Source organism: Pseudomonas sp. 22085, from assembly GCF_052045815.1.
In the GTDB taxonomy this organism is placed as follows: Bacteria; Pseudomonadota; Gammaproteobacteria; order Pseudomonadales; family Pseudomonadaceae; genus Aquipseudomonas; species Aquipseudomonas glycinae.
On record NZ_JBQEQA010000029.1, the window covers coordinates 1 to 55425 of the forward strand.

At 60.3% G+C, this 55425-nt stretch carries 60 protein-coding genes and 1 tRNA gene (1 of these 61 only partly in view); 32 read left to right on the plus strand and 29 right to left on the minus strand.

The genetic code is table 11. The features are described from left to right. A partial coding sequence (locus tag ACTJK7_RS26655; protein ID WP_440819235.1) for an RHS repeat-associated core domain-containing protein occupies positions 1-3467 on the plus strand: 3467 nt, incomplete at its 5' end. Next, the gene (locus ACTJK7_RS26660) at positions 3460-3840 is read left to right on the plus strand and encodes a hypothetical protein (RefSeq protein WP_064378732.1); all 381 of its coding nucleotides are present in this window, start codon (positions 3460-3462) and stop codon (positions 3838-3840) included. The genes ACTJK7_RS26655 and ACTJK7_RS26660, both read left to right, overlap by 8 nt. Positions 3841-3919: 79 nt before the next feature. On the opposite strand, the gene ACTJK7_RS26665 is transcribed toward ACTJK7_RS26660, so the two are convergent. The 4 genes from ACTJK7_RS26665 to ACTJK7_RS26680 form a co-directional block, all read right to left on the minus strand. Beyond that, positions 3920-4084 carry a hypothetical protein gene (locus tag ACTJK7_RS26665; protein WP_007952178.1) on the minus strand — a complete coding sequence of 55 codons (165 nt, stop codon included), beginning with the start codon at positions 4082-4084 and terminating at the stop codon, positions 3920-3922. 123 nt (positions 4085-4207) lie between these two features. After that, positions 4208-4636 (minus strand): glycine zipper domain-containing protein, encoded by a 429-nt coding sequence (locus ACTJK7_RS26670; protein ID WP_011333228.1) that lies wholly within the window; start codon positions 4634-4636, stop codon positions 4208-4210. A 137-nt stretch (positions 4637-4773) separates the two neighbouring features. Next, positions 4774-5142, minus strand: a complete 369-nt coding sequence (locus ACTJK7_RS26675) for a hypothetical protein (protein WP_011333227.1) — start codon at positions 5140-5142, stop codon at positions 4774-4776. 307 nt (positions 5143-5449) lie between these two features. Then, entirely contained in the window at positions 5450-5638 is a 189-nt protein-coding gene (locus ACTJK7_RS26680; protein WP_041475182.1) for a hypothetical protein, read from the minus strand. 242 nt (positions 5639-5880) lie between these two features. Here ACTJK7_RS26680 and ACTJK7_RS26685 point away from each other — a divergent pair, with 242 nt between their 5' ends. After that, positions 5881-6159, plus strand: a complete 279-nt coding sequence (locus ACTJK7_RS26685; RefSeq protein WP_011333226.1) for a hypothetical protein — start codon at positions 5881-5883, stop codon at positions 6157-6159. A gap of 42 nt (positions 6160-6201) precedes the next feature. On the opposite strand, the gene ACTJK7_RS26690 is transcribed toward ACTJK7_RS26685, so the two are convergent. Together ACTJK7_RS26690 and ACTJK7_RS26695 are read right to left on the minus strand one after the other, a co-directional pair. Beyond that, a complete protein-coding gene (locus ACTJK7_RS26690) occupies positions 6202-6522 on the minus strand; it encodes a YbjQ family protein (RefSeq protein WP_039769949.1) in 321 nt (106 codons plus the stop codon). Between the two features lie 152 nt (positions 6523-6674). Beyond that, a tRNA-Ser gene (locus ACTJK7_RS26695) sits at positions 6675-6764 on the minus strand. Positions 6765-7071: 307 nt separating this feature from the next. Between ACTJK7_RS26695 and ACTJK7_RS26700 the strand changes: the two genes are divergently transcribed. From ACTJK7_RS26700 to ACTJK7_RS26710, 3 genes are all read left to right on the plus strand, one after another. Further along, entirely contained in the window at positions 7072-7761 is a 690-nt protein-coding gene (locus ACTJK7_RS26700; protein ID WP_011333225.1) for a crotonase/enoyl-CoA hydratase family protein, read from the plus strand. Between the two features lie 216 nt (positions 7762-7977). Further along, positions 7978-8700, plus strand: a complete 723-nt coding sequence (locus tag ACTJK7_RS26705; protein WP_064384027.1) for a 1-acylglycerol-3-phosphate O-acyltransferase — start codon at positions 7978-7980, stop codon at positions 8698-8700. A 135-nt stretch (positions 8701-8835) separates the two neighbouring features. After that, on the plus strand, positions 8836-9807 hold the full coding sequence (locus ACTJK7_RS26710) for a magnesium and cobalt transport protein CorA (protein ID WP_085655738.1): 972 nt from the start codon (positions 8836-8838) through the stop codon (positions 9805-9807). Positions 9808-9848: 41 nt separating this feature from the next. On the opposite strand, the gene ACTJK7_RS26715 is transcribed toward ACTJK7_RS26710, so the two are convergent. The 3 genes from ACTJK7_RS26715 to ACTJK7_RS26725 form a co-directional block, all read right to left on the minus strand. After that, positions 9849-10571: an amidotransferase gene (locus ACTJK7_RS26715; protein WP_085655737.1), complete on the minus strand. Its 723-nt coding sequence runs from the start codon at positions 10569-10571 to the stop codon at positions 9849-9851. Positions 10572-10666: 95 nt separating this feature from the next. Continuing rightward, positions 10667-12811, minus strand: coding sequence for a 3-hydroxyacyl-CoA dehydrogenase NAD-binding domain-containing protein (locus ACTJK7_RS26720; protein ID WP_108560462.1), 2145 nt, complete (start codon positions 12809-12811; stop codon positions 10667-10669). A gap of 17 nt (positions 12812-12828) precedes the next feature. Further along, entirely contained in the window at positions 12829-14034 is a 1206-nt protein-coding gene (locus ACTJK7_RS26725; RefSeq protein ID WP_085655735.1) for an acetyl-CoA C-acetyltransferase, read from the minus strand. 284 nt (positions 14035-14318) lie between these two features. Between ACTJK7_RS26725 and ACTJK7_RS26730 the strand changes: the two genes are divergently transcribed. Both ACTJK7_RS26730 and ACTJK7_RS26735 read left to right on the plus strand, forming a co-directional pair. Beyond that, entirely contained in the window at positions 14319-14522 is a 204-nt protein-coding gene (locus ACTJK7_RS26730; protein ID WP_143491825.1) for a hypothetical protein, read from the plus strand. A gap of 95 nt (positions 14523-14617) precedes the next feature. Next, the gene (locus ACTJK7_RS26735) at positions 14618-15439 is read left to right on the plus strand and encodes a c-type cytochrome (protein WP_085655734.1); all 822 of its coding nucleotides are present in this window, start codon (positions 14618-14620) and stop codon (positions 15437-15439) included. 144 nt (positions 15440-15583) lie between these two features. Here the strand turns inward: ACTJK7_RS26735 and ACTJK7_RS26740 are convergent, their stop codons facing one another. The 10 genes from ACTJK7_RS26740 to ACTJK7_RS26785 all read right to left on the minus strand — a co-directional run bounded on the left by ACTJK7_RS26740 (position 15584) and on the right by ACTJK7_RS26785 (position 24537). Further along, positions 15584-16393 carry a transglutaminase family protein gene (locus tag ACTJK7_RS26740; RefSeq protein WP_007959971.1) on the minus strand — a complete coding sequence of 270 codons (810 nt, stop codon included), beginning with the start codon at positions 16391-16393 and terminating at the stop codon, positions 15584-15586. Continuing rightward, positions 16390-17340, minus strand: coding sequence for an alpha-E domain-containing protein (locus ACTJK7_RS26745; RefSeq protein ID WP_007959974.1), 951 nt, complete (start codon positions 17338-17340; stop codon positions 16390-16392). Before ACTJK7_RS26745 ends, ACTJK7_RS26740 begins: the two co-directional genes overlap by 4 nt. Before the next feature lie 12 nt (positions 17341-17352). Continuing rightward, the gene (locus tag ACTJK7_RS26750; RefSeq protein WP_085655733.1) at positions 17353-18762 is read right to left on the minus strand and encodes a circularly permuted type 2 ATP-grasp protein; all 1410 of its coding nucleotides are present in this window, start codon (positions 18760-18762) and stop codon (positions 17353-17355) included. A gap of 478 nt (positions 18763-19240) precedes the next feature. After that, complete coding sequence (locus tag ACTJK7_RS26755) at positions 19241-19588, minus strand: ribonuclease E inhibitor RraB (protein WP_007959978.1); 348 nt, start codon at positions 19586-19588, stop codon at positions 19241-19243. A 210-nt stretch (positions 19589-19798) separates the two neighbouring features. Then, a complete protein-coding gene (locus ACTJK7_RS26760; RefSeq protein WP_007959980.1) occupies positions 19799-20032 on the minus strand; it encodes a hypothetical protein in 234 nt (77 codons plus the stop codon). A gap of 156 nt (positions 20033-20188) precedes the next feature. Continuing rightward, a complete protein-coding gene (speE, locus tag ACTJK7_RS26765; RefSeq protein ID WP_085655732.1) occupies positions 20189-21064 on the minus strand; it encodes a polyamine aminopropyltransferase in 876 nt (291 codons plus the stop codon). 134 nt (positions 21065-21198) lie between these two features. After that, a complete protein-coding gene (locus ACTJK7_RS26770) occupies positions 21199-21390 on the minus strand; it encodes a PLDc N-terminal domain-containing protein (protein WP_007959984.1) in 192 nt (63 codons plus the stop codon). A gap of 71 nt (positions 21391-21461) precedes the next feature. Beyond that, complete coding sequence (locus tag ACTJK7_RS26775; protein ID WP_440780961.1) at positions 21462-21992, minus strand: hypothetical protein; 531 nt, start codon at positions 21990-21992, stop codon at positions 21462-21464. Positions 21993-22082: 90 nt separating this feature from the next. Further along, positions 22083-22601, minus strand: a complete 519-nt coding sequence (locus ACTJK7_RS26780; RefSeq protein WP_011333214.1) for an ankyrin repeat domain-containing protein — start codon at positions 22599-22601, stop codon at positions 22083-22085. A gap of 97 nt (positions 22602-22698) precedes the next feature. Further along, a complete protein-coding gene (locus ACTJK7_RS26785; protein WP_440780960.1) occupies positions 22699-24537 on the minus strand; it encodes a long-chain-acyl-CoA synthetase in 1839 nt (612 codons plus the stop codon). A 389-nt stretch (positions 24538-24926) separates the two neighbouring features. Between ACTJK7_RS26785 and ACTJK7_RS26790 the strand changes: the two genes are divergently transcribed. Then, the gene (locus tag ACTJK7_RS26790; protein ID WP_064378723.1) at positions 24927-25205 is read left to right on the plus strand and encodes a DUF3509 domain-containing protein; all 279 of its coding nucleotides are present in this window, start codon (positions 24927-24929) and stop codon (positions 25203-25205) included. Between the two features lie 77 nt (positions 25206-25282). Here the strand turns inward: ACTJK7_RS26790 and mtnC are convergent, their stop codons facing one another. From mtnC to aroC, 5 genes are all read right to left on the minus strand, one after another. Then, a complete protein-coding gene (mtnC, locus tag ACTJK7_RS26795) occupies positions 25283-25966 on the minus strand; it encodes an acireductone synthase (RefSeq protein WP_064378722.1) in 684 nt (227 codons plus the stop codon). 4 nt (positions 25967-25970) lie between these two features. After that, positions 25971-26516, minus strand: a complete 546-nt coding sequence (locus tag ACTJK7_RS26800) for a 1,2-dihydroxy-3-keto-5-methylthiopentene dioxygenase (protein WP_039770173.1) — start codon at positions 26514-26516, stop codon at positions 25971-25973. A gap of 91 nt (positions 26517-26607) precedes the next feature. Continuing rightward, the gene (locus tag ACTJK7_RS26805) at positions 26608-27234 is read right to left on the minus strand and encodes a methylthioribulose 1-phosphate dehydratase (protein WP_007959997.1); all 627 of its coding nucleotides are present in this window, start codon (positions 27232-27234) and stop codon (positions 26608-26610) included. Next, positions 27231-28376, minus strand: coding sequence for an MFS transporter (locus tag ACTJK7_RS26810; RefSeq protein WP_323151151.1), 1146 nt, complete (start codon positions 28374-28376; stop codon positions 27231-27233). The genes ACTJK7_RS26805 and ACTJK7_RS26810 overlap by 4 nt, the downstream gene beginning before the upstream one ends. Positions 28377-28407: 31 nt before the next feature. Then, positions 28408-29499, minus strand: a complete 1092-nt coding sequence (gene aroC / locus ACTJK7_RS26815; RefSeq protein ID WP_064378719.1) for a chorismate synthase — start codon at positions 29497-29499, stop codon at positions 28408-28410. A gap of 130 nt (positions 29500-29629) precedes the next feature. Here aroC and ACTJK7_RS26820 point away from each other — a divergent pair, with 130 nt between their 5' ends. Continuing rightward, entirely contained in the window at positions 29630-30583 is a 954-nt protein-coding gene (locus ACTJK7_RS26820) for an alpha/beta hydrolase (RefSeq protein ID WP_108560456.1), read from the plus strand. A 96-nt stretch (positions 30584-30679) separates the two neighbouring features. Next, positions 30680-31471 carry a hypothetical protein gene (locus ACTJK7_RS26825; RefSeq protein WP_108560453.1) on the plus strand — a complete coding sequence of 264 codons (792 nt, stop codon included), beginning with the start codon at positions 30680-30682 and terminating at the stop codon, positions 31469-31471. A 138-nt stretch (positions 31472-31609) separates the two neighbouring features. Here the strand turns inward: ACTJK7_RS26825 and prmB are convergent, their stop codons facing one another. Further along, on the minus strand, positions 31610-32518 hold the full coding sequence (gene prmB / locus ACTJK7_RS26830; protein ID WP_007960007.1) for a 50S ribosomal protein L3 N(5)-glutamine methyltransferase: 909 nt from the start codon (positions 32516-32518) through the stop codon (positions 31610-31612). 239 nt (positions 32519-32757) lie between these two features. Between prmB and ACTJK7_RS26835 the strand changes: the two genes are divergently transcribed. From ACTJK7_RS26835 to ACTJK7_RS26855, 5 genes are all read left to right on the plus strand, one after another. Then, positions 32758-33348: a cysteine hydrolase family protein gene (locus ACTJK7_RS26835; RefSeq protein ID WP_011333204.1), complete on the plus strand. Its 591-nt coding sequence runs from the start codon at positions 32758-32760 to the stop codon at positions 33346-33348. Positions 33349-33479: 131 nt separating this feature from the next. After that, positions 33480-33800, plus strand: coding sequence for a hypothetical protein (locus ACTJK7_RS26840; RefSeq protein ID WP_007960009.1), 321 nt, complete (start codon positions 33480-33482; stop codon positions 33798-33800). A 74-nt stretch (positions 33801-33874) separates the two neighbouring features. After that, positions 33875-34432, plus strand: a complete 558-nt coding sequence (locus ACTJK7_RS26845) for a Smr/MutS family protein (protein WP_064378716.1) — start codon at positions 33875-33877, stop codon at positions 34430-34432. A gap of 77 nt (positions 34433-34509) precedes the next feature. Next, on the plus strand, positions 34510-35055 hold the full coding sequence (gene folE, locus ACTJK7_RS26850; RefSeq protein ID WP_011333202.1) for a GTP cyclohydrolase I FolE: 546 nt from the start codon (positions 34510-34512) through the stop codon (positions 35053-35055). Between the two features lie 102 nt (positions 35056-35157). Beyond that, positions 35158-35529 carry a glutathione S-transferase N-terminal domain-containing protein gene (locus tag ACTJK7_RS26855; RefSeq protein WP_007960011.1) on the plus strand — a complete coding sequence of 124 codons (372 nt, stop codon included), beginning with the start codon at positions 35158-35160 and terminating at the stop codon, positions 35527-35529. Positions 35530-35560: 31 nt separating this feature from the next. On the opposite strand, the gene ACTJK7_RS26860 is transcribed toward ACTJK7_RS26855, so the two are convergent. Then, positions 35561-36727 (minus strand): aminotransferase-like domain-containing protein, encoded by a 1167-nt coding sequence (locus ACTJK7_RS26860; RefSeq protein WP_064378715.1) that lies wholly within the window; start codon positions 36725-36727, stop codon positions 35561-35563. An 82-nt stretch (positions 36728-36809) separates the two neighbouring features. On the opposite strand from ACTJK7_RS26860, the gene ACTJK7_RS26865 reads away from it, so the two are divergent. The 4 genes from ACTJK7_RS26865 to ACTJK7_RS26880 all read left to right on the plus strand — a co-directional run bounded on the left by ACTJK7_RS26865 (position 36810) and on the right by ACTJK7_RS26880 (position 41433). Further along, entirely contained in the window at positions 36810-37256 is a 447-nt protein-coding gene (locus ACTJK7_RS26865) for a MarR family winged helix-turn-helix transcriptional regulator (protein WP_108560450.1), read from the plus strand. Between the two features lie 315 nt (positions 37257-37571). Then, a complete protein-coding gene (locus ACTJK7_RS26870) occupies positions 37572-38921 on the plus strand; it encodes an NCS2 family permease (protein WP_011333198.1) in 1350 nt (449 codons plus the stop codon). 87 nt (positions 38922-39008) lie between these two features. Further along, positions 39009-39638, plus strand: a complete 630-nt coding sequence (locus ACTJK7_RS26875) for a LysE family translocator (protein WP_064378713.1) — start codon at positions 39009-39011, stop codon at positions 39636-39638. A gap of 169 nt (positions 39639-39807) precedes the next feature. After that, positions 39808-41433, plus strand: coding sequence for a hypothetical protein (locus ACTJK7_RS26880; protein ID WP_108560447.1), 1626 nt, complete (start codon positions 39808-39810; stop codon positions 41431-41433). A gap of 104 nt (positions 41434-41537) precedes the next feature. On the opposite strand, the gene uraH is transcribed toward ACTJK7_RS26880, so the two are convergent. Continuing rightward, a complete protein-coding gene (gene uraH, locus ACTJK7_RS26885) occupies positions 41538-41891 on the minus strand; it encodes a hydroxyisourate hydrolase (protein WP_011333195.1) in 354 nt (117 codons plus the stop codon). Between the two features lie 430 nt (positions 41892-42321). Here uraH and puuE point away from each other — a divergent pair, with 430 nt between their 5' ends. From puuE to ACTJK7_RS26925, 8 genes are all read left to right on the plus strand, one after another. Then, entirely contained in the window at positions 42322-43248 is a 927-nt protein-coding gene (puuE, locus tag ACTJK7_RS26890; protein ID WP_039769896.1) for an allantoinase PuuE, read from the plus strand. Further along, positions 43245-43760, plus strand: a complete 516-nt coding sequence (gene uraD, locus ACTJK7_RS26895; protein ID WP_064378711.1) for a 2-oxo-4-hydroxy-4-carboxy-5-ureidoimidazoline decarboxylase — start codon at positions 43245-43247, stop codon at positions 43758-43760. Before puuE ends, uraD begins: the two co-directional genes overlap by 4 nt. Positions 43761-43850: 90 nt before the next feature. Beyond that, positions 43851-44846 carry an allantoicase gene (gene alc, locus ACTJK7_RS26900; RefSeq protein ID WP_047598963.1) on the plus strand — a complete coding sequence of 332 codons (996 nt, stop codon included), beginning with the start codon at positions 43851-43853 and terminating at the stop codon, positions 44844-44846. Between the two features lie 151 nt (positions 44847-44997). Beyond that, a complete protein-coding gene (locus ACTJK7_RS26905) occupies positions 44998-45501 on the plus strand; it encodes an ureidoglycolate lyase (protein ID WP_027613342.1) in 504 nt (167 codons plus the stop codon). A gap of 51 nt (positions 45502-45552) precedes the next feature. Next, on the plus strand, positions 45553-46866 hold the full coding sequence (locus tag ACTJK7_RS26910; RefSeq protein WP_085655726.1) for a urate hydroxylase PuuD: 1314 nt from the start codon (positions 45553-45555) through the stop codon (positions 46864-46866). 167 nt (positions 46867-47033) lie between these two features. Next, complete coding sequence (locus tag ACTJK7_RS26915; RefSeq protein WP_108560444.1) at positions 47034-48392, plus strand: nucleobase:cation symporter-2 family protein; 1359 nt, start codon at positions 47034-47036, stop codon at positions 48390-48392. A gap of 87 nt (positions 48393-48479) precedes the next feature. After that, on the plus strand, positions 48480-49265 hold the full coding sequence (locus tag ACTJK7_RS26920) for an outer membrane protein OmpK (RefSeq protein WP_064378708.1): 786 nt from the start codon (positions 48480-48482) through the stop codon (positions 49263-49265). Between the two features lie 372 nt (positions 49266-49637). Continuing rightward, on the plus strand, positions 49638-50423 hold the full coding sequence (locus ACTJK7_RS26925; RefSeq protein WP_011333185.1) for an outer membrane protein OmpK: 786 nt from the start codon (positions 49638-49640) through the stop codon (positions 50421-50423). A 138-nt stretch (positions 50424-50561) separates the two neighbouring features. Here the strand turns inward: ACTJK7_RS26925 and ACTJK7_RS26930 are convergent, their stop codons facing one another. Both ACTJK7_RS26930 and ACTJK7_RS26935 read right to left on the minus strand, forming a co-directional pair. After that, the gene (locus tag ACTJK7_RS26930) at positions 50562-51734 is read right to left on the minus strand and encodes a patatin-like phospholipase family protein (protein ID WP_064378706.1); all 1173 of its coding nucleotides are present in this window, start codon (positions 51732-51734) and stop codon (positions 50562-50564) included. Between the two features lie 35 nt (positions 51735-51769). Further along, positions 51770-52702 carry a lipid A biosynthesis lauroyl acyltransferase gene (locus tag ACTJK7_RS26935; protein ID WP_323151157.1) on the minus strand — a complete coding sequence of 311 codons (933 nt, stop codon included), beginning with the start codon at positions 52700-52702 and terminating at the stop codon, positions 51770-51772. A 117-nt stretch (positions 52703-52819) separates the two neighbouring features. On the opposite strand from ACTJK7_RS26935, the gene minC reads away from it, so the two are divergent. From minC to ACTJK7_RS26955, 4 genes are all read left to right on the plus strand, one after another. Further along, positions 52820-53557: a septum site-determining protein MinC gene (gene minC, locus ACTJK7_RS26940; RefSeq protein ID WP_007960063.1), complete on the plus strand. Its 738-nt coding sequence runs from the start codon at positions 52820-52822 to the stop codon at positions 53555-53557. 169 nt (positions 53558-53726) lie between these two features. Then, positions 53727-54539, plus strand: coding sequence for a septum site-determining protein MinD (minD, locus tag ACTJK7_RS26945; RefSeq protein WP_064378705.1), 813 nt, complete (start codon positions 53727-53729; stop codon positions 54537-54539). After that, positions 54539-54793, plus strand: a complete 255-nt coding sequence (gene minE, locus ACTJK7_RS26950; protein WP_007960071.1) for a cell division topological specificity factor MinE — start codon at positions 54539-54541, stop codon at positions 54791-54793. The genes minD and minE overlap by 1 nt, the downstream gene beginning before the upstream one ends. Positions 54794-54884: 91 nt before the next feature. Then, positions 54885-55425, plus strand: partial view of an RluA family pseudouridine synthase gene (locus ACTJK7_RS26955; protein WP_007960072.1) — the 5' portion only. Its footprint extends 95 nt past the window's final position; 541 of the gene's 636 nt are visible here — the first part of the coding sequence; its start codon is at positions 54885-54887; its stop codon lies off the right edge, out of view.

Below are 55425 nucleotides of genomic sequence, written 5' to 3' on the forward strand. Positions count from 1 at the left end.
CCCGAACCTGCACCAACGGGTGTCCGGTGTCGATGGTCACCGGCGAAGAGCTGCTGACGCTGACCGATGGCGTGCTCGACGGGCTGCTGCCGTTTGAGTTCAGCCGCTTGTATCGCACCAGTGCGGTCGAGATCGATGTCGGGCTGGGGTTTGGCTGGAGTCACTCGCTGGCGCATCGGCTGGAGGTCGATGGCGCTGCGGTGGTCTGGGTTGACCACGAGAACCGGCGCACGCGGTTTCCGTTGCCGAGTGTCGAGCGGCCGGAAATCCACAACAGCTTGTCGCGGGCGGCGATCTTTCTGGGGGATGAGCCGCAGGAGCTGATTGTTGCGCTGGCGGGTGAGGCGGCGCGGTTTTATCACTTTCGGGCTGGGCGTCTGACGGCGGTCAGCGATGCCTACGGTAACCGGTTGCGTATTACGCGGGATCGCCTGGATCGCATTGAGCGCCTCGACAACGGCGCTGGTCGTTCCTTGTTGCTGCGCTATGAGCGGGCGCATCTGGTCGCGGTCGATTATCAGGTTTTTCGGGAGTCTGCCTGGCGCACCGAGCAGACCCTCGCCCGTTATCGGTACGACGCCCGTCATCGATTGATCGAGGCGACCAATGCGGTCGGCGAAAGCGAGCGTTACGACTACGACGACCAGCACGTCATCCTGCAACGGCAACTGGCCGGCGGCGCGAGCTTCTTCTGGGCGTGGGAGCGCGCCGGCAAGGCGGCGCGTTGCGTGCGGCACTGGGCCTCGTTTTCGCAGATGGATACGCGTTACGTCTGGGATGACGCCGGCCGTGTCACGGTGCATTACGTCGATGGCACTGAAGAAACTTACGTCCACGACGACACCGCGCGGATGGTGCGTCAGGTTGCCGCCGACGGTGGTGAGCAGCTCAAGGCCTATGACGCGCAAGGCCGGCTGGTCGCCGAGCAGGATGCGCTGGGGGCGGTCACCGAATACCGCTACGACGATGCCGGACGGCTGATCGCGCTGATTCCGCCGGACGATGCGCCGACGTCCTACGAGTACCGCAATGGTTTCCTGCACAGTCGTTCACGTGGCGATGCGGTGTGGACGTACCGGCGCAATGCCCAGGGTGACATCACCGAGGCGGTCGATCCGGATGGCCATGTCACCCACTACCACCGCGATGCACAGGGGCGGTTGCTGTCGATCCGTTATCCGGATTCGGGTCGGCATGTGTTCGTGTGGAACGACCTGGGCCAATTGGTCGAAGAAAGTCTGCCGGACGGTGGGGTTCGCAAGTTTTCCTACGATGCGTTGGGGCGGCGGACGACGGTTCAAGACGAACATGGCGCGGTCACCCGTCACGCCTGGGACGCCGTTGGCCGGCTGATCCAGACCACCTCGCCGAATGGCGCCACCCGCGCCTGGTCCTACAGCGCCTACGGCCAGATCACCGCCGAGCGCGATGAACTGGGGCGCATCACCCGCTACGAATATGACGATGACCTGCATTTGGTCAGCCGGCGGATCAACCCCGACGGCACGCAACTCCGGTACCGCTACGACCATGCGCAGCTGTTGCTCACGGAAATCGAGAACGAGTCCGGCGAAAAGTACCGGCTGGACTACACGCCCACCGGACTGATCCGACAGGAAACCGGCTTCGATGGCCGGCGTACCGCTTACGCCTACGACCGCAACGGCCACCTGCTGGAAAAGACCGAGTTCGGCGACGACGGCTCGACGCTGGTCACCGGCTATCAACGTGATGCTGCTGGGCGATTGCTGCTCAAGACCCTGCCGGACGGGGTCGAGGTCAGCTACCGGTATGACCGTTTAGGCCGTTTGGTCGGCGTGGATGACGGCCAGGATCACCCGCTGGCCTTCGAATATGACCTGCAGGACCGGCTGGTGCGCGAGCATCAGGGCTGGGGCACCCTGCGTTACACCTACGACGCCTGCGGCCAGCTCAGCCGGATGCGCCTGCCGGACAACAGCAAGCTCGATTATCACTACGCCAAGGGCGGCGCGCTGACCGCGATTGACCTCAACGGCGCCTTGCTCACCCGTCACGTCTACCAGAACGGCCGCGAACAGCAGCGCCAGCAAGGCCTGCTGCTCAGCGAATATGCCTACGATGAACAGGGCCGCTTACGCGCCCACGCCGTAGGCCATCAACGCAGTGCGCTGTACCGTCGCGACTTTGCCTACAGCGCCAACGGCAACCTCGAACACATCGCCGACACCCGCCACGGCCAGCGCAGCTACACCTACGACGCCCTCGACCGGCTGATCCGCGTGCGCCACACCCGCGACGATGTGCCGGAAACCTTCGCCCACGACCCGGCCGGCAACCTGCTGATGCAGGATCGCCCCGGCCCGACGCAGATCAAAGGCAATCGCCTGCAAATGCAGGGCGACCGGCACTACGACTACGACGCCTTCGGCAACCTGATCCGCGAACGCCGTGGCCGTGCGCAAACCCTCGTCACCGAATACCGCTACGACAGCCAGCACCGCCTGATCGGCCTCACCCGCCCCGACGGCACCAGCGCCACCTACCAATACGACGCCTTCGGCCGGCGCATCCGCAAAACCGTCAACGGCCAGACCACCGAGTTCTTCTGGCAAGGCGACCACCTGATCGCCGAAAGCAGCCAGGAACAGCACCGCAGTTTCATCTACGAACCCGGCACCTTCCGCCCATTGGCCATGCTCGACGGCAAAGGCCCGAAACGCGCCTGCCCGTTCTACTACCAACTCGACCACCTCGGCACCCCGCAGGAGTTGACCGACTACAGCGGCGAGATCGTCTGGTCAGCCAAATACAGCGCCTACGGCAAGGTCACCTCGCTGGAGCTCGCGACCGAGGACTACTTGAACCAGCCACTACGGTTTCAGGGGCAGTACTTCGATGAGGAAAGCGGGCTGCATTACAACCGGCACCGGTACTACGACCCGGACGTGGGGCGGTACCTGACGCCGGATCCGGTGAAGCTGGCGGGTGGACTGAACCAGTACCAGTACGTGCCGAATCCGACGGGGTGGGTGGATCCGTTGGGGTTGAGCTCCAATTGTCCGCCGCCGAACAAGCCAGGATGTCCGGTTCCGGATGGGGTGAGCGGTTCGGTTGTTGACGAAGGTGAACCGCTGACCCCAAAGCCCAAATCTCGACCGGGAAATTTTGGTAGTGATGAAAAACTCGCCGCGCATTTTGAAAAGCATGGCGCCGAATTCAAGGCGATGACCAACGAAGAGTACTTGCTCATCGCACGAGGAGTAGTGAATCAAGGCACGCGTGTGGAGTACTTATACAAAGGAGAGATGCGAGCAGGATATATCCAACTAATGGGGAATAACCGGAAAGGTGAAGCGAAATTTGCTTTCGTGGGCACCAACACAAATGATGAAATTACGACTCTACACACCAAAAGTGGAAAAGAATTTTGGCGGACAATCAATGGTAATGCACAAGATAAAACAGTGAGACCTGCTCATGACTAAGACACACAAAGCTTTGGTCGTCGAAATAGATCCGTTTGTAGAAGACGCTATTTTGCTGGTTGTTGAGGGCGTTGAGGTCAGATGCTTCGTAAGCCACAGCCCTTCGAAAATTGAGGTCGGAAAAACTTACGAGGCTGAGTTCGAAATGGTGCTGTCTGATGACGAGTTTGTGTCAGCCACACAATGCGAAGAAATGCAGATCAAGATGCTCGGTAGTGGATTCCACTGTGAAGTTTATGGCTATCTGGATGGCGAGGTTTTCCGGTCGTTTGTTGATTTTATGGATCAGGATATCCACTACGAATACCCACATCTGAATGGGCAGTTCGTCAAAATTAACGCGGACAGGATTGATGTCTCGTTTGTTCGATAGCGAATGGCTGGGTTAGACCACTGCTCAAGCCCTTAGCGCTCTAAATAGAATTTCCAATATTCAACGAAACAAGTGTCCATCACTCATCATCATCAAAATCCTCATACTCAAGCTCTTCCTCACCCTCCAAAAGCGGAACCGTCGCATCATCCATCAATGACCCCGGATCTTCATTCCCCGGATCATTGATAAACGGCAATCCGCTCGGGCCTTTTTCTTCCTTGCCTTCGGTTTCGGGAGTCATGGCGCACCTCGTCAGTCGCATTCGTATACGACGTTCGAAAAGTATGGTCGCCAATCGTTCCTGCGCATGACGCACAGGCACAAAAAACCCGGCATAAAGCCGGGTTTCCGTAGAACCGATCACTCAACGATGACGATTCTTGTGTTTGTACTTGTGCTTATGACCACCGCCGGAGTGCGACTTGCCGCCATCGTCACCCAGGTTGTTGCCGACCGCACCACCCGCTGCGCCACCCAACCCTGCGCCAATGGTCGAACCGGTGGAGCCGCCGAGGCTGTTGCCGACCACTGAACCGCCTGCGGCGCCGAGGCCACCGCCAATGGCGGCTTCCGTGCGATTGCGTTTGTTCGCTCCGACGGCACTACCGGCCGCACCGCCAACGCCGGCACCCACCGCAGCACCGGTGCTGCCGCCGAGCTGGCCGCCGACCACATTGCCCAGTACACCGCCCAGCCCACCACCGACAGCCGCGGAACCATCGCCGGCAGCCATGGCGCCTTGAGCCACGAGCAGTCCTATAACCAACGCAGTTGCAGTTAAAGTCGAGCGCATACAGACCTCACAGGTCCCGGATCGGGACGGTTCGCCCGCGGAGTGGGCTATGTGGCATTGGAGGCGAATTCGGGTAAAACGTTCAGCAACGAAAAGGCCCGGCATAAAGTCGGTCCTTTTCAGACATGCATTCGCAATCAGTGACGCTTGTGCCCCTTGGACAAGTTGCTGCCCACTGCGCCGCCAGCAGCGCCGCCCAGGCCGGCACCGATAGTCGCGCCGTTCTTGCCACCCAGGCTGTTGCCGATGATCGAACCACCCGCTGCACCGACACCACCGCCAATGGCCGCCTTTGTGCGGGCCCCCTTCTTCGCTGCCAACGCACCGCCAGCCGCGCCGGCCAGGCCAGCGCCAATGGCCGCGCCGTTGCTGCCGCCCATTTTCTGGCCAACCACGTTACCCAGCGCGCCGCCCAGACCGCCACCCAGTGCGGCGGTACCGTCGCCAGCCATTGCACCTTGAGCAACCAGAAGCCCCAGAACCAGAGCAGGCAGAGTTAAACGCATGACGAGAACCTCAACAGAAGGAATAAAAAAGGGCGCAGATTGAATGCTGTTGCCGCGGCAATGTCCAGCGTTGCAGCGCACTTGGCGCCGATTGGACAGCAATTATGGAAAAGGTTTTATGGCAGGCAAAAAAAAGCCCGCTGGGGAGACGGGCTGGAGACTTGCTTTCTAACGGATGGCTTCACCCTACTCAGGCGGGTGTGAAAAGTTTGTGAAAGAAACCAAACGAATTTGCAATTTCTGTAGGGCATTTCTCGAAAAAGAAACAAAAAACCCCGCTCAATGGCGGGGCTGTGTGGCATCCGGATTACTTCCTGGAACGTGCCGTCACCTTGGGCAAAAATTTTGCTTTAGGCCCCTTGGGTGTTGTCGACTTGATCTTGCCGGTCTGCACCGGATCCTCACCGAATCCGGCCTGATACTCCGTCTGGCCGCAGCGCACGCAATTGTTGAATGAAAACTCAGCCCCGTCGTCTTCGATGTACGGATCAGTCATCTCCTCACCCCTTTCCAAATGCGGGCCGACACCGGCAAACCCTTTTGCCTGAAAAAATATCGACCTCCAAGACTTTTGAGACTAGCCGGTCATTCCTGGACTTGCGGTTCAGATCACCCGGAGCCCGACGAATGGCCCACGGAAATTAAACACAATAACGAACCGTTGGTCTCACGCCGCTAAAGATTCCCGGCGACCGGCCGCTGCCCTTTTTCCTACGCAATGAATCTCAAGGAGAGAACATGGAAATCAAAGGATTCCCGACACTGCCCGTTGTAAAGCTCACGGATGAACAGATCGCCGCCGGCAAAGCCGGGGCAGAGAAATTCAAGGAAAAAGTCGCTTCGGGCGAAATCGTCATCAAGCAACCGACCGGGCCGAGTCCGTTGCAGCCTGGTGTCATCTACCACCCTGACCCGGCCCAACCAGCTCAGCCGGGCGATACCCCGCCTCTCGTCGCGATCGATACACCACTGACCTACGATTCGAAAGGCACTGTCCTGCTCAAACCACAGGGCTGATTGTCAGCAAAGAGCCCATTCCTTTGAATGGGCTCACAAGCCTCAGCGCAACTTGACCGCCGTACCGGTCGCAAACACCACCACCATGCCGCCCTTTCCCGCTGGCATGCTGATCTCGAAATCCACCCCGACCACCGCATCCGCCTGCAAGGCCCGCGCGCGCTCCTTGATTTCGTCAGTCGCCTGAATACGCGCCTCCTTCAACGCCCGCTCCAGCGTCTGCGAACGCCCACCGAAAAAGTCCCGCATGCCGGCGAACATATCGCGAATCACATTCACGCCCTGCACCGACTCGGCACTGACGATATCCAGATACGCCGTAATCTGCCGGCCTTCGATGGAATGGGTGGTGGAAATGATCATGGAGGTCGTCCTTTTACTTGCCGGATAAAGCCACGATTGTAATGCCCTGGCAAAGAGAAGCCGAAGCGATCTCTGCGACCAAAAAACCGGGCACCAGAATGCACAAAACCCCTGGCTTCTTTCGAAACCAGGGGTTTTGTTTACATCGAATTTGGCGGTGAAGGAGAGATTCGAACTCTCGATACAGTTTCCTGTATACACACTTTCCAGGCGTGCTCCTTAAGCCACTCGGACACTTCACCGTATCTCTTCAGACATGTTCTGTCTGTCGAGGCGCGCTAATGTAGTCGAAAGCTTTTCTGATGGCAAACTTTTTTTCAGAATTTTCATGCGGTTAAGAGATAAAGTCGTTTCCGCCATCGCAGAGCCATGGCAATCCGGCCAATCTCGGGTGAGCACGGCCCTTCTATATAGGTGTGGAGGCGTTTGCCATGGGGCACGTTGCGGCGGATCAGCCGCACAAGGGTGACTGGCGGGTCAGTCACAGTGCTTTACCTGACCGGCGACGGTGGGTAACGTCTGCCCATCTTTCTTACAAGGAATTGCGCCATGAGCGACCTGATTGCCTACCACCTCGAAGACGGTATCGCGACCCTGACCCTGAGCAACGGCAAGGTCAACGCCATTTCCCCGGACGTGATCGCGGCCTTCAACGCGGCGCTGGATCAGGCGGTGGCGGATCGTGCCATTGTGATCATCACCGGTCAGCCGGGCATTCTGTCTGGCGGCTATGACCTGAAAGTGATGACTGCTGGCCCTAAAGAGGCCGTGTCGCTGGTGACCGCCGGCTCGACCCTGGCCCGTCGCCTGTTGTCGCACCCGTTCCCGGTAATCGTTGCTTGCCCGGGGCATGCCGTGGCCAAAGGCGCATTCATTCTGCTGTCCGCCGATTACCGGATCGGCGTCGACGGCCCGTTCAGCATCGGTCTGAACGAAGTGCAGATCGGCATGACCATGCACCACGCCGGCATCGAGCTGGCTCGTGATCGTCTGCGTCGCTCGGCCTTCCATCGCTCGGTGATCAACGGGGAGATGTTTGATCCGCAAAGCGCAGTGGATGCCGGTTTTCTCGACAAGGTGGTCGCGGCAGAAGAACTGCAAGGCGCTGCCCTCGCCGCCGCGCGTCAGTTGAAGAAGATCAACATGACCGCGCACAAGAACACCAAGCTGAAAGTGCGCAAGGCGCTGCTGGAAACCCTGGACAACGCAATCATCCAGGATCAGGAACACTTGGGCTGACACCCGGCTCATACCGATTCAGAAAAGCCCGACCGTCGTGTCGGGCTTTTTCTTGCACGCCCCGTTGAAAACTCCGCAGCAGCTCTAGGACGCCTCTGACCAACAAGTCGGAAACATGCGCTTAAACATCGCCCATCTCCGGACTCTATAGCGGCAATTGCCGAAAACAGTGCACATCCGTACACTGCGCCACCTTTTGTCCCGATGGGCCTGAAAATGCTGTTTGTGTTTCGTATGTTATTGATGGGCCTGCACTTTATTCTGGCGGGAATCCTCGGGGTGATCCTCGGGCTGTGCCGCCCGTTCAATCCGGACAACAGTCGCCTGTGTGCCCGTCTCTATGCACTGCCGGCCATGTGCATTTTGCGTCTGCGGGTGAAGGCCGATGTTGGCGCGCTAATGAACAAACCCGACAGCTGCGTGATCATCGCCAACCATCAGTCCAACTACGACCTGTTCGTGTTCGGTAACGTGGTGCCGCATCGTACCGTGTGCATCGGCAAGAAAAGCCTGAAGTGGGTACCGCTGTTCGGGCAACTGTTCTGGCTGGCGGGCAATGTGTTGATCGATCGTGGGAACGCGCACAAGGCGCGCCAGTCGATGCTGACCACCACCGACACCTTGCAGCACAAAGACACCTCGATCTGGGTCTTTCCGGAAGGCACCCGCAACCTGGGTGAAGAACTGCTGCCGTTCAAGAAAGGCGCGTTCCAGATGGCCATCGCCGCCGGAGTGCCGATCGTTCCGGTGTGTGTCAGCAGCTACATCAAGCACATGCGTCTGAATCGCTGGCACAGCGGGAAAATTCTCATTCGCTCGCTGCCGGCGATTCCTACCGCCGGCATGACCATGGACGACATGCCCACGCTCATCAACCAGTGCCGCGAACAGATGCGCGAATGCATCGATGCGATGGACCGGCAGCTGCAAGCCGCGTGAATAAAGAAGCCCGCCCAGTGCGGGTTTTCTTTTGTCCGTTGAACTGTGCAGATTTCACTGACTCTCAAGCAGCGACACGGCTAAGCTGAAGCCATGCCTCCCCTGCCATCTGCCAAGTAGAAGTGAATCACCACCATGGGTCGAGTTGTTGCTGCTGCGGTTTACAGCGCCGGTAAGAAAGTCACCAATATTACCCTCGACGAAGGCGCGGCCTGGGCCGCCAAGACTGGCCACTTCGTCTGGATCGGCCTCGAAGAGCCGAATGCCCAGGAACTGGCCAACCTGCAACGCCAGTTCAATCTGCACGAACTGGCCATCGAAGACGCCCTGGAAAAACACAGCCGGCCGAAGCTCGAAACCTTTGGCGACGCGCTGTTCATCGTCACCTACTCGCCGGTGCGCGAACACGGAATTCTGCAGTTCATCGAAACCCATATCTTCGCCGGCAAGGGCTACATCATCACTGCCCGCAATGGCCATTCGGCGTCCTACGCCCATGTCCGCCAGCGCTGTGAGGCGCGGCCGCTGTTGCTGGAACACGGGGAAGATTTCGTACTGTATGCGCTGCTGGATTTCGTGATCGAAAACTATCAGCCGGTGGGCGAAGCGATCCATGCCGAGATTGATGAGCTGGAGCGCAATGTGCTGTGCAGCGCACTGAATGAACACGACATCCAAAAGCTGCACGGCCTGCGTCGCGACGTACTGCGTCTGCGCCGCTACGCCGCTCCCATGGTGGAAATCAGCGAAGAACTGCAGAAGCTGAGCTTCCCCTTCATCGACAAGAACATGCGTCCGTACTTTCGCGACGTGCAGATCCATGTGAACCGGCAGATGGAAGACCTGACTACGCTGGCCGACATCGCCAGCCAGACCATCGAAATTGGCGTGCTGCTGGAGGCGTCACGCCAGAGCGTGGTGCAGCGCAAGTTTGCAGCGTGGGCGGCGATTCTGGCATTCCCGACGGCGGTGGCGGGGATCTACGGGATGAATTTCCAGAACATGCCGGAGTTGAGCTGGCACTACGGCTATTTCGGCGTACTGGGCTTTATCACGGTCGGCTGCGTGAGCCTGTGGGCGAGCTTCAAGAAATCCGGTTGGCTGTAAGTAAAAAAACGCCCCCGTGCAAGGCACGAGGGCGTTCGGACTCAAGCGGCGGTCGGCTTGTGCGCCACGAAGCGCATCATCCACTCCGCCACCGTGGTGCCGTGGTGCTGATGCTCCAGGCTGGCCACGCCCTTGCTGTACACCTGCTCGCCCAGCGCTTCCTGACGCAGATCCAACAGCGCCCGCGAATAGTCGTGGATGAATTCCGGATGCCCCTGGAAGCACAGCACCTGATCGTTGATGTGGTACGCGGCGAACGGGCAGAAATCGCTCGATGCAATCACCGTGGCATTCTCCGGCAGCGCCGTGACCTGATCCTGGTGGCTGATCAACAGCGTCAACTCTTCACGCACCGGGCTCATCCACGGCGCCTTGGCGGCCAGTTTGTAATTGTGAATGCCGACTCCCCAACCCTGCGTAGCTCGCTCGCTTTTGCCGCCCAGCAGCAGTGCCAATAGCTGATGGCCGAAGCACACGCCGAGCAGTTTGTCGCCGCGCTCATAGCGGGTCAGCAGGTATTGCTTGAGGGTCTGGATCCACGGGTCGGTGCCGAACGAATCGGCCTTGCTGCCAGTGACCAGGTACGCATCGAAAGTCAGGTCATCACTCGGATAATCGCCCTGCATCACGTTGTACACCGTGAACTCGGCGGCGATCGGCTGTTGCGAGAACAGGTGCTGGAACATCTGCCCGTAACCCTGATATTGATCGACCAGTTCCGGACGCAGGATGTCGGTTTCCAGAATGCAGATGCGTAGCGACATAAAAAATACCTGACACGTGATGGGAATAATGCACAGCCCAGAGCCTGCCTTGAAACCACCCGGCAAGGCAAGCCCCGAAATGCGTCCCCAGCCCGTTAGAACAATTCGCCCCTCGCAGCCTTCTCAAGCAGCAACGCTGGCGGTACGAAACGCTCGCCGTACTGCTCCGCCAGATACTGCGCCCGCGCGACAAAGTCCTTCACGCCATATTGATTGATGAACTGCAACGCGCCGCCCGTCCATGCCGCGAAGCCGATGCCGAAGATCGAGCCGACGTTGGCGTCCGCCGTCGACGTCAGCACGCCCTCCTCCACACAGCGCACGGTCTCGATGGCCTGCACGAACAGCAGTCGATCACGCACATCCTTGGGCGAAATCTGCCCGTCGGCTTTCTCGAAACGGGTTTTCAGCTCGGGCCACAGATGTTTCTGACCACCCGCCGGGTACTCATAAAAACCGCCTCCCGCTGCCTTGCCCGGCCGCTTGTATTCGTTGAGCAGCAAGTCAATCACGGCGAACGCCGGGTGCTCAATCAGCGGTTTCCCTTCTGCTTGAAGGTCTTTGGCCGTTTGCTGACGGATATGGCTCATCAGGCTGAGGGAAACTTCGTCAGAGATCGCCAGCGGCCCGACAGGCATGCCGGCCTTACGCGCTTCGGTCTCGATCATCGGCGCACTGACGCCCTCACCCAGCATGGCAATGCCTTCGTTGGTGAAAGTGCCGAATACCCGCGAAGTGAAGAAGCCACGACTGTCGTTGACCACAATCGGGGTTTTCTTGATTTGCAGTACGAAATCGAACCCACGGGCAAGCGTTTCGTCGCTGGTTTGCGCGCCTTTGATGATTTCCACCAACGGCATCTTCTCCACCGGGCTGAAGAAGTGCAGGCCGATGAACTTGCTTTGATCCGGTACTGCAGTCGCCAAGCCAGTGATTGGCAAGGTCGAGGTGTTGGAAGCAATCACAGCGTCGGCGCCGACCACCTGTTGCGCTGCCGCCGAGACCTTGGCCTTGAGCTGACGATCCTCGAACACCGCCTCGATGATCAGATCGCAACCTGCCAGATCGGCGTCGCTTTCGGTCGGATGGATGCGCGCCAGCACCGCTTCACGCTGCTGCGCAGTCATCTGCCCGCGAGCGACTTTCTTGTCCAGCAATGCCGCCGAATGGGCTTTGCCCTTTTCCGCAGCCGCGAGGTTGATGTCTTTGAGCACCACGTCGATCCCGGCCGATGCGCTGACATAGGCGATCCCGGCGCCCATCATGCCCGCGCCGAGCACGCCCACGCGCTTCGTCGCATAAGGCGCAAAACCCTGCGGCCGCGACCCGCCGGCATTGATTTCATTGAGCTGGAACCAGAAGGTGCCGATCAGGTTTTTCGAGATCTGGCCGGTGGTCAGTTCGGTAAAGTAGCGGGTTTCGATCAGGTGCGCCGTGTCGAAATCCACCTGCGCGCCTTCCACCGCCGCGCACAGAATCTTCTCCGGTGCCGGCAACGTGCCTTGGGTTTTGGTGCGCAGGATCGACGGCGCAATCGCCAGCATCTGCGCAACTTTCGGATTGGATGGCGTGCCGCCGGGAATCTGATAACCCTTCACATCCCAACGCTGCACGGCCGCAGGATTGGCCAGGATCCAGGCCCGGGCCTTGGCCAGCAGCTCATCGCGATCCGCCGCCAGTTCATCGATCAAACCTGCCTGCAACGCCTGCTGCGGACGGACTTTCTTGCCTTCAAGCAGATACGGCAAAGCCTTTTCGATGCCAAGCATGCGCACCATCCGCACCACACCACCGCCGCCCGGCAACAGGCCGAGGGTCACTTCCGGTAAACCGAGTTGCACCGACGCATCGTCCAGCGCCACGCGGTGGTGGCAGGCCAGGCAGATTTCCCAGCCGCCGCCGAGCGCCGCGCCGTTGATCGCCGCGACCACCGGTTTGCCGAGGGTTTCCAGAGTGCGCAACTGACCCTTGAGGGTCAGCACCATGTCGTAGAACGCCTTGGCTTCGGGCTTGCCGACCTTGATCAGTTCATTCAGGTCGCCGCCGGCGAAGAAGGTTTTCTTGGCCGAAGTGATGATCACCCCGGCGATGTCATCTTTTTCCGCCTGCAAACGGGCGACGCTTTCGGCCATGGCCTCGCGGTACACCGCGTTCATAGTGTTGGCGCTCTGGCCCGGCATGTCGATGGTCAGGAGGACGATGCCGTCCTGGCCTTTTTCGTAACGAATGGCTTGGGTCATGACAGGATTCCTTGAGGTCAGAGGCGTTCGATGATGGTGGCGATGCCCATGCCACCGCCGACGCACAGCGTCGCCAGGCCGTAGCGCAGGCGCCGGGCTTCCAGTTCATCGAGCAAGGTGCCGAGGATCGCGCAACCGGTGGCCCCCAGCGGATGGCCCATGGCGATCGAGCCGCCATTGACGTTGACCTTGTCCGGATCGACGGCCATGTCCTTGATGAATTTCAGCACCACCGAGGCGAAGGCCTCGTTGACCTCGAACAGGTCGATGTCCTCCACCCGCAGCCCGGCCTTGGCCAGTGCCTTGCGGGTGGCCGGCGCCGGGCCGGTGAGCATGATGGTCGGGTCGGTGCTGGTGACCGCCGTGGCGACGATCCGCGCCCGGGGTTGCAGGCCCAACGCACGCCCCTTGGCTTCGGAGCCGATCAGCATCAGCGCCGCGCCATCGACGATCCCCGAGCTGTTGCCCGGCGTGTGCACATGATTGATCCGCTCGACATGGCTGTAGACTCGCAGTGCCGTGGCGTCGAAGCCCATCTGGCCGATCATTTCGAAACTCGGCTTGAGTTTGCCCAGACCTTCGAGGGTCGACTCGGCGCGAATGAACTCATCGTGATCAAGCAGGATGATGCCGTTCTGGTCCTGCACCGGCACCAACGACTTGTTGAACGATCCGTCGGCCCGGGCGCGCGCCGCTTTCTGTTGCGAGTGCAGCGCGTAGGCATCGACGTCCTGACGGCTGAAGCCTTCAAGGGTGGCGATCAGGTCGGCGCCGACGCCTTGTGGCGTGAAGTGGCTGTGCAGATTGGTCTGCGGGTCGAGCGCCCAGGCGCCACCGTCGCTACCCATCGGCACGCGAGACATGGATTCGACGCCGCCGACCACCACCAGCTCTTCAAACCCGGAGCGCACTTTCATCGCCCCCAGGTTCACCGCTTCCAGTCCCGAGGCGCAGAAGCGGTTGATCTGCACGCCCGCGACGCTGACATCCCAATCGGCCACCTGCACCGCGGTCTTGGCGATGTCCGAGCCCTGATCGCCAATCGGCGTGACGCAACCGAGCACCACGTCATCGACCTGGCTGGTGTCCAGCGCCGTGCGCGCTTGCAAAGCGGTCAGCAGCCCTGCCACCAGGTTCACCGGTTTGACGCTGTGCAGCGAACCGTCGGCCTTGCCCTTGCCACGGGGCGTGCGTAACGCGTCGAAAATCAAAGCTTGGGTCATGACGTCCTCGAACCTGTGCGGTGAGTGAAATTCGTGCTGCCACTGTTGTCTTCACCCGTCATGGATTCAATGACCACAGCGCTCAATGACGTTGACGCGCACGCTCAGACGGACGGTCATCCGTGGCTTGATTAACCGGTTCAGGTGCGCGAGCTGTCTAGCAAACGGGCGGCAAAGAAGCTGGCAATGGGCCTCATGCCTTTTTAATCGCGACAGGTAGCAAATACATACGAAATGGATCTAAGCGAAGCGTGACGCGGGCCCTAAGGTGAAGATGTACGTTGTTGTCGTCGGGTTTTGCCGAGGCAGACGTTCTTCAACAGGAAGTGCAGCGCTTGCCATCATGGATATGCAGGCAGGCATCAGGAAATAACAAAAAAGGCGGTCAAGCCATGTTCAAACAACCGAAAGTACGTCAAGCAGGGCTCATTCTTTTCGCCACGACGCTGTTGTTGATTCTGCCGAACCTGACCAAGGTCATCGGCTGATTCAAGTGTCAGGTATTGTGTATCGCCACTGAAAATGCGACTGGCCCGCTACCCGGGCCAGCGTGGCTGTGCCAATCTTTGCGCACTTCCACGACATGGACGGCGATCACTTGAAAACGCTCATTCTATTTGGGGCCGCGCTGCTGAGCATGCCCCTTTCTGCCGCGCAGCTGAACCTGGAGCTGGGTGCAAACACCCGCACCTGGCAGACCGAGGAGTTGCTCAAGCATCCTCAGGTACAAACCCTCACGATCAAGAATGATGTGTCCTACAAGAAGGACATGACTTATCGCGCCGTGCCGATGGCCGCGCTGCTGACCGGCATCAAACCGGAGGATCACCTGCAAGCCGTAGCGCTGGACGGTTTCGCCGCAGAGCTTTCCGCCGCGCCGCTACTTGAGAGCAAAGGTTCCCGCGCCTGGCTGGCCATCGAAGATCCGGCGCAGCCCTGGCCGCCGCTGTCGGAAGGCAAGCACAGCGCCGGGCCGTTCTATCTGGTGTGGACTGATCCGCAGGCCGGCAACATCAGCCCGGAACAATGGCCGTTCGAAGTGGCGAGCATCAAGCGCATGGCACCGGTGGCCGAGCGCTTCCCTGCCTTGTTGCCGGATCTTGCGTTGAAGGCCGATGACCCGGTGAATCAGGGCTTTGCCCTGTTCCAGAAGAACTGCCTGGCCTGCCATCGCCTGAATGGCGCAGGCGATGCGCAATTCGGGCCGGACCTGAATATTCCGTACAACCCGACCGAATACTTCGGCGCGGACTTCCTCAAGCGCTACATCCGCGACCCACAGAGTCTGCGCCAGTGGCCGCAGGCGAAGATGCCGGGGTTTTCCGCCGAGGTGTTGCCGGATGCGGATCTGCAGAAACTGATCGGGTATTTGCAGCACATGGCCGGGCGCAAGGTTAAGCCTTGATGACTTGAGTCTTGCAGTGCGCTCACTGGCCTCTTCGCGGGCAAGCCCGCTCCCACAGGTTATGCGTTGGATTTGAATCAGCGGCATTTCTGTGGGAGCTGCGGTGCGACGACTCGACTTGCCAGCGATGCGGTATCCCGGATCTTACTGCTGCTGCACCGAGATGATTGGCGCTGGTGTCGGCGACACCAGCACTTTCGCGTGCATCTGCTCTGACCCGCCGCCCCGGCGCATGCCGCGCACCGGGCAGGCGTCGAGGTAATCCAGCCCCACCGCCAGTTTCAGGTGCCGCTCCGGCCGCGCCAGTTCATTGGTCACGTCAAAGCTGTACCAGGCGTCATCGATCCAGGCTTCGGCCCAGGCGTGACTGGCCAGATGCTCGCAATCCTCGCTGTACAGATAACCCGACACATAACGTGACGGCACACCAAGGCTGCGTGCGCAGGCCAGGAACGCGTGGGCGTGGTCCTGGCAAACACCCGCCCGCCCGGCAAACGCCTCGGCAGCGCTGGTATCGACTTCGGTGGCGCCCGGCTTGTAGGTCATGTGCTGGTTCAGCCCATGCATCAGGTCGATCAGTGCATTGCGGTCCCGTCGCTGCTTGCAGGATTTCTCGGCAAACGCCCGCAACGCCTCGTCAGCCTCGGTCAGCCGGGTGAAACGCAGGAACGGCAGCGCCGACTGACTCTCGTGCTCGGCTTCGCGCAACTCGTCGATATCGACCTGCCCCCGGGCGCCGATGATGATCGCTTCGTGAGGCTCGTCCATGGTCAGGACGTGCAGAATGTTGCCGAACGGATCGAGCTGGGCTCGTACCGGGCGTGGCAGGTCGAGCTGCCAGCTCAGCACGTGCTGACGCTCGCTGTCGTGGGGTGTCAGGCGCAGGTACTGGATGCTCGCGCGCACCTGATCTTCGTAGTGATAGGTGGTCTCGTGGCTGATGGAAAGTCTCATGCGGCCTCCAGGTAGGAACTGTGAATGGCGTTGCCCAGCTGGCGCACCAGCGGGATGAACTCGGTGAGCCAGGCGTGCAGCCCTTCCTCGAGAATTTCTTGAATGCCGGTGTAGCGCAGACGCGCATCCATTTCCGCCGCCAGCCTTTGTGCGGGACGACCGTTGGCCCCCGGCAACTGCGCCAGAATTTGGTCGATCTCTTCGGTGCAGGCCCGCAGCGAACGCGGCACGTCGGCGCGCAACAGCAACAGCTCGGCCACATGCCGGGCGCCCGGCGCATCGCGATAGATTTCGGTGTAGGCCTCGAACGATGACAGCGCCCGCAACAAGGCGCTCCACTGGTAATAGGCGTGAGCGGTGCCGTCGCTGACTGCTTCGGCCTGATCGCCGGCCATTTCGTAACGCGCATCGAGCAGGCGCAAGGTGTTGTCCGCCCGCTCGATGAAGGTCCCCAGGCGAATGAAACGAAACGCGTCGTTGCGCATGATGGTGCCGTAGGATGCCCCACGGAACAGGTGCGAACGCTCCTTGATCCACTCGCAGAAGCGGCTCATGCCATAGCGGCTGAGGCCCTGATTGGCGATCCCGCGAATCTCCAGCCAGGTGGCGTTGATGTTCTCCCACATGTCGGCGGTGATCCGGCCACGCACCGCATGGGCGCTGGCGCGCGCCGCGCCGAGGCAGCTATAGATGCTCGCCGGATTGGCCGCGTCGAGGGCGAAGAAGTGCAGCAAGCGCTCGGCATGCAGCTCGCCGTGGCGTTCCAGGTAATCGTCCAGCGTGCCGGTGATCAGCAGCGGCATCGCCAGTTCGTGCAGACCGTCGCCACGGCCGTCCTGCGGCATCAGCGACAGCGAATAACTGACGTCGAGCATCCGTGCGAGGTTTTCCGCCCGCTCCAGGTAGCGCGACATCCAGTACAGATCCGAGGCAGTTCTACTTAACATGGCAGGCTTCCTTCAATCCTCGACCACCCAGGTGTCCTTGGTTCCGCCGCCCTGGGATGAATTCACCACCAGAGAGCCTTCACGCAGGGCGACACGGGTCAAACCGCCGGGCACGACCCGGGTTTCACGGCCGGACAATACGAACGGGCGCAGGTCGATGTGACGCGGCGCAATGCCGTTTTCGACAAAGGTCGGACAAGTCGACAGCGACAGCGTCGGTTGCGCGATGTACGCGTGGGGCTTGGCCTTGATCCGCTCACGGAACGCATCGATTTCCGCGGTGGTCGCCGCCGGCCCCACGAGCATCCCGTAACCGCCGGAGCCCTGGGTTTCCTTGACCACCAGATCCGGAAGATTGGCCAGCACGTGGGAAAGTTCAGACGGGTTGCGGCATTGCCAGGTCGGCACGTTCTTCAGGATCGGTTCTTCGTCGAGGTAGAAACGGATCATTTCGGTAACGAACGGATACACCGATTTGTCGTCCGCCACGCCGGTGCCGATGGCATTGGCGAGCACCACGTTGCCGGAGCGATACGACGACAGCAGCCCCGGCACGCCGAGCATCGAATCCGGGCGGAAGGCCAGCGGATCGAGGAACGCGTCGTCGAGCCGGCGGTAGATCACGTCCACCGCTTTCGGGCCGTCGGTGGTGCGCATAAAGACCTTGTCGTCGCGCACAAACAGGTCCGCGCCCTCCACCAGCTCCACGCCCATTTCCCGGGCGAGAAATGCATGCTCGAAAAACGCGCTGTTGAACCGACCCGGCGTCAGCACCACGACACTCGGGTTGTCGATCGGGCTTGAGCTTTTCAGGGTGTCGAGCAGCAAGTTCGGGTAATGGTCGATGGGAGCGATGCGCTGGGCCGCGAACAGTTCGGGGAACAGGCGCATCATCATCTTGCGGTCTTCGAGCATGTAGCTCACACCGCTTGGCGTGCGCAGGTTGTCCTCGAGCACGTAATACGTGCCGTCGCCGTCGCGCACCAGATCGACGCCGGAGATGTGCGAATAGATATCGCGGTGCAGGTCCAGCCCCTGCATCGCCAACTGATATTGCTCGTTGGCCAGCACCTGCTCGGCGGGAATGATCCCGGCCTTGATGATGCGTTGCTCGTGGTAAAGGTCGGCGAGGAACATGTTCAACGCCTTGACCCGCTGGATGCAGCCGCGCTCGACGATCCGCCATTCACTGGCCGGAATGCTGCGCGGAATGGTGTCGAAGGGAATCAGACGCTCTGTCCCCTGCTCGTCCCCGTAGAGCGTGAAGGTGATCCCGGCGCGATGGAACAGCAGATCGGCCTCGCGTCGCCGCTGGGCCAGCAGCTCGTCAGGCGTTTCGGCCAGCCAGCGGGCAAACTCCCGGTAATGCGGGCGGATCTGGCCGCCGGCATCGTACATCTCATCAAAATAGGTGCGGATCATGCCGTACTCCTTGTCACTCCGGACATACAGGCCTTCGCAAGGCCCGTGCCATCGGCATAAACGCTTTGATTTCAATCGGTTGGATATTCACGCCGCATGCACCGCACCATTCCTGTGCGGCAAATGCTCCCACCTGATCGCCCCCGCCTCATTGCGACGCAGTCCCGTCGCCTATCACCAGCATAGTCAGAGTTGATTTCACTGCCCGTCGGCGGCTGCGGATAATCCGCGCATCCGCTGCAAAAACGTCGCTGACGAAGTACGCAGCCTCACTGATCCGGCTTGCCTCGGCAGCCCTCCCGGCCGTAACCCTGACCGGTTTCCTCTCCTTGCGGTCTTCCCTTTTAGCCACCTTTTCAGGTGGCTTTTTTTTGCGCCGGTTTCTTGTTTCAGAGTTTTGCCATGCAGCTTTCGCAACGGCAGACACGACAACGGCCGACCCGAAGGTCAGCCGTTGCTCGACGTGTTGCGAGAGTGATCAGTTCAAACGGTGCCGGTTGCGGATCTCCTGTTTCACGCCCCAGCCTTCGATGATGCCGCCCAAGGGCTCGACCACCGCCGAAAAGCCCTGCTCGAAATCGCCAATGTCGTCGTAGGTTGCGTACATCACCTTGCTCAATTCCAGAGACCAGGCGCCGTCGTCGCGCGCACTGACCTGGGCATTGATGGATTCACCGCGAAATTTGCCTGCCGCCCTGCGTGCCCGCTCCTCGTCCGGGAAAATGGCGTAGAACTCGATGGGATGGAATCGGGAAAAATCGAAACCGCCTTCTTTCATGCGGCGCAGCACGCTGCTGCTGATGTCTTCTTGATAGGCTGTGCTCATGAATCGTCCCCCTCGCATAGATGGATAGACTTTCCGTATTCCCTGCACTGGCCCACAGGGCCCGGGTGCTTACGGCAACCGCGTCGCCGACGGGAAACAAGCATGTAGCTGACAAGACCAGACCTTAGCGATCCGTTCGCTGATCTCGCTTGCAGAGTAGCCCCAAGATAGAGCCGCTGCCAAGGCCTGGTACATGAAGAAAATGAAGATTCAGATTGGGGTGATGCTGCGGATTTCGATGCTGTTCTGGGTTTTCAGGCTTTTTACGCCGGCATCGGCGGTGCGCCCTTCCAGATCGTTCAGGTCAAGCTCGGCGGCGACTGGCAGCAATCGTTCCTTGATGAGGCGAGCTGCCCGTTCATGACTGGGGCATTCCTCGCACTCGAAGACTTCGTCGATCGTTTCACCATGATCGTCCACGAAAGTGACTTTCCACTTTGACATCGGAGCCTCCTCGATCAAACCCGCAAATGGGCTTACACCTATCTCGACTTTTAACAGGATTGATCGTTCAAAAGGTTTACACCGATGCAACATGAAAAAAGCCGAGGCCAGCGTGTTTTCGCACACCGGCCTCGGCTTTTTCTGACCCGTGATCGATCAGTCGTTGCTTGGCTTGTTCACTGCCTGCAGCACGTACTGCGGCAAGGCGAAGGCGCCGATATGGATTTCCGGGTTGTAGTAGCGGGTGACGATGCCGCTGCCGATGAAGCGCTGTTGCAGAACTTCACGGCTCAGCTTGCGGTAGGCCGGGTTGGTAGAGCCCCAGGCAAAGGTCATCGAACCGCCGATGTAGGTTGGGACGGCTGCCTGATAGAAGTGCCAGTCCGGGAAGAGGCTGCGCATGCGGCCGGCGGTGGTTTTCACTTCTTCGATCTGCATGAACGGCGTGCCGTTCTGGGTCACGAGGATGCCGCCCTCGTTCAGGCAGCGGTGGCAGGCCTGGTAGAAGTTTTCCGAGAACAGCACTTCGCCCGGACCGATCGGGTCGGTGGAGTCGGAAATGATCACGTCGAATTTTTCAGTGGTGGTGGCGACGAAACGCATGCCGTCGTCGATCACCAGGTTCAGGCGTGGATCGTCGTACGCACCGCTGGAGTGGTTCGGCAGAAACTCTTTGCACATGTCGACCACGGTGCCGTCGATCTCGACCATGGTGATGTGCTCGACGCTGGCATGTTTGGTCACTTCGCGCAGCATGCCGCCGTCGCCGCCGCCGATGATCAGCACGCGCTTGGCGGTGCCGTGGGCGAGGATCGGCACGTGGGTGAGCATTTCGTGGTAGATGAATTCGTCGGCTTCGGTGGTCTGGATCACGCCGTCCAGCGCCATCACCCGGCCCATGCGCGGGTTCTGGAAAATCACCAGGTGCTGGTGTTCGGTGCGCACTTCGTGCAGCAGTTTTTCCATGCGAAAACGCTGGCCGTAGCCTTCGTAGAGGGTTTCCAGGTATTCGCTGGTCTTGGTGACGGTCATGGTGAAGTGCTCCGATGAATGCGCGGGCGCCAATCGTCAGGTTCGATTGCCCGGGAAAGGCGCGCATTCTACGTTGCCGAAGATGACAGGTCGAACCTCAGTTCATCGGCCCGACCCGATCAGGGTGCGAACGGTCAGATCCGCACATTGCCCCGCGGCCCGGCAATCGCCCAGATGATCAGGCCCAGCACCGGCAGCAGGATGATCAACAGCACCCAAAGGATTTTCATCCCGGTCTCGGCGCCGCTTTTCAGCACATTGATGATCGCCCAAATGTCGAGCGCAAGAATGATCAGGCCGACCAGGCCGTTGAACGTGGAACCCATGGTGTCACTCCAGAATAGTGGCATGCACTTTTAGGATAGATGGTCGCGCTCAGGGTTCCCTTTTATTGCGTTCAGACGTGAACGGCGACCTTCAGGGCTTCCAGCGACGGCGCGGCGGCAATGCCGACTTCGGCGCACAGTTCCAGTACGCGCGGCACGTCGTTGCCGTAGACCAGCACCACTTGCAGCTCGTCGTCGAGCAACTGGCTGAAGTTCATCAGCGTGTAACCACCGTTTTCCTTGTTCAGGCTGCTCATCTGCACCTGGATGCGGTTGAGCGCGGTCAGCGCCTCGGTCTTGGCCAGTTGCTTGGGCTTGAGGTTGAATTCGACGCCCGGGCCGAACGAAGCCACGATCTGTGCGAACAGGTCAGCGTAGGTGTCCGCCTGAAACAGTACGGTCTCGGGCAGGCTGCCGACCACCACCCATTCGCCCAGCGGAATCGGGAAAGTATCGTCGTAGTTGATGTCCGGGTTGGCGGTCAGAAATGCGTCGGCATCGGCGTAAGCCTGCGCCGCTTCATCCGCGACCTTCTGAATCTCGTCTTCGCCCATGCAGCCGGAGCTGATTTTGCTGATGAGTTCGGCGAGTGCGGCTTTCATGGGGGCGGATCCTGTGGCGAAGGGAATTTTGAGGGCGCGAAGGATAGCGCATTCTCGCCTTCGCCACAGAGCGGGTTCCGGCCAGCGGCCTCAGCCCAGCAGTTTTTCCAGCTGCGCGGTGGTGTCCACGGCGCCCATGGTACGGGCCGCGTCCAGTGCGGTGATGCCATTGGCATCCTTGGCTTTCGGATCGGCGCCCTGGTCGATCAGGTAATCGACGATTTCAACCCGGTTGAACATCGCCGCCATCATCAGCGCCGTGCGGCCATCGAAGGAGGCGCCTTCAATCTGCGCCCCCCCCTCGACCAGGGCCTTGACCACGGCCAGGTCACCCTTGAACGCCGCGCCGGCAATCGGGCTCTGGCCGTTGCCGTTACGTTGTTCCGGGTCGGCCTTGTGCTTGAGCAACACTTGCACCGCATCCACATGCCCGTAGTAACTGGCGAGCATCAGCAGGGTGTCGCCCTTGCTGTTGGTCAGGTTCACCGGCAGACCGGCAGTGATCAGGCGATCGAGCATCACCGCATCGCCCTCGCGCGCCTTGTTGAATACCTGCTCGGTGAATTCGGCAGCTTCTTCGGGGGTCATCTGGCGGCTTTGGTCGGACATGGGGCAACTCCACTTTCGGTCGTTCGGAAAGCCGACAGTTTCCCGAGCGCGGCGATAGCTGTCATCCCCTTTTTTCCAAGATGACCGATAGCCAATATCAATAGCGATACTTGCCTGCCCGGATGTCGACAAGGATTTCATTCGTCACCTGCACGTAGGTTTCGGTTCCCGGCAGCCAGGCATAAATCGGGTCATCACCTGTCTGGCCGGGGTCGAAACCTTCGTTTTTCAGGCGGGTCTTCTGGTATTTGAAGGTGCCGGTGGTTTCCATTTTCACCTTGACCCGCAGGAACAGCGGCACCGCGTAGGCCGGCAGGCGTTCGCGGGTGAAGGCCAGCAGTTCGGCGAAATCCAGGGTCGCCAAAGACTCGGCCGGGGTGATCGCCGCCATCCCGGCGCGACCGTTGGTGTTGGGGATTTCCACGCCATAGGCCACGGCTTCGGAAATGTGCGGATGTTGGAGCAGCAGGTTCTCGACCTCGGTGGTCGAGACGTTTTCGCCCTTCCAGCGGTAGGTGTCGCCGAGGCGGTCGACAAACTGTGCGTGGCCGAAACCGATGTTGCGCAGAAGATCGCCGGTGTTGAAGAAGCGATCCCCTTTGATGAACACGTCTTGCAGCACGACCTTGGCGGTTTTCTGCGGATCGGTGTAGCCGTCCAGCGGTGCCTTATCGTCGATCCGCGCCAGCAACAGCCCCCGCTCGCCCCGGTCGACCTTGCGCATGAACCCGTCGTCACCGCGAATCGGCTCGCCGCTGTCCTGGTCGTAAGCCACCAACTCCCAGGCCATCAGCGAGAAACCGATGGTGTTGTCGAAATTGAGGATGTTGGTGAAGCCGATATTGCCGTCGCTGGCCGCGTACAGCTCGCAGATGTGATCCACGCCGAAGCGGGTCTTGAACTCGGCCCACGCGCCGGGCCGCAGGCCGTTGCCGATCATCTTGCGCACGTCGTGACGGCTGTCGTCGGCGCTGAGCGGCTGATCCACCAGATAACGGCACAACTCGCCGACGTAACCGATGGTGGTTGCGCGGTAGCGGCGCACGTCGCTCCAGAACTGCCGGGCGCTGAACTTGCGGCGAATGGCGAAACCCGAGGCGCCATTGACCGCCGAACCCCAGCACACGCAGAGCCCGGTGGCGTGGTACAGCGGCAAGGTGCAATAGACGATGTCGTCGGGGCGCATGTCGAGGGCGATCATGCCGAAGCTCGCCGAACTGCGCATCCAGCGGCCGTGCTTGAACACGCCGGCCTTGGGCAAACCGGTGGTGCCGGAGGTGTAGATATAGAAACAAGGGTCATCGAAAAAAATCTGCCGGCTGCTGGCCGGGTTGTCGCCCGAGGCGTCGGCACTGGCGCTGATCAGGTTGATGTAGCCCTCAGGCGCGATCCCCGGATGGCTGAAGGTGTCCTGATCGGCGACAAACCAGGCGCGGGCTGCCGGGATCGACACTTGCTCGCGTACCGCCGCAAACGCCGGCAGCAACTCCTCACCGACGACAATCGCCGCCGGCGTCACCAGGTTGATGCTGTGGATCAGCGTATCGCGGGTCTGCGAGGTATTGAGCAACGCGCTGACGGCGCCGATTTTGGCCAGGGCCAGAATCGTCACCAGCAGTTCCGGGCGGTTTTCGATGAACACCGCCACCACATCGCTCTTGCCGATGCCCTGCCCGATCAGATAGTGGGCGATGCGGTTGGCCCAATGGTTGACCTGTGAATAACTCAGCACCACTTCGCCCGACAGCAGCGCGGGGCCTTCGGGATTGCGCAGGGTTGCTTGCTCGAATGTCCAGCCAAGGCCGCAGGTTTGGGTCGGATCCGTGACGTTGGCCACCTTCATGCCTCTCACCACCCGCGGGATGGTTTTGGCAATCATCGGCAGTTTGCGGAGCATCATGCCCCAGGTAATCGTGTCGCTCGGCGCGTGGCGCATGGCAGCTCCCGTTCGACCTTGACGCGCAGGCCGGATTTTTATTGTCGGGCAATCGGGTGAGGCAACCGGCGCTTCTCAAGCGAGGGTCGAGGCCGAAAATACGTCAGGGCTTCGCGGGCTGTACACGCGGTTTTTGCAATGTTTTGTATCCGCCCGGCGCTGCAACGGGCAGCGTGATTACCGCTGGGGGTATTGGTTCCATCGGATCGACCATGATCCCGCAAAATGCAGGATGCACGATGGCCATTCATGCAGATTGCACGACGCCCGAAACAGTAAAAATTTATAACTTGTTGATTTATATGGATTTTTAAAAACAAAAATACTGGCACAATCGCTGCAACTCTCTCCGCATGCTTGCCATTCAAGTGCATACGGAGCTGAAAGACATGAACCTGATCCAAGAGAAATTTGCTTCCCTGTTCTCCAACTTCGCCGTCACCACTCAGCCACGTCCCGATGGCGGTATTCTGCTGACGCTGAAGAGTGCCGACGGCAAAGTATTCAAGCGTGCGCTCACCTATCAGCAATTGCACACCGGCGACCAACTGTCGTGGGCGATCAGCGCGATCCGTCGTGATCTGGCAGAACAAGCCAGCGAGCTGCCGCAGATCGGCATGCTGCAAAGTCAGCAACGTTTTGCCCTGCCGACTTATCACTCGATGTAATTCGAACACCGTATAAACAGACAGGCCGTGGAGCTTTCGCTTCACGGCCTGTTTTTTTGCGCGTCGATGGAGTGACCTCAGAACGCTTCCGGCTCAATCCCGGTAAAGCTGTCGACGGTCACATGCCCTGCCAGTTCCCCGCCCTCACGGGCCAGCCCGCAGGTTTGCAGGCCGGCGACCTGGGCGGCGTCGAGTTCCTGGACAATGTCGGACAAAAACAGAATTTCCTGCGGCTCCACTCCGATGGCCTGCTGGATATTGCTGTACGACTGCGCTTCGCGCTTCGGCCCAGAGGTAGTGTCGAAATAGCCGCTGAACAGCGGCGTCAGATCCCCTGCTTCCGAGCAGCCGAAAATCAGCTTCTGCGCCTGGATCGAACCGGACGAATACACGAACAGTTGATACCCGGCCTGATGCCAGCGCTGGAGCGCTTCAACGGCGTCCGGGTAAACATGGCCTTTCAACTGGCCGGCCTGATAGCCCTGCTCCCAGACCATGCCCTGCAACGCTTTGAGCGGCGTGGCTTTGCGGTCTTCGGCGATCCACGCCAGCAGAATTTCCACCACCCGCTCGACGTCAGCCTGCGGCTCATTGCTGTCGCGGCGCACCGCGTCCAGTTGCTCGGCAACATCGGCACGGGCGGCGTTCTGGCGAACGAAGTCCGGCAGATGTTTCGCCGCATAGGGAAACAGGACATCGAACACAAAACTCACCGCGCTGGTGGTGCCTTCGATGTCGGTGAGAATGACCTTGATCGACATCGGCTCAGTCCTCCAGACGCGGGAAGCGGCCGGCGATGTCTTCTCCGGTGAAATTGGCAACCCAGCCTTCAGGGTTGTTGAACAGGCGGATCGCCACGAAGTGCGGGTTCTCGCCCATGTCAAACCAGTGTTTGGTGCCGGCCGGCACCGAAATCAGGTCGTTCTTCTCGCACAACACGGCGTAGACGTAATCATCGATGTGCAGGGTAAACAGGCCACGACCGGCGACGAAGAAACGTACTTCGTCTTCGCCATGCCGATGTTCTTCGAGGAACTTGGCGCGCAATTCGGCTTTTTGCGGGTGGTCGCTGTTGAGGCTGATCACATCGACCGTGATGTAGCCGCGCTCGGTCATCAGTTTGTCGATCTGCTCTTTATAGGCACCGATCACTTCTTCCTGGCTGGCGCCGGGCTGGATCTTCGCGGCGGCTTGCCAACGGTCGAAGCGCACGCCCTGCTCGGCCAGGGTCGAGGCGATGTCTTCGAAATGGGTCAGCACCTTGTTCGGAATTTCGGGGCTGGAAACGTGATAGACGGACAGGCTGCTCATGGGGCATTCCTCGGTATCGGCCTTGCCGTCCGGTTCTTTCAGACCGGTCGGGCACTGCATTCATCAGGCAAATGGGCTGGTTCTGGTGAAGTCAGCCTTGGCGGTTCATGACGCTGCGGGTCTTCAACTCGCATTCAAACAGGAATTCAAAGGCCTCGATCTGGCGCAACGCGTCGCTCATCTGCGCGCCCCAGGTGTAGAGGCCGTGGCCGCGAATCAGATAACCGACGCAATCGGGATGGGCGTCGAGCCAAGGCTGCACCTTGGCAGCGAGGCGCGCAATATCCTGATCGTTGTCGAAGATCGGCACGCGCACCCGGGATTCGTGGGTCGAGATGCCGCTGAAGGCTTTTTGCAGTTCGTAGTCTTCGAACTCGATGAAGTCTTGCGGCGTCAGGCGCGACAGCACCGTGGCGTTCACCGAGTGGGTGTGCAGCACCGCGCCGATCTCCGGGCGCCAGCTGTAGAGCTGGGTGTGCAGCAGGGTTTCGGCGGACGGTTTTTTGCCGGGCTCCAGGCTGTTGCCGGACAGATCGGTGGCGAGCACGTCGTCCAGGCCCAACTGGCCCTTGTGCTTGCCGGACACGGTCAGCAGCGCTTCGCTCGGCGACAGGCGCGTCGAGTAATTGCTGCTGGTGGCCGGCGACCAGCCGCGACCATAAAGAAAACGCCCGGCGTCGACAATTTGCTGGGCAAGCTGTTCACGGGTAAGGCTCATGGCCTGTCCTCTTGCATTCGAATGGCAATGATAACGGCAGCGGCGAGCGCTGCGAGACTGGCAATACTAAAGGTCAATGTCGCGCCGAGGGCATTCCAGCTGTAGCCGGAATACAAAGCGCCGAGCGCACCACCGGTGCCGGCCAGCGCGGCATACAACGCCTGGCCCTGCCCTTGCTGACGGGCGCCGAAGCTACGTTGCACGAACGCGATGGCAGCCGCATGAAAGCTGCCGAACGTCGCCGCGTGCAGCACTTGGGCAAACAACAGAACCCACAGGAACTCGGCGAACGAACCTAGCAGCAACCAGCGCAACGCCGCCAGCAGAAAACTCGCCATCAGCACGCGGCGCAAAGAAAAACGCGCAAGAATCCGGCTCATGGCCATGAACATCAGCACTTCCGCCACCACGCCGACCGCCCAGAGCATGCCGATCACGCCACGGCTGTAGCCCAGTCGTTCGAGGTGCAGGGTCAAAAACGTGTAATACGGCCCGTGGCTCATCTGCATCAGCGCCACGCAACCGTAGAACGCCAGCACCCCGGGACTGCGCAACTGTTTGAGAAAGCCCTCCCCGGTCGGTCGATTACCCTGAGGCGGTTGCGCGTTCGGCACCCAAAGACTGCTGAGCACGATGCCGGCCATGATCAACACCAGCGCCGCCGGGTAGATGTCGAGGCTGAGCCATTCGAACAGGCGACCGAGGGCGACTACGGTGATGATGAAACCGATCGAGCCCCACAGGCGAATCTGACTGTAGCGGGAGGTCTGGCCCTGCAAATGCGCCAGAGTGATGACTTCGAACTGCGGCAGCACCGCGTGCCAGAAAAACGCGTGCAAGGCCATGACCATCGCCAGCCAGGCGTAGGTCTTGCAGACGAAAATCAATGAGAACGTCAGCAGCGTGCACACCGCGCCGAAGCGCACGATGGCCAGGCGCCTGCCGGTGTAATCGCCGAGCCAACCCCAGATGTTCGGCGCCACGCAGCGCATCAGCATCGGGATTGCTACCAGCTCGCCGATCCGCGCGGCACTGAAACCGAGGTGATCGAAGTACAGCGCCAGAAACGGCGCCGTCGAACCGAGCAAGGCGAAATAGAACAGATAGAAACTGGACAGCCGCCAGTACGGGAGCGCCGCCACGGTCAGACCGCGGCGGCTTTGAGATCACCCATCAAAGCTGACCCAGCACCGGGGTGCTCACGCGCACATCGGCGTTCTGGCCACGGTGGCGCAGCAGGTGATCCATCAACACGATGGCCATCATCGCCTCGGCAATCGGCGTGGCGCGGATACCGACACATGGGTCGTGACGGCCCTTGGTAATGACATCGACCGGGTTGCCGTCGATGTCGATCGAACGGCCCGGGGTGGTGATGCTCGAAGTCGGCTTCAAGGCCAGGTGCGCGACGATCGGCTGCCCCGAAGAGATTCCGCCAAGGATGCCGCCCGCGTTGTTGCTGAGGAAACCTTCCGGGGTCAGCTCGTCACGGTGTTCGGTGCCGCGCTGCGCGACGCAGGCAAAACCGGCGCCGATTTCCACACCTTTGACCGCGTTGATGCTCATCAGCGCATGGGCCAGTTCGGCATCGAGACGGTCGAAGATCGGCTCGCCCAGGCCCGGCATCACGCCTTCGGCAACCACGGTGATCTTCGCCCCGACGGAATCCTGATCGCGGCGCAGTTGGTCCATATAGGCTTCCAGCTCCGGCACTTTGTCCGGGTCCGGGCTGAAGAAGGCATTCTGCTCGACCGAGTCCCAGGTCTTGAACGGGATTTCGATCGGGCCGAGCTGGCTCATGTAGCCGCGAATGACGATGCCCTGGCTGGCCAGGTACTTCTTGGCGATGGCACCGGCCGCGACGCGCATGGCGGTTTCCCGCGCCGAGCTGCGACCGCCGCCGCGATAATCGCGCTCGCCGTACTTGTGGTGGTAGGTGTAGTCAGCGTGGGCCGGGCGGAACAGGTCCTTGATCGCCGAGTAGTCCTTGGACTTCTGGTCGGTGTTGCGAATCAGCAGGCCAATGGAGCAGCCAGTGGTGCGGCCCTCGAACACGCCGGAGAGAATTTCGACTTCGTCGGCTTCCTGCCGCTGGGTGGTGTGGCGGCTGGTTCCCGGTTTGCGACGGTCGAGATCGCGTTGCAGGTCCTCAAGGGAAATCTCCAGGCCCGGCGGGCAGCCGTCGACAATGGCGACCAACGCCGGACCATGGCTTTCGCCAGCGGTGGTGACAGTGAACAGCTTGCCGTAGGTATTGCCGGACATGCAGGACGCTCCGTGAAATCGAACCCAAATTCGTGATGCGCGCCAGTATACGCAGGCTAACCGAGTAGTTCATCCTCGAACCTTAGCGGTGCGGGTGAGTCCAACCGGCATCTTGGCAAATGATGGCGTGATGATGCTGCGAGTTTTGATCTTGAGCCTTTCCCTGTTTACCGGCTTCGTCCAGGCGACTGTCCTGCAACGACCGGTCACGTTGACTACCGACACCGGCGAACTTTTCGGCTCGCTGTTGCTGCCCAAATCCGACAACCCCGTGCCGGTTGTCCTGATCCTTTCCGGCTCGGGTCCTACCGATCGTGATGGAAACAACCCCGACGGCGGACGCAATGACAGCCTCAAGCGCCTGGCCTGGGTGCTGGCCAAACACAACGTCGCCAGTGTGCGTTTCGACAAGCGCGGGGTGGCGGCCAGCCTGGCGGCAACTCCGGACGAGCGAAACCTGTCGGTGGAAGCCTACGTGGCGGACGCGGTGGCCTGGGGTCAGAAGCTGAAAGCCGATCCGCGCTTCGGCCCGTTGATCCTGCTCGGCCACAGTGAAGGCGCGCTGATTGCCAGCCTTGCGGCGCCAAAAGTCGACGCGGCGGCGGTCATCTCGCTTTCCGGCACGGCCCGACCGATCGATCAGGTGCTGCGCCGGCAACTGGCCCGCAGCCTCCCTCCCCCGTTGATGCTGCGCAGCAACGAACTGCTCGACAGCCTCAAGGCCGGACGCACCGACGACAATGTGCCAGCCCCGTTGCAGGTGATTTTCCGTCCGAGTGTGCAGCCGTACCTGATTTCGCTGTTCCGTCAGGATCCGGCAGCGGCCTTCGCTCAACTGAAAATGCCAGCGTTGATCGTGCAAGGCAGCAACGACATCCAGGTCCAGGTCGATGATGCGAAATTGCTCAAGGCTGCCAAACCGGACGCAGAGCTGGCGCTGATCGAGGGTATGAACCACGTGTTGCGCATCGTGCCCAACGACGTGAAGCGGCAACTGGCCTCCTACAAGGACCCGAATTTGCCGCTGGCGGCGGAACTGGGAACACGCGTTCTTGAATTTATTGACGGACTTCGCACCCGTTAAGCTCTTTTACCCTCTAGGACTTTGGAAAACGGCCGATAAGCCTTTGTCGCCAGCGTACTGGCTGGCGGCAAGCAGCTTGGACAGGATCTCGCCGTTATGACCGATACCCAGACTTCACCCGACACCACCGCTGAAAAAGACGCACCGCCAGCGGTCGAGCTGCCCTGGGCGGATGTCCACGTCGAGCACCACAAGATGCTCCGCCTGGCGCCGTTGCAGACCGACCGCAACACCGGCGGGCGGCCACTGCGCTTCGTTGAATTCGGTTACGCGGAACGCAACGGCAAAGAACACAGCCTGATGCGCATGGCGATCAAGTTGCCTGCTCAGCGCGTGCGTAAAGAACAGAATCAACTGGATATATGGGTCGACCACACCACCAAGCGTGTGCATTTCGGCCCGGACAGCGGTTTGCAGATCGAACCGCTGAACCGTGGCATCGGCCGTTTCATGGCTGCCCAAGGCATCAACTGGGCAAAAAAGCGCTGGCCCACCTACACCGTCGACGGCATGGACTTGAACAACAAGGACGCGCTGAACGAAGACACTCGCCTGCGCCGCGATCACTTTCTGCGGGTGCATGGCTTTGATGTGGTTTACGCCGACGCCCAGCATTTGAAGGGTAGCGTCAAGGAAGTGAAGGTCGGCGACCTGCTGGGTGACTGGAACAGCGAAAAGCTGCAGATCGTCGAAATTCTTGAAGCTGCGCAGATGTTGCAGCAGGCCGAGCAGAATCTGGCCGAGCAGGAAGTGAAGCTGAAGAAGCAGGAAGACAAGGTCAGCAAGTTCAAGCGCGAAGACGCCGGGCTGCGTTTCACCATTACCTGTCTGGTGGCGTTTGCGGTGTTTCAGGCCGGGTTGCTGATCTGGATTGCTACGCACCGGTAAAGATTTCAGACCGAGGCGCCCCCATCGCGGGCAAGCCACGCTCCCACAGGTTTTGTGTCGTATCCGGGTGTTGCGGTACACACGGAAACTGTGGGAGCGGGCTTGCCCCGGACGGCGTTCCGACGATGCTTTTGAGGGTCAGACGCGGGAAGCGAACAGTGCCTGATGGGCGCGGCACTGTTCGGCGGTCAGCATGAACACACCGTGCCCGCCGCGCTCGAACTCCAGCCACGCGAAGTCGACCTCCGGGTACAGCGCTTCGACGTGGACCTGGCTGTTGCCCACCTCGACAATCAGCAAACCCTTCTCGGTCAGATGATCCGCCGCTTCGGCGAGCATACGGCGTACCAGGTTCAAACCATCGTCGCCACAGGCCAGGCCCAGTTCCGGCTCGTGCTGGTATTCGTCCGGCATGTCGGCGAAATCTTCCGCATCGACGTAGGGCGGGTTCGACACGATCAGGTCGAAACGTTGACCCGGCAGACCATCGAAACCATCGCCCTGCACCGTGAACACCCGCTCATCGACGCCATGACGCTCGATGTTCTGGTTTGCCACTTCCAGCGCTTCGAACGACAGATCCGCCAGCACCACTTCGGCGTTCTGGAACTCGTAGGCACACGCGATGCCGATGCAGCCGGAGCCGGTGCACAGGTCGAGAATCCGCGCCGGTTCGTCACCGATCCATGGAGCAAAACGGTTTTCGATCAACTCGCCAATCGGCGAACGCGGGATCAGCACACGCTCATCGACGATGAACGACATGCCGCAGAACCAGGCTTCGCCCAGCAGGTAAGCGGTTGGAATACGTTCTTCGATGCGGCGCTTGAGCAGGCGCTGAAGGTTGACCAGCTCGTCGTCTTCCAGTGCACAATCCAGATAGCTGTCGGCGATTTCCCATGGCAGGTGCAAGGCACCGAGCACTAGCTGCCGGGCTTCGTCCCAGGCATTGTCGGTGCCATGGCCGAAAAACAGATCCTCCCCATGGAAGCGGCTGACGGCCCAACGGATGTGGTCGCGCAGGGTACGAAGTCGGGAAGTGATCACGGGGCAGAACTCCAGAAAAAACGACTGGCGATTCTAGCAGCCAAAACGCGCCGCGACGACGCAGGAAAGATTCCTGTGCGACGGTAGGACTCTTCCGATTTTCCCCTCAGCTATTGAACAGATCGTGTAACTTGACAAGGCTGCAGGCCAGCAACGACGGTGCCTACGATGGTAGCGATTCACAGAACCGCTCAGCCAGAGGACAATGTCGCAAAAGCCCCACCCGAAGGAGCCCCAGAATGTCCGTTCCAAAAACGATGTTTCAACTCAGCGGTCGCGGTTACGCAGCGGCCACGTTGAGCCATGCCACCGTGGTCATCATCGATGCCCAGAAAGAGTACCTCAGCGGCCCGCTGGCCCTGAGCGGCATGGACGCGGCTGTCGCGAACATCAAACAACTGGTTGCCGCCGCCCGCGCAGCCGGTCGGCCGATCGTGCACGTGCGTCACCTCGGCACCGTCGGCGGTCTGTTCGACCCGCAGGGCGAACGCGGCGAGTTCATCCCCGGTCTGGAACCCCAGGGCGATGAAACCATCATCGGCAAGTTGCTGCCGAGCGCCTTTCACGGCACCGAACTCTATGATCGTCTGCAAACCATCGGCTCGCTGGACCTGATCGTCTGCGGCTTCATGAGTCACTCCAGCGTCAGCACGACTGTGCGCGCGGCGAAAAACCTGGGCTTCCGCTGCACCCTCGTCGAAGACGCCTGCGCCACCCGCGATCTGCCGTTCAAGGGCCGCGTGCTCAGCGCCGAACAGGTGCAGGAAGCGGAAATGGCAATCATGGCCGACAACTTCGCCACCCTCGCCCTGACCCAGGATCTGATCTGATCGATCGTGACTGAGCGGCTCAGCCCGCCGCTCATCTGCAAAAACCTCGCATTTGCTTCAATTACCCTAGCCTCAGGAACAACCCGGTCAACTCCCGGTCGAAGGGCCGATACCCATTGAGGAAGGTCGGAATGAAGTTATCCGATGGATTTGACGCACGCCGCTTGCGGCCCAAAGGCCAAAGCAACTGGCGATTTCGATTCGGCGCGGCGATCGCTGCCATTCTGGCGACGTTCGGCGTGCTGCTGGCGATGGCCGGGGCCGCCAGCCTGCTGGGGCGCCCACCGGCGCTCGGCGATCTGAACGCAACACCGCTCGGCTCGGCGATCATTCTCGCGGTCGGCCTGCTGTTCCTGTATTTCGGCGTGGCCCTGTGGCGTCGTTGCCGGCGTCGCGCACGGCAATCGCGAGAATTGAACATGTCCCCGCACCTGATGAAAAAACACGATTGAATTGAGGGCCTGGCTTTTTGCCGGGCCGTTTTGTGTCCGTTTGGGTAAACTGGCCGCCCTTCGCGGAGGCTGACATGCAAGACGACGATTTTTCCCTGTTCAAAAGTGCGATTCAAGGCGTCAAGCCGATCAAGCACGACCGCGCCGACACCGGCAAACCCAAGACTGACCGTGACCGGATCGCCAAGCTGCGCCAGTCCGCCACCGTGCGCACCGACACCACCACCGTTGATGGCCTGTCCGATCAGTTCGTGATCGACGTCGGTCCCGAAGACGAGTTGATGTGGGCCCGCGACGGGGTGCAGGAAAGCCAGATGCGCAAGCTCAAGATCGGGCAGATCCCGTTCGAAGGCAGCCTCGACCTGCACGGCATGAGCGTAGAAAAAGCCCGCGAAATTCTTTGGGCGTTTCTCGCCGAAGCCACCAGATTCGAAATCCGCTGCGTACGCGTCACCCACGGCAAGGCCGTGCGTCTGGACGGCAAGCGGCCGATGATCAAAAGCCACGTCAACACCTGGCTGCGCCAGCATGCGCAAGTGCTCGGTTTCTGCTCGTGCCAGGCGAAACATGGCGGCGCCGGCGCGGTTTACGTGATGCTGAAACGCACCATGATGGAAGGCCGCGACGAATAAACCCGTCACACCGAACTTGCAGGGTCGTGTCCGCCACCGTAACCTTGCCCTTTGCGAAAATCCCCACAGGTAGTTTCATGTCCCTGGAACAGAATTACACCGCGATTCTCGGCCAACTGGGCGAGGACGTCTCCCGCGAGGGCCTGCTCGACACGCCGAAGCGTGCCGCCAAAGCCATGCAGTACCTCTGCCGCGGTTATCAACAGACGCTCGAAGAGGTCACCAACGGTGCCCTGTTCAGCTCCGACAACAGCGAAATGGTGCTGGTCAAGGACATCGAGCTCTACTCGTTGTGCGAACACCACCTGCTGCCGTTCATCGGCAAGGCCCACGTCGCGTACATCCCGAGCGGCAAAGTGCTGGGCCTGTCGAAGGTCGCGCGGATCGTCGACATGTACGCCCGCCGCCTGCAGATCCAGGAAAACCTCAGCCGCCAGATCGCCGATGCGGTCCAGCAGGTCACCGGCGCGCTGGGCGTGGCCGTGGTGATCGAGGCCAAGCACATGTGCATGATGATGCGCGGTGTGGAGAAGCAGAACTCGTCGATGATCACTTCGGTGATGCTCGGTGAGTTCCGTGAAAACGCGGCGACCCGCAGCGAGTTTCTCAGCCTGATCAAGTAATGCGTGACAGAAAAAAACCGGCGTTGATCGCCGGTTTTTTTTCGTCCGTGAAAAATCGGGTAAGCTGCGCGCCTTCTTCAATGTCCCTGTGAGGCTTGTAACGTGTTCGTCAAAGCGCTTCGTGTCGGCCTCGGCCAACTGATCATCTTCGTTGACTTTCTGACCCGCCCGGGCAAGAAACAGCGCCCCGCCGCTGCCCAGGCCCAGGTTGATGCCGCCGCCAAGGACCTGACCCTGTATCAGTTCCACGCCTGCCCGTTCTGCGTGAAGACCCGCCGCAGCCTGCGTCGCCTGAACGTTCCGGTGGCCCTGAAGGATGCGAAAAACAACGAGCAGGATCGTCAGACCCTGCTGGAACAGGGCGGCAAGATCAAGGTGCCGTGCCTGCGCATCGAAGAGAACGGCCAGACCACCTGGATGTATGAGTCCAACACCATCATCGAGTATCTGAACAAGCGGTTCGCCGCAGTCTGAATCAAAAAAACCGGCCTGATGGCCGGTTTTTTCATGCAGCCTGCGCGGCCTGGGCCTGGCGCACCACCGCCGCCAGACGCTTGAGCCCTTCATCGAGTCGTGCCGGATCGATGTGGCTGAAGTTCAGGCGAAGATGACCGGGATTGCGATCCGGCTCGGGGAAGAATGGTTCGCCCGGCATGAACGCCACATCGTTGGCCAGCGCGGTGTTCAGCAAGGTGCGGGTGTCCAGCGGTTGCTTCAGGGTCAGCCAGAAAAACAGCCCGCCCTGCGGCGTGTTCCAGTCCGCCAGATCGGCGAAATGGGTTTCCAGCGCCGCTTGAAAGGCGTCGCGGCGCTGACGGTAGAAGCCGCGCAATTCGCTCAAGTGCTGTTGATATTTCTCACTGCCAATCCACTGCAATGCCTGCCACTGGCCGATGCGGTTGGTGTGCAGATCCGCCGACTGCTTGAGCTTGAGCAGATGCGGGAAAAGGTCCGGGCTGGCAATCAGGTAGCCGACGCGCAGTCCCGGCAACAGGGTTTTCGACACGGTGCCGGTGTAGATCCAGCTGGATTTCTTCAGGCGTCCGGCAATCGGTCGGGCGCTCCCGCCGTCGAAGGTCAGTTCGCGATAAGGCTCGTCTTCGATCAGGGTCACGCCGAATTCGTCGAGCATTGCAGCAACGGCCTCGCGCTTGGCCTCGCTGTAGCGCACGGCGGATGGATTCTGGAAGGTCGGGATCAGATAGATGAACGCCGGGCGGTGCTGTTCGAGACGCTGACGCAATTGCGCGAGATTCGGACCGTCAGCCTCCAGCGGCACGGTCAGGCAATCGGCGCCGAACAGCTGGAAGATCTGCAGGGCCGCCAGATAAGTCGGCGCTTCAAGCAGGATTTCGGTGCCCTTGTCGATGTACAGCTTGGCCGCCAGATCCAGGGTTTGCTGGGAACCACTGACCACCAGCACCTGGCTCGCCTCACACGGCAAACCCAGCGCCCTCGCCTCTGCTGCCAGCGCTTCGCGCAATGCCGGCTCGCCTTCGCTCATGCCGTACTGGCCGAGAGACAGTGGCATGTCGGCCCATTCAACCTTCGGCAGCATGGCTTCAGCCGGCAAACCGCCAGCAAACGACATCACTTCCGGGCGCTGGGCGGCGGCAAGGATTTCACGGATCAGAGAACTTTTGAGGCGCGAGACACGTTCGGAAAAAGCCATGGAAGTCACCGCTAGCGAGGCATGGGAAAAATGAGTCAAACTTGTTGACTGAAATTACGACACCTCAACCGGAAACGTCAACATGCTTGACCTTAAAAACTGCGCCAGCCAACAACAGGCCATGGAAGCCTTCTTCTTCGGTTATCAGGCGTTCACCGCCAAGGCCGACGAAATGCTCGAGCGTCGTGGCCTGTCCCGCGTGCATCAACGCATCGTTTTTTTCATTGCCCGCTACCCGAATCTGAGCGTCAAGGAATTGCTCGCGCTGCTCGGCGTCAGCAAGCAGGCGCTGAACATGCCGTTGCGGCAATTGCAGGAAATGCACTTGGTGGACAGCGTGGCGTCCGAGACCGACAAGCGTAAACGCCTGCTGGAGCTGACCGTTGAAGGCGCAAAATTTGAACAGGCGCTGCGTCGGGAACAGGTGAAATTGCTTGAACGCGTCTTTGCCGAAGCCGGCGAAACGGCGGTCAACGGCTGGCTGGCGGTGAATCTGGCGTTGGGAAAAAACCACACAGCTCTCGACTGACCATTCTGACCTCATCGCTGGCAAGCCAGCTCCCACAGGGTTTGGAGGTTACTGGAAAAGTGAACATCTGCGGTTTCTGTGGAAGCTGGCTTGCCAGCGATGAGGACCTTGCGGGCGATATATCGCTATCGACAAAACTTTCGTCCACAAAACCAAAAACAATATTTGCTTTATTTGTACACAAAAGCATAATCCACAGCGTGCGAGTTCCTGACCGCATGGTCAACAAATTCGCGTATGCCTCAAAGGACCGCTGCCACCCCCTCATGGGTCCGGTCCTGGAAATAACAATAAAACTCTTGAGGAGTACTCGCTGTGGAAAGCCGCAAATCCGAAGCATCGACGCTGGAACTCTCGCCGCCCTTACGCACGGGCCTGCTTGAGCGCATCTTCAAACTCAGCTTGCATGGCACCACGGTGAAGACCGAGCTGATTGCCGGTCTGACAACCTTCATCACCATGGCCTACATCATTTTCGTCAACCCGAACATCATGGCCGATGCCGGGATCGATCACGGTGCAGCCTTCGTCGCCACCTGTATCGCCGCCGCGCTGGGCTGCCTGCTGATGGGCCTCTACGCCAACTGGCCGGTGGGCCTGGCGCCGGGCATGGGGCTCAACGCGTTCTTCACCTACACCGTCGTCGGCACCATGGGCTACAACTGGGAAACTGCCCTCGGCGCAGTGTTCGTCTCGGGCGTGCTGTTCATGATCCTGACCTTTTCGCGGATTCGCGAATGGCTGCTCAACAGCATTCCGGTCAGCCTGCGCTATGCGATGGGCGCCGGCGTGGGCCTGTTCCTCGGGCTGATCGGCCTGAAAACCGCTGGTATCGTCGTCGATAGCCCGGCCACCCTGATCAAGCTCGGCTCGCTGCGTGAACCCGGCCCGCTGCTTGCAGCCATCTGCTTCCTGATGATCGCGATCCTCAGTTATCACAAAGTGTTCGGCGCAATCCTCATCAGCATCATCACCGTGACCCTGGCAGGCTGGGGCCTGGGCATCGTGCACTATGAAGGGATAATGTCCACCCCGCCGAGCCTGGCGCCGACCTTCATGGCCATGAATGTCGCCGGCGTGTTCAACGTCAGCATGATCAGCGTGGTACTGGCTTTCCTGTTCGTACACATGTTCGACACCGCCGGCACCTTGATGGGCGTCGCACAGCGCGCCAATCTGGTGAACCCTGACGGCCGTATCGAAAATCTGTCCCGCGCCATGAAAGCCGACAGCGCCTCCAGCGTATTCGGCGCGGTCGTCGGCGTTCCGCCCGTCACCAGCTACGTGGAAAGTGCCGCCGGCGTAGCCGCTGGTGGTCGGACTGGTCTTACCGCAGTCACCGTGGGTGTGCTATTTATAGCCGCGATGTTCTTTGCACCGCTGGCCGGCATGATTCCCGCCTATGCCACCGCTGGCGCGCTGATTTACGTAGCGATGCTGATGATGGGCGGCATGGCACACATCGAATGGGACGAAGCGACCGACAGCATTCCGGCGATTGTCACCGCGATCATGATGCCGCTGACCTTCTCGGTCGCCGACGGTATCGCGCTGGGCTTCATTACTTATGTCGCGCTGAAGGCCGGTACCGGTAAATACAAAGAGATCTCCGTCAGTCTGTGGGTGCTCTGCGCGATCTTTATCGCCAAGTTCATCTTCCTGTAAGCGCTGCGCGGTTCACGCTTCAAAACAGCCTCACCCCATCGGGTGGGGCTTTTGCACATTCTTGATAACGATAAAAAGGAGCAAGTGATGAGTCTGGAAACCTGGCTGCTGTTCAGTGGCGCTGCGCTGGTGGTGATCCTGATTCCGGGGCCGCTGTCGTTGCTGATGATCAGCAACAGTCTGAACTACGGTCTGCGTCGTTCGTACCCGGCGTTTCTTGGCGGCGTGTTCGCCTCGATCTGCCTGCTCAGCGCCTCGGCGCTGGGGTTGGGCGCCCTGTTGCTGGCGTCCGAGAAACTGTTCAGTGCCCTGAAAATCATCGGTGCGATCTACCTGTTCTACCTTGCCTGGCAGAGCTGGCAGCAATCGCGCCAGCCGTCGGTGGGTGCCGAAGTGCCTCAGGCTGCACCGGTTCCGAAGTTCCGCGCATTGTTCAGCCGGGCCTTCGTGCTGGGCGCGAGCAATCCGAAAGACATTTTGTTTTTCGCCGCGTTTCTGCCGCAGTTCCTCAGCGCCGAGCAACCATTCCTGCCGCAGCTGCTGGTGATGATCGCCACCTGGACGCTACTCGACCTGTTGTGCAAGTTGACCTACGGCCTCGGAGCCCATGGCGCGGCGCGTTATCTGCGCAGCGGCAAGGGGCAGAGCTGGTTCAACCGCATCAGCGCAGGACTCTTCGGGGGGGCTGGTGCAGCTTCACTGCTGAGCAGCCACTGATCCGCGATCAGACTGACCGCCATTTCCGGGTGAAGTGGCGGTAGTTGTTCACCTGGAAACGTCCGGCATCAACTGCGTCACCGGATAGACATATGTACCGCACGGCAACGTGCAGGCCTGAGGATCATTGAACGCTCCCGTCATCTGGACCCCGTGAGCACAACAATCCATGAGCCCGAAGAAACCGACCCGCCCCAGAACCCCGCCCACTTCAGATCAAGGCATCCCGATAGCCCGCGATACGTCGCCTGAAATCACCGTCAGGCAAGCGGCTCACATCGAACAGCCGCACCTCGATCAGACGACCGATCCGCTCACCGGAGCCGGCAATCTGCCGTCCGCCTCCTCGCCTGCGCACTTTCAGATCGCCGATCTGCCCCTCGGCACCCCTATCGCTCGCGTCACAAACGATCGCCCGATTGCCGGTTACTTTCTTCCACCGCGCCTGGTGGACAGATTACCCCAGCCCGACTCGCTGACAGGATTTCGCAAGGCCGGGCCGTATACCTACGTCGACCTGATCGACGGCGGAACGGTTTTGCTCGGCGCGGATTTACAAAGCAATATCAGAGCCCGAATGTCGAACGAACTCTGGGCTTCCGGCCCCCGACTCGAGCAGGTGGCAGGCACCCTGCAATGGCGCACGGTGGCCTCAAACGGTTCATCGACCATCGACGCTTCGCAACTTTTTATCACCCGCGTTCCCGCACCCGCTGACGAAGCGCACGCTACACCGCCCAAACGTCCTCGTATTGCGGGTGATGAACAGCAACCTACTGACCCCTCCAGCGCGAACCGCGCGATTGCCGACGCAGAGCTGGATGCGCTGATCGATCCCTGGAAGACCTGGGGCGTCATCGGCCAACCGGGCTCACCTGACGACATCAATATCAACGGATCCCGATACCGGACCCTGCCCCGCGGCCCCGCACACAACGATCCAATTGTTTACATCAAGCATCCGTATCACCTGATGTACGACTACGCCACGCTGGATCGGACACTGCGCACCGACTTCCTGCAGCAACCTCGCGGCGCCATTCGTGTTCCGCCTGCCCTGCATTGGGAAGTCGATCCGAGCCTGCCATTTCAGCGGCCGATGAAAGAAACCGTCGCCACCTATTTCCCCGAGTTGTCGGACGTCACCCTGCACAATGTCGCCAAACGGCAATTCACACTCGCCAATGGCTCCGAGCTGGCAACGGGCAGCGGTCTGACGCTGTTGCGTCAAGCGTTCAATGACTGGAAAACCGGCACCGTCAACCCGCGTCCGGAGTTGGTCGATCCGTTGTTGATGCTTGATTCACTGCCGCGATCCATAAAGGAAGGCAACCAGAAGGTCGAGCTGCCCGTTGCCAACGTGAAAGCCGGTCTGCGTCGCATGGACTTCGATCCGGCCCGGTTTCCAGAGCAATGGAGATACTTCATGCCGAGCCAGTCGGCGGTCGATATAAAACGCTTTGCGGCGGGGCTTCTGACGCGCAACGGCTACAGCGTTTTCGAACCGAGCCCTGCACAAAGCTTTGCGGCCGTTGTGTTCACACGGACAGGGCATGACTTCGTCTTTTTCCTCAGCCTGCATCGCGTCAGGGGACGCCAGATTCAGCAGCCTGCGAATCAGGATCCGAATGCCGCGAATATCAGGCTGATCGATCAGGTCGGTCCGGACGCCGCGCAAGCCGTGGAAGCGGCTCACCCGGCGAACAAGGTCGTCTGGCTCAGAGGGGGCGTGCAGACGCTCGCCCCTTATCCGGATACGTTTTTCATCATCAGGGATGATTACGCAAGGCTTTGATGCCTCACAGACCCGAGGATAAAAAAAGCCCGCAGTGTGAGCGGGCGAAAGACCAAAGAAGCTATATGCGCAGTCGCTTCCCGGTGGGGGCAGCTGCTTGGGGGTCAGCTGCCCCGATAGGTGGAATAGCTGTAGGGCGAGATCAGCAACGGTACGTGGTAGTGATCCTGTTCGGCAGAAATGCCGAACCGCAGTACCACCACGTCCAGGAATGCCGGCTCCGGCAACTGGACGCCACGGGCGCGGTAGTAATCGCCGGCGTGGAACTGAACCTGATAGACACCGGTACGGTAGTCATCGCCTTGCAGCAGCGGCGCATCGACCCGGCCATCGCTGTTGGTAAGCGCACTGGCGACCAATTCCAGGTGCGAACCTTCAACGCGGTACAGCTCGACCTTGATCGAGCTGCCCGGGCAACCGTGTGCAGCGTCCAAAACGTGTGTTGTCAAACGTCCCATTGATTCTGCGCGCCTGCCTGCGTGGAGCAGTCAGACTTCGCGCCTCCCGAAGTCAGTTGAAAAGGAGACCGCACCGTTTCGGAGCACGAAAAGCTGCGGCGAGCGATTGATTAAGACACTTTTCAAAAAAATTGTACACAATAAAAACGACATTTTTCCTCTCACCCCCGCCATCCTTCGATTTCCCGGTGATTTGCCCCATGACCTCGCATTCATTGAACCCCCAATCCATTAGCTGACTGGTCAGGCAGGTTTCTTGCAGGTTCACGCCATTAACAGCAAAAGATGACGGTCGGTGAAAAATGCGAAAATTCAGGCTTACAAATTGAGAATAAAGTTGTATACAATCAGCCCATCGCTGTGACGCCAGCCTGCCATCCAAACTTCAGGGCGCCACACAATCTGTCAACGAATAAGAAGGAAGACTGCAGTGAGCGCTGACTACCCACGCGACCTGATCGGTTACGGCAGTAACCCTCCTCACCCACACTGGCCGGGCAATGCCCGGATCGCCCTGTCGTTCGTACTCAATTACGAAGAAGGCGGCGAGCGCAACATCCTGCACGGCGACAAAGAATCGGAAGCCTTCCTCTCGGAAATGGTTGCGGCCCAGCCTCTGCAAGGCGCGCGCAACATGAGCATGGAATCGCTTTACGAGTATGGCAGCCGTGCCGGCGTCTGGCGGATCCTGAAACTGTTCAAGGAATTCGACATTCCGCTGACCATCTTCGCCGTGGCCATGGCCGCCCAGCGTCACCCGGACGTGATCCGTGCGATGGTCGAGGCCGGTCACGAGATCTGCAGCCACGGTTACCGCTGGATCGACTACCAATACATGGACGAGGCGCAGGAACGCGAGCACATGCTCGAAGCGATCCGCATCCTCACCGAACTCACCGGCGAACGCCCGCTGGGCTGGTACACCGGTCGCACCGGCCCGAACACCCGTCGTCTGGTGATGGAAGAAGGCGGTTTCCTCTACGACTGCGACACCTACGACGACGACCTGCCCTACTGGGAACCGAACAACCCGACCGGCAAGCCGCACCTGGTGATCCCGTACACGCTGGACACCAACGACATGCGCTTCACCCAGGTCCAGGGTTTCAACAAGGGCGACGATTTCTTCGAATACCTCAAGGATGCGTTCGACGTGCTTTATGCCGAAGGCGCCGAAGCGCCGAAGATGCTGTCGATCGGTCTGCACTGCCGTCTGATCGGCCGTCCGGCGCGTCTGGCGTCGCTCAAGCGCTTTATCGAATACGCTAAAAGTCATGAACAGGTGTGGTTCAGCCGCCGCGTCGACATCGCGCGCCACTGGCACGAAACCCACCCGTACCAAGGGGCTGCCAAATGAGCACCTTTCAAACCCTGAAACCGTCGACCCTGAGCCGCGACGCCTTCGTCAACGCCTTCGCCGACATCTACGAACATTCGCCATGGGTGGCCGAGAAGGCCTTCGACCTGGGCCAGGACGCATCGATCGACCAGATCGAAACCCTGCACCAGCGCATGAGCGACATCCTGTTGAGCGCCGATCACGCCAGTCAGCTGGCACTGATCAACGCTCACCCGGACCTGGCCGGCAAAGCTGCCGTCCAGGGCGAGTTGACCGAAGCCAGCACCCATGAACAGGCTGGCGCCGGTATTCACCAATGCACGGCCGAAGAGTTCCAGCGCTTCACCGAGCTGAACGACGCCTACAAGGCCAAGTTCAAGTTTCCCTTCATCATGGCGGTAAAAGGCAGCAACCGGCATCAGATCCTCGCGGCGTTCGAAACGCGCATTCACAACCCGGTCGACACCGAGTTCAAATGCGCGCTGGCGGAGATCAACAAGATCGCTCTGTTCCGATTACTGACTCTCTAGCGAGCCTGGCCCGAGAAACCTCTAGAACGCTTGTGTTTCCCAGGGCCCTGCAAGCATCCCAAGCCACTTATTTAAAGGCAGACAAGAAGAATGAAAGCTTACGCCGTACCTTTCGAGAAGTTCGTCAACCTGGCCGATGCCCGTCTGGGCACCAAAATCATCTCGGTCACCGATGACTGGTTCGCAGACGCCAATCGTCTGTTTCAGCCGACCCCGGCCGTGTGGAAGGAGGGCGTGTTCGATGACAACGGCAAGTGGATGGACGGCTGGGAATCGCGCCGCAAGCGCTTCGAAGGCTACGACAGCGCGGTGATCCGCCTGGGCGTACCGGGTTCGATCAAAGGCGTGGACATCGACACTTCATTCTTCACCGGCAACTACCCGCCATCGGCCTCGCTGGAAGCCTGCTTCCTGGCGTCGGGCGAGCCGGACGAAAACACCCAGTGGACTGAAGTGCTGTCGGCCGTCGAACTGCAAGGCAACAGCCACCACTACCACGAAATCAGCAACGACAAGGCGTTCAGCCACCTGCGCTTCAACATCTACCCGGATGGCGGCGTGGCCCGTCTGCGCGTGTACGGCATTCCGTTCCGCGACTGGTCGGCTGTTGGCGACAACGAGCAAGTCGACCTGGCCGCAGCCCTCAACGGTGGCCGCGCCCTCGCCTGCTCCGACGAACACTTCGGCCGCATGAGCAACATCCTCAACCCGGGCCGTGGCATCAACATGGGCGATGGCTGGGAAACCGCACGTCGTCGCACACCGGGCAATGACTGGGTGATCGTCGCGCTGGGCCACCCGGGCGAGATCGAAAAAATCATCGTCGACACCCTGCACTTCAAGGGCAACTACCCGGACACCTGCTCGATCCAGGGCGCGTTCGTCAAGGGCGGCACCGACAGCCAGATCGAAACCCAGTCGCTGTTCTGGCGTGAACTGCTGCCAAGCCAGAAGCTGGAAATGCACGCCGAACACACCTTCGTCGAGCAGATCAAGGCGCTGGGCCCGATCACCCACATCCGTCTGAACGTGTTCCCGGATGGTGGTGTGAGCCGCCTGCGCGTACTGGGCAAGGTCGCGAAGTAACACCCGATCGTTCCCACGTCGAGGCGTCGAACCGTCTGCGTGGGAATGCATACCGTGACGCTCCGCGTCACAGTGGACGCGGAGCGTCCATGGCAGCGTTCCCACGCAGAGCGTGGGAACGATCAATTTTCAAGAGATTAAGAAGAACAGCATGCGCACACTGACGATTGAACCGCTGACCAAAGAAGCCTTCGCCCCTTTCGGTGACGTGATCGAAACCGACGGCAGCGATCACTTCATGATCAACAACGGTTCGACCATGCGCTTCCACAAACTGGCGACGGTCGAAACCGCGACGCCTGAGGACAACGCGATCATCAGCATCTTCCGCGCCGACGCGCAGGACATGCCGCTGACCGTCAGCATGCTGGAACGCCATCCGCTGGGCAGCCAGGCTTTTATTCCGCTGCTCGGCAACCCCTTTCTGATCGTGGTCGCGCCACTTGGCGATGTACCTGTATCAGGCTTGGTCCGCGCCTTCGTCACCAACGGCAGGCAGGGCATTAATTACCATCGCGGCGTCTGGCACCACCCGGTGCTGACGATCGAAAAGCGGGATGACTTCCTGGTGGTTGATCGCAGTGGCACAGGCAATAACTGCGATGAGCATTTTTTCAAAGAGGATGAGCGTTTGATCCTCGCCCCCCACCAATAAGAGAAGGTCTGATCACTCGACAACAAGAGTGACAGGCGAGAGGTAAAGACTGTGGAAGCACATCTGTTGGAATGGCTGAACCTGAGCGTGCGCTGGGTTCACATGATCACTGGCGTGGCCTGGATCGGCGCGTCGTTCTACTTCGTCTGGCTGGAGAACAACCTCAACCGCGTCAATCCGAAAACCGGTCTTGCCGGTGATCTGTGGGCGATCCACGGCGGCGGTATCTATCACCTGGAAAAATACAAACTGGCCCCTCCGTCGATGCCGGAGAACCTGCACTGGTTCAAATGGGAAGCCTACTTCACCTGGATGTCGGGGATCGCGCTGCTGTGCGTGGTGTTCTACTCCAACCCCGTGCTCTACCTCGTGGCACCCGGCAGCGGCCTGACCGGCCCTGAAGGCGTGGCCATCGGCATCGGTTCGCTGATCGCCGGCTGGTTCATCTACGACTTCCTCTGCGATTCGCCCCTCGGCAAGAAACCGGCCCTGCTCGGCTTCATCCTGTTCGTGCTGATCATCGGCGCGGCGTATGGCTTCAGCAAGGTGTTCAGCGGTCGTGGTGCATACCTGCACGTCGGCGCGATCATCGGCACCATCATGGTCGGCAACGTGTTCCGCATCATCATGCCGGCGCAGCGCGCACTGGTTGCCGCGATCGCCGAGAACCGCACCCCGGATCCGGCGCTGCCGGCCAAAGGCCTGCTGCGTTCGCGTCACAACAACTACTTCACCCTGCCGGTGCTGTTCATCATGATCAGCAACCACTTCCCGAGCACTTACGGTAGCCAGTACAACTGGCTGATCCTGGCCGGGATCGCGGTGCTGGCGGTGTTGGTGCGTCACTACTTCAACACCCGTCACGACAGCCACAAGTTTGCCTGGACCCTGCCGGTTGCAGCCGTGGGCATGATCAGTCTGGCGTACGTCACCGGCCCGGCGCCGATGTCGACCGCTCCGGACGTGGCCAAGGCGCCTGCGAAAATCGAGTACCAGCCGCTGCCGGAAACGGCTTTGGGTGGTGGCGCGAAACCGGCTGAAGCGGCGCAACCGGCAGCCCCTGCTGCACCGGCCGCCGCTCCGGCCCAGGCGTCCAACACCGGCCCTGCGTTCGACAAGGTGCACAACGTGATCCAGGAACGCTGCGCGGTCTGCCACTCGGCCAAACCGACCAGCCCGCTGTTCAGCGCTGCACCGGCCGGTGTGATGTTCGACACCCCCGAGCAGATCCGCCAGAACGCGGCACGGATCCAGGCGCAAGCCATCACCACGCAGATCATGCCACTGGGCAACATCACACAGATGACCCAGCAGGAACGTGACCTGATCGGTGCATGGATCGCCCAGGGAGCCCAGACCAACTAAGCAGTAAAAGCATCGCTGGCAAGCCAGCTCCCACAGGGTTTTGCACTGCCTGTGTGGGAGCTGGCTTGCCAGCGATTAGCCGCAACGCGGTTTACCCGATGCAAAAGAACAGCTGTGAGCAACCCGGCCGCTGTTCATCACAAGAATAAAAAGATCCGAGGTGTTGCATGTCCGAGCTGTCCAAAGCGCGCATCCCCGACGCACCCGCCATTCAGCGTTTGCCCCTTTTGCAACTGATCCTGGTCGGTCTGCAACATGTTCTGCTGATGTATGGCGGCGCCATCGCGGTACCGCTGATCATTGGACAGGCCGCTGGCCTGAGTCGTGAAGAAATCGCCTTCCTGATCAACGCCGACCTGCTGGTCGCCGGCATCGCCACCATCGTGCAGTCCCTGGGGATAGGCCCGATGGGCATTCGCATGCCGGTGATGATGGGCGCCAGTTTCGCCGCCGTCGGCAGCATGGTCGCCATGGCCGGCATGCCCGGCATCGGTCTGCAGGGAATCTTCGGCGCCACCATCGCCGCCGGGTTCTTCGGCATGATCATCGCGCCGTTCATGTCCAAGGTCGTACGCTTTTTCCCGCCTCTGGTGACCGGCACGGTCATCACCTCGATCGGTTTATCGTTGTTCCCCGTGGCCGTGAACTGGGCCGGTGGCGGCGCTGGTGCCGCACAATTCGGTTCACCGATTTACCTGGCCATCGCCGCACTGGTGCTGGCCACCATTCTGTTGATCCACCGCTTCATGCGTGGTTTCTGGGTCAACATTTCCGTACTGATCGGCATGTGCCTGGGCTACGTGCTCTGCGGCGCCATCGGCATGGTCGACCTGAGCGGCATGGCCAATGCGCCGTGGGTTCAGTTCGTCACCCCGCTGCATTTCGGCATGCCGAAGTTCGAACTGGCACCGATCCTGTCGATGTGTCTGGTGGTGGTGATCATCTTCGTCGAGTCCACCGGGATGTTCCTCGCACTGGGCAAGATCACCGGCCAGGAAGTCTGCCCGCGCATGCTGCGCCGCGGCTTGCTGTGTGATGCCGGCGCGTCGTTCTTTGCCGGTTTCTTCAACACCTTCACCCACTCCTCCTTCGCGCAGAACATCGGCCTGGTGCAGATGACCGGCGTGCGCTGCCGGTCGGTGACCATCGTTGCCGGTGGTTTGCTGATCGTCCTGAGCCTGCTGCCGAAAGCGGCGTTCCTGGTGGCATCGATTCCACCGGCGGTGCTGGGTGGCGCGGCGATTGCGATGTTCGGCATGGTCGCGGCCACCGGCATCAAGATTCTGCAAGAGGCCGACATCGGCGACCGTCGCAACCAATTGCTGGTAGCCGTGAGCATCGGCATGGGCCTGATCCCGGTGGTGCGTCCGGAATTCTTCGCCCACCTGCCGTTGTGGATGAGCCCGATCACCCACAGCGGGATTGCCATGGCCACCCTCAGCGCGCTGACGCTGAACCTGCTGTTCAACGTCCTCGGCGGTGCCGAACGCGCCGCGATCAACGACTGCCACGCACACTCGCACTGATCCGAAGAGTAAAAAAAGGGGGCTCGCCCAAGCCTGCCCCCTCGCGACAGCTTTGCCTCAAACAATAAAAACAAGAGGGAGCAACAGATGATCCGGACTCAAACCAATGTGTTGTTGAGCGGCGGCCTGCTGGCCGCATCGCAAGCCATGGCCGGCGATTTATTGCTGTGGCAGACCAACAGCCTGAGCTACCTGTACGGCAAGAACTTCGCGATCAACCCGTCGATCCAGCAAACGGTAACGTTCGAGCACGCCGACAAGTGGAAGTACGGCGACAACTTCCTGTTCGTCGACAAGATCTTCTACAACGGCCAGGAAGACCGTAACAAAGGGCCCCACGCGTTCTACGGCGAATTCAGCCCGCGCCTGTCGTTCGGCAAGATCTTCGACAAGAGACTGGAGTTCGGCCCGATCAGGGACGTGCTGCTGGCCATGACCTACGAATACGGCGAAGGCGACAGCGAGGCCTATCTGATCGGCCCCGGCTTCGACCTCAAGGTGCCGGGCTTCAACTATTTCACCCTGAATTTCTATCGCCGCCAGACCGAAGGCCCGCGCCCCGGCGACGGCGTCTGGCAGATCACCCCCGGCTGGTCCTACAGCATTCCCCTGGGCAATTCCGACCTGCTGATCGACGGCTATCTGGACTGGGTGGTCGACAACGATCAGAACTCACGCGGTACCTATCACGCCAACCTGCACATCAACCCGCAGATCAAATACGACCTGGGCAAAGCCCTCGGCTGGGGTGAAAAGCAGGTGTACGTCGGCACCGAATACAGCTACTGGAAAAACAAATACGGCGTCGAAAGCACCCACAGTTTCGACACCAATCAGAACACTGCCAGCCTGCTGGTGAAGGTGCACTTCTAAGATGGCCCGCAACCGTGCCCCCTACCTGTCGTCGGTGCTCTGTTGCGGGGCACTTGAGGCCTGGCCGTTGAGTCAGTATTCTCCGCGGCCTCCTGAATTCGGTCTAAAAAAAAGCCCGAATTTAATTTCTGACCGAAAAGCCAACTTATCCCGGCCGCGGTCGGTACCGAGGCATCCCGAAAACACGCTCAATCGACTGTTTTTCAGCAGCCGACGGGCGTTTTTTTGCTTTTCGAAAAGCCTTGGCTCAGCTCTTGCTAACAGCACTAAAGCTGACCGTATGGATGACTTTTGCAGCAACGAAAAAAGGCGCCACACCAGAGCGCCGACTCAAAAAAACAAACGTGGAACACCTACTTTGGGAGCAACCGAATGAAACGTATGTGCACCAGCCTGATGCTTGCGGGATCGCTGCTGGCAGGGGGTCAGGCCATGGCCGACGGCCTGCTGCAATGGCAGAACAACAGCCTGACCTACCTCTATGGCAAGGACTTCCAGGTCAACCCGCGCATTCAGCAGACCGTCACCTTCGAGCACGCCGATGCCTGGAAGTACGGCGACAACTTCCTGTTCGTCGACAAGATCTTCTACAACGGCAAGGATGACGGCGGTGTGGGTTCGAACACCTACTACGGCGAAATCAGCCCGCGTCTGTCGTTCGGCAAGATCTTCGATCAGAAACTGGCTTTCGGTCCGGTCACCGACGTGCTGCTGGCCATGACTTACGAGTTCGGTGAAGGCGATACCGAGTCGTACCTGATCGGTCCGGGCTTCGACCTGGCAATCCCGGGCTTCGACTACTTCCAGCTGAACTTCTACCAGCGCCACACCGAAGGTTCCCGCGCCGGTGACAACGTCTGGCAGATCACCCCGGTCTGGTCCTACACGATTCCGGTCGGTGACTCGAACATCCTGATCGACGGCTTCATGGACTGGGTGGTCGACAACGACTCCAACTCCAAAGGCGATTACCACGCCAACCTGCACTTCAATCCACAAATCAAATACGACCTGGGCAAAGCGCTGAGCATTGGCGAGAAGCAGTTGTATGTGGGTGTCGAGTACGACTATTGGTCGGACAAATACGGGATCAAGGACAGCCAGTATTTCAAGACCGATCAGAGCACCACGAGCTTCCTGGTGAAGTTCCACTTCTGATCCTGGTGTCAGTGGCGTCTGAAAGGACGCCTTCGCGAGCAAGCCCTCTCCCACACTGGTTTTGTGTCGTTCACGGCGGTTGTGGACACCCGAAAACCTGTGGGAGCTGGCTTGCCAGCGATGGCTGCGCCACACATCTCAGGCCGGGACCAGCGCCTCGCCAATCCCGAGAAACCGGCACAGTTCATCGCGCTTGGCCAAGGCATCGCGCCTGCCCAGATCGATCAATTCGCTGCAATACCCCGCCTCGAACAGCAAGTAACTCAACACCCCTGCGCCGCTCGTCTTGGTCGCCCCCGGCCCACGCAGAAACAGCCGTAACGCCGCCGGCAATTCCTGGCGATGCCGCGCCGCAATTTCATCGATCGGCTGGCTGGGTGAAATCACCAGCACGTCCACCGGCGCCACACCTAACGCGCGGGTCGGCGTACCTTCAGGCATCAGACGGCTGAACTGGTTCAGACGCTGAAGCAGCTCAATATCGCTTTCCAGGCTATCAATGAAGGTGCTGTTGAGCATATGCCCGCCGATCTGTGCCAGCGTCGGTTGCTGCCCGGTATAGGCGCGCTCCAGCGGTTGCGCCGGATCGAAACCGCGCGGGTTGCCGCTGACACCCACCACCAGCACCCGGCTCGCGCCCAGATGCAGCGCCGGGCTGATCGGTGCCGATTGCCGCACCGCGCCATCGCCGAAATACTCATCGCCGATCTTCACCGGCGCGAACAACAACGGGATCGCCGAACTGGCCAGCAGGTGCTCCACCGACAACTGTGTCGGTACGCCGATGCGCCGATGACGCAGCCAGGAGTCGATGGTCCCGCCGCCCTGGTAGAACGTCACCGCCTGTCCCGACTCGTAGCCGAACGCCGTGACCGCCACTGCGTGCAATTGCTTGCGCGCGATGGACTCGGCGATGCCGGGCATGTGCAGTTTTTCATTGAGCAGATGGCGTAGCGGCGAACTGTTGAGCAGCGCCACCGGCATTTGCCGGCCCATGCCCAACAGGCTATGGGTGACAAAACGACTGGCCTGGTGGATCACTCCCGGCCAGTCGCTGCGCAACACGCGATGGCTGCGAAAGCCTTGCCAGAACAGCGTCAGGCGCTCGATGGCCGCGCGAAAATCGGTCGCACCGCTGGCCAGGCTGACCGCGTTGATCGCCCCGGCCGATGTGCCGACGATCACCGGAAACGGATTGTCCGCCCCCAGCGGCAGCAATTCGGCAATTGCCGCCAGTACCCCCACCTGATACGCCGCCCGAGCCCCGCCGCCGGAAAGAATCAAACCTGTGACCGGTTCAGCTGGGCTCATCGCAACGCTCCGTGGTGCTTATGGGAATGGGTCAATCAACCGCGTTTGGCGTACAGCTTCGGCTCGCCTGGCGGACGACTCTTGAAGCGCCGGTGTGCCCACAAGTATTGCTCGGGGCACTCACGCAACACGCCTTCGATCCACTGATTGATGCGGATGCAATCTTCCTCTTCGGTCTCACCCGGGAAGCCTTCCAGCGGCGGATGAATCACCAGACGATAACCGCTGCCGTCAGCCAGACGTTCCTGGGTGAACGGCACCACCAGAGCCTTGCCCAGCCGGGCGAACTTGCTGGTGGCAGTGACCGTTGCGGCCTGAATACCGAACAGCGGCACAAAGATACTTTGCTTGGCGCCGTAGTCCTGATCCGGTGCATACCAGATCGCCCGGCCTGCGCGCAGCAACTTGAGCATGCCGCGCACGTCGTCACGTTCCACCGCCAGCGAGTCGAGATTGTGCCGCTCGCGGCCCTGACGCTGGACGAAGTCGAACAGCGGGTTCTTGTGTTCGCGGTACATGCCGTCGATGGTGTGTTGCTGGCCGAGCAGCGCCGCGCCGATTTCCAGGGTGGTGAAATGCACCGCCATCAGAATCACGCCCTTGCCTTCGCGCTGGGCCTTCTGCAAATGCTCAAGACCTTCGACGTGAGCCAGTTTCGCCAGCCGCTGACGCGACCACCACCAGCTCATGGCCATTTCAAAGAAGGCGATGCCGGTGGAGGCAAAGTTTTCCTTGAGCAGGCGCTTGCGCTCGGCGGCGGACTTTTCCGGGAAACACAGTTCCAGATTGCGCTTGGCGATGCGCCGTCGGTCGCCGGCGAAGCGATACATCAGGGCACCGAGAAAACGGCCGATGGCGAGCAATGCCGGATAAGGCAACTGCACGATCAGCCACAACAGCCCGAGGCCGCACCAGAGCGGCCAGAAGCGTGGGGCAAGAAATGCTTTTCGAAAACGCGGGCGATCCATTAAAGCTTCCGTAAATACAGTGGCCGCGCATTCTACATCGTTCGACCCGGCTTGCGGCCTGCGGGCGTTCTCGTTATAAGTCTCGGCACTTTTAGTGACAAGCCGTTGTATGCCGACATGAGCCAAACCGAACCGAAAGACCAAGATCCCGTGTTCCAGCTGAAGGGCAGCATGCTCGCCATTACGGTGCTGGAGCTGTCCCGCAACGACCTGGACAGCCTCGATCGGCAATTGGCCGCCAAAGTCGCCCAGGCACCGAATTTCTTCAGCAACGCGCCGCTGGTTCTGGCGCTGGACAAACTGCCGCCCAGTGAAGGCGCAGTCGACCTGCCGGGCCTGATGCGTGTGTGCCGCCAGCACGGCCTGCGCACCCTGGCGATCCGCGCCAGCCGCATCGAAGACATTGCCGCCGCCATCGCCATCGACATCCCGGTACTGCCGCCGTCCGGCGCCCGCGAGCGACCGCTGGAAAGCGCTGAACCCGTCGCACCGAAGAAGCCGGAAAAACCGCCGGAGCCGGCCGTCAAACCGACCCGCGTCATCACCACGCCAGTACGTGGTGGCCAACAGATATATGCACAGGGTGGCGATCTGGTGGTGGTTTCCTCGGTCAGTCCGGGGGCGGAACTTCTCGCCGATGGCAACATCCATGTATACGGCCCGATGCGCGGTCGTGCGCTGGCCGGGGTCAAGGGCGACACCAAGGCGCGGATTTTCTGTCAGCAACTGAGCGCTGAACTGATCTCCATCGCAGGCCATTACAAGGTTTCCGAGGACCTGCGTCGCGATCCGATGTGGGGTTCGGGCGTACAGGTCAGCCTGTCGGGCGACGTGTTGAACATCATTCGGCTTTAACGGATACTGCCGCATTTTCCAAGCATCTCTAAAACGTAGCGAAAACGGCTCAAACGAAGTAGGAAAAAGGCCAAAAGCCGGATTCCAGCCAAGGCTGTCCGACTGCAGTAGTTTTCTAGAGATGTTTTTCAGGGGCTGAACAGTCCTTCTTCCTTAGGGGTGAAACACCTTGGCCAAGATTCTCGTGGTTACATCCGGCAAGGGTGGTGTGGGTAAGACCACCACCAGCGCCGCTATCGGTACCGGCCTCGCTCTGCGCGGCCACAAAACAGTGATCGTCGACTTCGACGTGGGCTTGCGTAACCTTGACCTGATCATGGGTTGCGAGCGCCGCGTGGTGTACGACTTCGTCAACGTCGTGAACGGCGAAGCCAACCTGCAACAGGCCCTGATCAAAGACAAGCGCCTGGAAAACCTCTACGTGCTGGCCGCCAGCCAGACCCGCGACAAAGACGCGCTGACCCAGGAAGGCGTGGAAAAAGTCCTGATGGAGCTCAAGGAACAATTCGAGTTCGTCGTCTGCGACTCCCCGGCGGGTATCGAAAAAGGCGCGCACCTGGCCATGTACTTCGCTGACGAAGCGATCGTCGTGACCAACCCGGAAGTGTCCTCGGTGCGTGACTCCGACCGCATGCTCGGCCTGCTGGCCAGCAAGTCCCGTCGCGCCGAGCGCGGTGAAGAGCCGATCCAGGAACACCTGCTGATCACCCGCTACCACCCGGAGCGCGTCGAAAAAGGCGAGATGCTGGGCGTCGAAGACGTCAAGGAAATCCTCGCCGTGCGCCTGCTGGGCGTCATTCCGGAATCCCAGGCCGTGCTCAAGGCCTCCAACCAGGGCGTACCTGTGATCCTCGATGATCAGAGCGACGCCGGCCAGGCCTACAGCGATACCGTTGATCGCCTGCTGGGCAAGGAAAAAGAACACCGGTTCCTGAATGTCGAGAAGAAGGGATTCTTCGAGCGTCTGTTTGGAGGTAGGTAATGAACCTTTTTGACTTCTTTCGTGCCAACAAAAAGCCAAGTACCGCCTCGGTCGCGAAAGAGCGTCTACAGATCATCGTGGCGCATGAACGCGGCCAGCGCAGCACCCCGGACTACCTGCCATCCTTGCAGAAGGAACTGGTGGAAGTGATCCGCAAGTACGTCAACATCGGCAACGACGACGTGCACGTGGCACTGGAGAGCCAGGGCAGCTGCTCGATTCTGGAACTCAACATCACCCTGCCAGACCGCTGAGTCGATCCGGCAGGAACGACGGCGGCTCAGGGCCCTTCCGACACCGGAGGGGCCCTGAGCCGCCGTTGGCATTTGTTACGAGGCTGTTTTAATGCCGTTGTCCAACGTCCAAATCATTCATCAGGACGCCGCCGTTCTGGTGGTGAACAAACCGACCCTGTTGCTCTCCGTCCCTGGCCGGGCCGACGACAACAAGGACTGCCTGATCACCCGCCTGCAGGAAAACGGCTACCCCGAAGCGCGTATCGTCCATCGCCTGGACTGGGAAACATCGGGGATCATTCTGCTGGCCCGTGACGCCGACACCCACCGTGAGCTGTCGCGCCAGTTTCACGATCGTGAAACAGAGAAAGCCTACACTGCGCTCTGCTGGGGTCAGCCGGAACTGGACAGCGGCAGCATCGATCTGCCCCTGCGCTACGATCCGCCGACCAAGCCGCGCCACGTGGTCGATCACGAACTCGGCAAACACGCCCTGACCTTCTGGCGCGTGCTGGAGCGTTGCGGCGACTGGTGCCGCGTCGAGCTCACGCCGATCACCGGGCGTTCGCACCAGTTGCGCGTGCACATGCTGTCGATCGGTCATCCGCTGCTCGGTGACGGGCTGTATGCCCACGAACAAGCCCTGGCCG

Coding starts and splice junctions, on each gene's coding strand:
- ACTJK7_RS26660 (WP_064378732.1), top strand. CDS start 3,460: ATGACTAAGACACACAAAGCTTTGGTCGTCGAAATAGATCCGTTTGTA.
- ACTJK7_RS26665 (WP_007952178.1), bottom strand. CDS start 4,084: ATGACTCCCGAAACCGAAGGCAAGGAAGAAAAAGGCCCGAGCGGATTG.
- ACTJK7_RS26670 (WP_011333228.1), bottom strand. CDS start 4,636: ATGCGCTCGACTTTAACTGCAACTGCGTTGGTTATAGGACTGCTCGTG.
- ACTJK7_RS26675 (WP_011333227.1), bottom strand. CDS start 5,142: ATGCGTTTAACTCTGCCTGCTCTGGTTCTGGGGCTTCTGGTTGCTCAA.
- ACTJK7_RS26680 (WP_041475182.1), bottom strand. CDS start 5,638: ATGACTGATCCGTACATCGAAGACGACGGGGCTGAGTTTTCATTCAAC.
- ACTJK7_RS26685 (WP_011333226.1), top strand. CDS start 5,881: ATGGAAATCAAAGGATTCCCGACACTGCCCGTTGTAAAGCTCACGGAT.
- ACTJK7_RS26690 (WP_039769949.1), bottom strand. CDS start 6,522: ATGATCATTTCCACCACCCATTCCATCGAAGGCCGGCAGATTACGGCG.
- ACTJK7_RS26700 (WP_011333225.1), top strand. CDS start 7,072: ATGAGCGACCTGATTGCCTACCACCTCGAAGACGGTATCGCGACCCTG.
- ACTJK7_RS26705 (WP_064384027.1), top strand. CDS start 7,978: ATGCTGTTTGTGTTTCGTATGTTATTGATGGGCCTGCACTTTATTCTG.
- ACTJK7_RS26710 (WP_085655738.1), top strand. CDS start 8,836: ATGGGTCGAGTTGTTGCTGCTGCGGTTTACAGCGCCGGTAAGAAAGTC.
- ACTJK7_RS26715 (WP_085655737.1), bottom strand. CDS start 10,571: ATGTCGCTACGCATCTGCATTCTGGAAACCGACATCCTGCGTCCGGAA.
- ACTJK7_RS26720 (WP_108560462.1), bottom strand. CDS start 12,811: ATGACCCAAGCCATTCGTTACGAAAAAGGCCAGGACGGCATCGTCCTC.
- ACTJK7_RS26725 (WP_085655735.1), bottom strand. CDS start 14,034: ATGACCCAAGCTTTGATTTTCGACGCGTTACGCACGCCCCGTGGCAAG.
- ACTJK7_RS26735 (WP_085655734.1), top strand. CDS start 14,618: ATGGACGGCGATCACTTGAAAACGCTCATTCTATTTGGGGCCGCGCTG.
- ACTJK7_RS26740 (WP_007959971.1), bottom strand. CDS start 16,393: ATGAGACTTTCCATCAGCCACGAGACCACCTATCACTACGAAGATCAG.
- ACTJK7_RS26745 (WP_007959974.1), bottom strand. CDS start 17,340: ATGTTAAGTAGAACTGCCTCGGATCTGTACTGGATGTCGCGCTACCTG.
- ACTJK7_RS26750 (WP_085655733.1), bottom strand. CDS start 18,762: ATGATCCGCACCTATTTTGATGAGATGTACGATGCCGGCGGCCAGATC.
- ACTJK7_RS26755 (WP_007959978.1), bottom strand. CDS start 19,588: ATGAGCACAGCCTATCAAGAAGACATCAGCAGCAGCGTGCTGCGCCGC.
- ACTJK7_RS26760 (WP_007959980.1), bottom strand. CDS start 20,032: ATGTCAAAGTGGAAAGTCACTTTCGTGGACGATCATGGTGAAACGATC.
- speE (WP_085655732.1), bottom strand. CDS start 21,064: ATGACCGTCACCAAGACCAGCGAATACCTGGAAACCCTCTACGAAGGC.
- ACTJK7_RS26770 (WP_007959984.1), bottom strand. CDS start 21,390: ATGGGTTCCACGTTCAACGGCCTGGTCGGCCTGATCATTCTTGCGCTC.
- ACTJK7_RS26775 (WP_440780961.1), bottom strand. CDS start 21,992: ATGAAAGCCGCACTCGCCGAACTCATCAGCAAAATCAGCTCCGGCTGC.
- ACTJK7_RS26780 (WP_011333214.1), bottom strand. CDS start 22,601: ATGTCCGACCAAAGCCGCCAGATGACCCCCGAAGAAGCTGCCGAATTC.
- ACTJK7_RS26785 (WP_440780960.1), bottom strand. CDS start 24,537: ATGCGCCACGCGCCGAGCGACACGATTACCTGGGGCATGATGCTCCGC.
- ACTJK7_RS26790 (WP_064378723.1), top strand. CDS start 24,927: ATGAACCTGATCCAAGAGAAATTTGCTTCCCTGTTCTCCAACTTCGCC.
- mtnC (WP_064378722.1), bottom strand. CDS start 25,966: ATGTCGATCAAGGTCATTCTCACCGACATCGAAGGCACCACCAGCGCG.
- ACTJK7_RS26800 (WP_039770173.1), bottom strand. CDS start 26,516: ATGAGCAGCCTGTCCGTCTATCACGTTTCCAGCCCCGAAATTCCGAAC.
- ACTJK7_RS26805 (WP_007959997.1), bottom strand. CDS start 27,234: ATGAGCCTTACCCGTGAACAGCTTGCCCAGCAAATTGTCGACGCCGGG.
- aroC (WP_064378719.1), bottom strand. CDS start 29,499: ATGTCCGGCAATACCTACGGCAAGCTGTTCACTGTCACCACCGCTGGC.
- ACTJK7_RS26820 (WP_108560456.1), top strand. CDS start 29,630: ATGATGCTGCGAGTTTTGATCTTGAGCCTTTCCCTGTTTACCGGCTTC.
- ACTJK7_RS26825 (WP_108560453.1), top strand. CDS start 30,680: ATGACCGATACCCAGACTTCACCCGACACCACCGCTGAAAAAGACGCA.
- ACTJK7_RS26835 (WP_011333204.1), top strand. CDS start 32,758: ATGTCCGTTCCAAAAACGATGTTTCAACTCAGCGGTCGCGGTTACGCA.
- ACTJK7_RS26840 (WP_007960009.1), top strand. CDS start 33,480: ATGAAGTTATCCGATGGATTTGACGCACGCCGCTTGCGGCCCAAAGGC.
- ACTJK7_RS26845 (WP_064378716.1), top strand. CDS start 33,875: ATGCAAGACGACGATTTTTCCCTGTTCAAAAGTGCGATTCAAGGCGTC.
- folE (WP_011333202.1), top strand. CDS start 34,510: ATGTCCCTGGAACAGAATTACACCGCGATTCTCGGCCAACTGGGCGAG.
- ACTJK7_RS26860 (WP_064378715.1), bottom strand. CDS start 36,727: ATGGCTTTTTCCGAACGTGTCTCGCGCCTCAAAAGTTCTCTGATCCGT.
- ACTJK7_RS26865 (WP_108560450.1), top strand. CDS start 36,810: ATGCTTGACCTTAAAAACTGCGCCAGCCAACAACAGGCCATGGAAGCC.
- ACTJK7_RS26875 (WP_064378713.1), top strand. CDS start 39,009: ATGAGTCTGGAAACCTGGCTGCTGTTCAGTGGCGCTGCGCTGGTGGTG.
- ACTJK7_RS26880 (WP_108560447.1), top strand. CDS start 39,808: ATGAGCCCGAAGAAACCGACCCGCCCCAGAACCCCGCCCACTTCAGAT.
- uraH (WP_011333195.1), bottom strand. CDS start 41,891: ATGGGACGTTTGACAACACACGTTTTGGACGCTGCACACGGTTGCCCG.
- uraD (WP_064378711.1), top strand. CDS start 43,245: ATGAGCACCTTTCAAACCCTGAAACCGTCGACCCTGAGCCGCGACGCC.
- alc (WP_047598963.1), top strand. CDS start 43,851: ATGAAAGCTTACGCCGTACCTTTCGAGAAGTTCGTCAACCTGGCCGAT.
- ACTJK7_RS26905 (WP_027613342.1), top strand. CDS start 44,998: ATGCGCACACTGACGATTGAACCGCTGACCAAAGAAGCCTTCGCCCCT.
- ACTJK7_RS26915 (WP_108560444.1), top strand. CDS start 47,034: ATGTCCGAGCTGTCCAAAGCGCGCATCCCCGACGCACCCGCCATTCAG.
- ACTJK7_RS26920 (WP_064378708.1), top strand. CDS start 48,480: ATGATCCGGACTCAAACCAATGTGTTGTTGAGCGGCGGCCTGCTGGCC.
- ACTJK7_RS26925 (WP_011333185.1), top strand. CDS start 49,638: ATGAAACGTATGTGCACCAGCCTGATGCTTGCGGGATCGCTGCTGGCA.
- ACTJK7_RS26930 (WP_064378706.1), bottom strand. CDS start 51,734: ATGAGCCCAGCTGAACCGGTCACAGGTTTGATTCTTTCCGGCGGCGGG.
- ACTJK7_RS26935 (WP_323151157.1), bottom strand. CDS start 52,702: ATGGATCGCCCGCGTTTTCGAAAAGCATTTCTTGCCCCACGCTTCTGG.
- minC (WP_007960063.1), top strand. CDS start 52,820: ATGAGCCAAACCGAACCGAAAGACCAAGATCCCGTGTTCCAGCTGAAG.
- minE (WP_007960071.1), top strand. CDS start 54,539: ATGAACCTTTTTGACTTCTTTCGTGCCAACAAAAAGCCAAGTACCGCC.